This is a genomic window from Roseateles sp. (assembly GCF_039595295.1).
In the GTDB taxonomy this organism is placed as follows: Bacteria; Pseudomonadota; Gammaproteobacteria; order Burkholderiales; family Burkholderiaceae_C; genus Roseateles.
In genome coordinates this window covers 110,021-165,935 of record NZ_JBCNLU010000009.1, presented here as the reverse complement: position 1 = coordinate 165,935, position 55,915 = coordinate 110,021, and the positions used below count along the sequence as shown (strand labels likewise).

The window sequence follows — 55,915 nt, the reverse complement described above, 5'->3', positions numbered from 1 at the left end:
CGCGTGAGATCGACCCCGGCCGCCGCCGCAGCCTCGGACACCTTGCCGGCCGGGCCGATCAACACCGGTTCGATCAGCCCCAGCGCCGCCGCTTCCGTCGCCGCCAGCAGCGACACGTCATTGCAGGGATGGACCACCGCCATGCGCAGCGACGGCAGATGGCGCACGGCCTCGATCAGGCGGTCGTAATGGGGATGGGCACTCGGCGGGTGCCCGCTCGCCGAGTGCGCGCCCAGAGCTTGATCCACCAGCGTCGACGCGTTCAACTCGGAAGCGGACGAGATCCGGGCATCGGAGCCCGAGACGGACGAAGAAGAGATCACTGGCGCTCCCTGAAGCGATGGTTACGCACGAGTTCCGCATGAAGATCCGTTAACCCTGCGTGATCCTCGGACTTTAACGACGGATCACGGACGATGATGCATGCTGCGGTGCAACATGGCAAGCCGCCGCGAGGGCCGACCGGGCCGTCGCCGCGGGCCGTCGACACAGGGAGAAGCGACATGTTCCAGTGGGTGCGACAAGCCGGCGACGGCGGCGAGGTGGGCGGAGTGGGCGGAGTGGGCGGAGTCATCAACGGCGACTTCGCCGCCACGCCTTGGGGCCGATACGCCGCCGACGCCTGGCAGCGCACCGTCCTGACGCTGGACGTGATGCGCGAGCGCGGCAACGTCTTCCTGGACCACCTGCACGCTGGAAAACCGGCGCTGCTCAAGTTCGAGCACGAACTGCTGATGGACGGCCGCGACCTGCCGCAGCCCTGCAACTACTCGCTGCTGCGCATCCTGCCGCCGGATGGCTCGGTGGTCGATCCCGAGCGCCGACCCATCGTCGTCATCGATCCTCGCGCGGGACACGGACCCGGCATCGGCGGCTTCAAGCCGGACTCCGAAATCGGCGTCGCGCTGCGCGCCGGCCATCCGGTCTACTTCATCACCTTCGAGCCTGAACCGGTCGAGGGCCAGACCTTGCTGGACGTGGCGCGCGCGGAGGCCCTGTTCATCGAGGAAGTCGGCCGCCGGCATCCGAAGGCACCCGGCCTGCCGGCGGTGATCGGCAACTGCCAGGCCGGTTGGGCCGTGGCGGCGCTGGCCGCCGTGCGCAGCGACCTGATGGGGCCCATCGTGCTGAACGGGGCGCCGCTGTCCTACTGGGCCGGCTCCGCGCAGCAGAACCCCATGCGCTACGCGGGCGGCGCGCTGGGCGGAGCCTGGCTGTCGGCGCTGTCGGCCGACCTGTGCGGCGACCGCTTCGACGGCGCGCATCTGGTCTCCAATTTCGAAAACCTCAACCTCGCCAACACCTGGTGGGACAAGTACTACAACCTCTACGCCAATGTGGACACGGAGCGCGAACGCTTCCTGGACTTCGAGCGCTGGTGGGGCGGCTACTTCCGCATGACCGGCGAGGAGATCGAATCCATCGTCGAGAACCTCTTCATCGGCAACCGCCTGGCGCGCGGCGAGGTCGAGCTGGAGGGCTACCGGCTGGACCTGCGCAACATCGCCGCGCCGATGGTGATCTTCGCGTCCTGGGGCGACAACATCACCCCGCCGCAGCAGGCGCTGGACTGGATCATCGACGTCTGGGGCAGCGAGAAGGCGCTGATCAAGGCAGGCCGCACCATCGTGTACATGCTGCATCCGCGCATCGGCCACCTAGGCATCTTCGTCGGCGGCGCGATCGCGCGGCGGGAGCATGAACAGATCGTCGACACGCTGCAGCAGATCGCCGCGCTGCCGCCCGGCCTCTACGAAATGAAGATCGACGCGCGCGATCCCGACGCGCCGCTGGCCGCGCTGGAATCGGGCGACTACAGCGTCAGCTTCGAGACGCGCAAGGTCGACGATCTGCGCGCGCTCAACGCCGACGGGCGGCGCGACGAGGCGCTGTTCAGCACAATCGCCCAGGTGTCCGAGTCCAACATCCGCGCCTACCGCCAATGGCTGCAGCCGGCCGTGCGCGCGATCGGCAGCAAGCCGCTGGGCGAGTTGCTGCGCTGGCTGCATCCGCTGCGGCAGCAGCATCTGGCGATCTCCGACCTGCACCCGCTCGCGCCCTGGATCCGACACGCTGCCGAGCAGGCGCGTGAGCACCGTCAGCCCGTGGAGGCCGACAACCCCTGGCTGCGCTGGGAGCAGCTCGGCTCGCGCTGGATCAGCGAGAGCCTGGATCGCATCGGCCAGCAGCGGGACGCCTCGCTGGTGCGCTGGGTGGAGGCGGTCTACGGACCCAACGGCCTGGGCGCGCTGCTGCCGCCGCGCGCCGACGATGTCGCGTCCGGCGCGGCGCATGCGATCGCCGACGAGGCCGAAGGCCGGCGCGTGGCGCTGGCGCAGGTCGACCAGGGCGGTTTCGCCGAGGCGGTCTGCCGCATCCTGCTGACCGGGCTGGCCCATCGCGGCGTGCTACAGCGGCGCGGGCTGATCCTGGGTCAGCTGCTGGCGGACTCGCATCGCCGCATGGCGACCCGCATGGCCGGCGCCGCAGCCGCGGCGGCGCCGTCGGAGGACTGGGCCTCGCTGCTGCACCGGCAGGCGCTGGTCGTGGCCTTCGCGCCGGAGGAGGCCATCGCCGCCCTGCCCCGGCTGCTGCCGGAGGCAGCCGATCGCGAGCAGGCAGTCGCGCTGGCCAGCGCGGTGTTGATGAGCGAGGCCGAGCTCGCCGACCCGAAGTCGCCGGCGGCACGCTACGTGCACCGCGTGCTGGAGGTCGATCCGGCCCGCGTGGCGGCGCTGGCGCAGTCGCTGTCGGCGGCACCGGCGGCGACCGTGTCGATCGCGGCGTCTCCGGCGCCCAAGCCCGCTCGCGTGCCTGGCCCTCGTACGCGCCCCGCGGCCGTGGCCGACGCCACAGCCGCGCCCAGAAGGGCTGCCGCCAAGGTTTCGCCGAGCACCCCTGCCAAGACCGCGGCAAAGACCCCAGCCAAGACGGCGACGACGACGGCACGCCGGGCCGCGCCGCGACCCCGCAAGGTCCCCGCATGAACGCCGCTCACGGCGCCGCCAGCGCGCGCCACGCGCAACCGCAGCTGCTGGCCGGCCGCAAGGTGCTGGTGACCGGCATCGCCAACGACCAGTCCATCGCCTACGGCTGCGCCAAGGCCTTCCACGCGATGGGCGCGGACCTGGCGCTGACCTACCTCAACGACAAGGCGCTGTCGCATGTCGCGCCGCTGGCCGAGGCGCTGGACGCCGAGCTGCTGCTCCCGCTGGACCTGCGCCAGCCCGACGCGCTCGGCGCCGTCTTCGCCGCGCTCTCCGAGCGCTGGGGCGTGCTGGACGCGGCGCTGCATTCCATCGCCTTCGCGCCCAAGGACGACCTGCACGGCCGCTTGGTCGACAGCAGCGCCGCCGGTTTCGCGCAGGCCATGGACATCTCGTGCCACAGCTTCATCCGCATGGCGCGATTGGCCGAGCCGCTGATGCGCGGCGGCGGTACGCTGTTCACGATGAGCTTCCAAGGGTCCACCCGCGTGGTGGACCACTACAACCTGATGGGCCCGGTGAAGGCCGCGCTGGAGGCCTCGGTGCGCTATCTGGCCCATGAGCTGGGCCCGGCGGGCATCCGCGTGCATGCGATTTCTCCAGGGCCGATCGCGACGCGCGCGGCCTCGGGCCTCGCGGAGTTCGACCATCTGCTGGCCGACGCCGCCGCAAGGGCGCCGGCGCATGCGCTGGCCACGATCGACGACGTCGGCTTCGCCACCGCCATGCTGGCCGCGGACCACGCGCGACTGATCACCGGCACCACGCTGTTCGTCGACGGCGGCTATCACATCATGGGGTGAGCCATGGATCCAAGACTGGAAGGCGAGTTCATCGCCGTCGTCAATGCCGGCTCGTCCAGCATCAAGCTGTCGATGTTCTCGCTGCACGAGGACCGCCGCCGCGGTCCGCTGCGTCTGGAGCTGCGCGCCCAGGTCGAGGGCTTGGGCACGCGGCCGCATTTCGAGGCCCGTCATGCGGACGGCTCACCGGCCGGCTCGCGCGACTGGCCGGTCAGCGAAGGGCTCTCGCATGAGGCGGCGCTGGACCATCTGGTCGAGTTCGTGCGCCATGAATTTCCCGGCATCGAGATGCTGGGCATCGGCCACCGCGTGGTGCACGGCGGCACCAGCTTCGACGCGCCGCTCGTCGTGACGCCCGAGGTGCTGCGGCAGCTCGAAACGCTGATCCCGCTCGCCCCGCTGCATCAGCCGCACAACCTGGCCCCGATCCGGCGTGCGTTCTCGGCGCTGCCGGGCTTGCCGCAGGTGGCGTGTTTCGACACGGCTTTCCATCGCGGCCAGTCCGATGTCGCCGACGCCTTCGCCCTGCCCTATGCGATGTTCGAGGCTGGTGTGCGGCGCTACGGATTCCACGGGCTGAGCTACGAGTACATCGCCTCGCGGCTGCCGGCGCTGTCGCCGCGACTGGCCGATGGCCGCGCGGTGGTGCTTCATCTGGGCAACGGAGCGAGCGCCTGCGCGATGCAGCGCGGCCGCAGCGTCGCCAGCAGCATGGGCTTCACCGCGCTGGACGGCCTGCCCATGGGCACGCGCAGCGGCGCCCTCGATCCCGGCGTGCTGATCTATCTGATGGACGAGCACCGCATGGACGCGCGCGAGCTGGAAGCGCTGCTCTACAAGGAATCAGGACTGCTGGGACTGTCCGGCGTGTCCAGCGACATGCGCCAGCTACTGGCCAGTGACGCGCCGCGGGCGCGCTTCGCCATCGATGTCTTCGTCCACCGCGTCGCACGCGAGATCGGCGCGCTGGCGGCCGAGATGGGCGGGCTGGATGGCGTCGTGTTCACCGCCGGCATCGGCGAGCACGCCACCGAGATCCGCCGCCGCGTGATGTCGCGCTGTCTGTGGCTGGGCCTCACCGGCCATGATGGCGCCAACCGCGAGGGCGCGCCGGAGCGCCGCATCAGCGCCGTCGACAGCCGCTGCGAGGCCTGGGTCATTCCCACCGACGAGGAGCTCATGATGGCGCGGCACACCTTCCGGCTGCTCGCGGGCGAGTGATCGCAGCTTTCATGACCGAGCGAGATTCCTTGTTTCCTTGTTCCGTTGATTCCCCGCTGGCGAGATCGCCTTGTTCCCGTCATGCCTTGTTCCCCGGCGGCCGTGATATCGGCATCCACGGCCCGAGGGCCCCGTCACGCCGCCATGCCGTCATTGAAAGGACATCGCCATGAGGACGCCCAAGCAACGCCACAGCGCCGAGGAATGGGAGAAGACCGTCGAGGACGTGGACCTGGAGATCGCGCAGCTGGCGATCATGTGCCGCATCCGTCTGCTGGAACCCGGCGTGATCGAGCGCGTGCTCGACAACGACTTGCGGATCTGCCCGGACGGCCACGAAAGCGGCTTCGAAAAACTGCGGGGCATGCTCTACCTGCACTACGAGGTCCAGACCCGGCTGGCCGAGGAGCTCGGCCCGGCCGACGCGGCCGAGGTGATCCAGCGCGTGCGTCAGCACCTGATGGTGCGCATCGGCACGCAGCTGGGCGTGCCCGCCGAGGGCGATGCGGGCACTGCGCCCGCCGCCTGAGGCCCGCCGCCGCAATAACCCCACCGGCTTGGGCGATCCGGGGCGCGGCGCTACAGTCGGCCGCATTGCCTCGCGGGTCCCGCCATGCGCATCGCCATCCTCTCCTTCGACGGCTTCAACGAGCTGGACAGCTTCGTCCCGCTCGGTCTGCTGAACCGGCTCAAGCCACTGGGCTGGTCGGCCGAGCTCTGCGGCCCCGGCGCCGCGGTGACCTCGATGAACGGGGTCTCGGTGCAGCTGCAGCGCCCCTTGGAATGGGCCAACGAGGCCGACGCGGTCTGGTTCGGCTCCGGCGTCTACACCCGGGCGATCGCGGAGAACTCCGCCCTGCTGGACCGTCTGCAGATCGATCCCACGCGCCAGCTGATCGCGGCGCAATGCTCCGGCGCGCTGATCGCCGCGCGGCTGGGCCTGATCGGCGACGCGCCCGCCTGCACCGACACGACGACGCGACCCTGGCTGGTCGAAGCCGGGGTGCGGGTGCTGGACGAGCCCTTCCATGCGCGCGGCCCGGTGGCCAGCGCGGGCGGCTGTCTGGCCTCGCAATACCTGTCGGCTTGGCTGATGTGGCGCAAGGCCGGCGAGTCCGCCGCGCGCGACGCGCTGAGCTACGCCGCCCCGGTCGGCGAGAAGGCCGAGTACGTCGAGCGCCTGCTCGCCCGGGTGCGGCCCTTCATGGAAGAACGCGGCGGCTAGCCCGCGCGTTCGCCCTTCGCCGATAATCGCGGGTTCGCCGCCGGTGCCCAGCGCCCGCAGCGCGATCCCTTTCAAGATCCCAGCGCGCACGGTCGACTTCGACGCGGCGCGCGCAGCCTCTCTCGCGCCATGTCCACCGACACCGAACAGCCCAGCCGCATCCAGTCCGAAGTGCGCCGCCGCCGCACCTTCGCCATCATTTCCCACCCTGACGCGGGCAAGACCACGCTGACGGAAAAGCTGCTGCTGTTCTCGGGCGCGATCCAGATCGCCGGCTCGGTGAAGGCGCGCAAGGCCTCGCGCCATGCGACCTCCGACTGGATGGAGATCGAAAAGCAGCGCGGCATCTCGGTGGCTTCGTCGGTGATGCAGATGGAGTACCGCGACTGCGTCATCAACCTGCTCGACACCCCGGGTCACCAGGACTTCTCGGAAGACACCTACCGCGTGCTGACCGCCGTGGACGCGGCGCTGATGGTCATTGACGCGGCCAACGGCGTGGAGCCGCAGACCCGCCGCCTGCTGCAGGTCTGCCGCGCGCGCAACACGCCCATCCTGACCTTCGTCAACAAGCTGGACCGCGAAGTCCAGGAGCCGCTGGCGCTGATGGACGAGATCGAGCGCGAGCTGGGCATGACGGTGGTCCCGTTCACCTGGCCGGTGGGCATGGGCAAGCATTTCCACGGCGTGATGGACCTGCGCCAGCAACGCATGCGCGTGTTCTCGCCCGGCGAGGACCGCGCCGCGGGCACCGAGGAAGTGCTGGACGGCCTGGACAACCCGGCCTACATCGAGCGCTTCGGCATGCAGTACGAGAACGCGCAAGGCGAGATCGAGCTGGTCAAAGAGGCCGCGCCGGCTTTCGATCAAGAGGCCTTCCTGACGGGCAAGCAGACGCCGATGTTCTTCGGCTCCGCGGTGAACAATTTCGGCGTGCAGGAAGTGCTGGACGCGCTGGTCGAGCTGGCGCCCGCGCCCGCCGAGCGCGCCGCGATGCAGCGCGTCGTGCAGCCGGAGGAGACGAAGTTCACCGGCGTGGTCTTCAAGATCCAGGCCAACATGGACCCGGCGCACCGCGACCGGATCGCCTTCCTGCGCGTGGCCTCGGGCCACTTCGAGCGCGGCATGCGGCTCAAGGTCGTTCGCTCGGGCAAGGAGCTGCGGCCCAACACCGTGGTGAGCTTCCTGTCGCAGCGCCGCGAGCTGCTGGACGAGGCCTTCGCCGGCGACATCATCGGCATCCCCAACCACGGCGTGCTGCAGCTGGGCGACACCATCACCGAGGGCGAGGCGCTGCAGTACACGGGCTTGCCGTTCTTCGCCCCGGAAATGTTCCGCTCGGTCGAAGTGGCGGACCCGCTCAAGACCAAGCAGCTGCGCGAGGGCCTGCGCCAGCTCGGCGAGGAAGGCGCGATCCAGGTCTTCCGTCCGGAAGCCGGCAGCGTGCTGCTGCTGGGCGCGGTCGGTCAGCTGCAGTTCGAAGTCGTCGCGCATCGGCTGGAGCACGAGTACGGCGTGAAGGCCCGCGTCATGGCCGCGCGCTACAACGTCGCGCGCTGGGTGACCTGCGACGAGGCCGACGGCGGCGAGAAGGAGCTGCGCCGCTTCATCGACCACAACGCGCATCGCGTGGCCTGGGACGCGGTGAACGCGCCGACGGTGCTGCTCGAGTATGCCGGCGAGCTGCGCGCGATGCAGGAGAACTGGCCCAAGATCAAGTTCCACGCGCTGCGCGAGCACGCGGGCCTGGTCTTCCAGAAGCAGATGGACGCCTGATCGCCCGGGTCGCCCCGGTCGTCCTGACCGTCCCGGCATCGCGCCGGGGCGTCCCCTCCGCGGGGTCAGGTCTGGCCGGGCCGCCGCGCGCGTATCCCCCCTCGCCCGCCTGGGCGCTGTGAATTTGTTGGCGCCCCGGGAGCGGCCCCGGGCCGACACCGTTGTCGGCCTGTCATCCCGACTCCCTACACTGCCCCGATGCCCCACCTGATCGAGCCCCCGCCGGAGCGCCGTCTGTGCTGCCTCCTGCTGGCGGCGGGCATGCTCGCGGCCGCGGTGCCGTCGCTGGCGGCACCGCCCGGCCCGCGATCGGTGGTGGACGAGGACGCGCGCGAACTGGTCGCGTACACCGAGAACCTCCCCCCGCTCAACTACGCCGACAAGGGCCAGGCGCAAGGCTTCAGCACCGAGCTGCTCAAGGCCATGGCCGCCGAGGCGGGCCTGCGGCTGCGCATTGAGGTGCTGCCCTGGCAGCGCTCGGTGCAGGAGGCGGCGCGGCGGCCGGACAGCGTGCTGTTCTCGCTGACCCGCACGCCTGAGCGCGAGGCGCAATACCGCTGGGTCGGTCCGATCAGTCCCCGCCGCATCCTGGTCTATCGCCTGAGCCAGCGCACGGACGCGCATCCGGCCAGCCTCAAGCAGCTGAACGGCCTGCGCCTGGGCGTGGCGCGGGATTCGGCTTCGGCCAAGCAGCTGATCGCGGACGGTCTGCGGCCGGAGGTGGAGCTGGAACTCGGCCTGGACGACGCGACCAACCTGCGCAAGCTGCTGGCCGGCCGCATGGACCTGATCGTGCTGCTGGACTGGGCCGCGGCCTGGCACCTGCGCGAGCTCAAGCTGCCCTATGCGACGCTGACGCCGGTGCTGGCCATGGACGTCGACAAGTCCTACTGGTATGGCCTGCCGGCGGATGGCGATCCGGTCATCGCTCGGCGCTTGCAGGACGCGCTGGACCGCATCAAACGCGACGGGCGCTACGACCGCCTGCGGCAGCGCTATTTCAACTGAATCGTGGTGGTCTGGCTAGTTCAATTGGCGCCAGACTTCGAGGCGACGCAACGCGCGATCCAAACTCTGAGCACTATTACGAGCGACGTCGACCCGCCACATCTCATTAGCAAATCGGATGAGATGGTCGTTGTAGAGCACACCTTGCGAAGCCTTCGAATCAGCCGCAGGGCAGAACTCCAAAGCAAATCGTTTTGAACGACTTCTGCGCGCCAGATTGATCAGACAGCGTTTGGGATCGATCTCGGCTTCGATATCCGCAGGGATCTTCGCCAGTGGAACCTGCAGGAACTCCGCTATGCGTTCACGGTCCGCCATCAACCAGGCCTCCACTTCTCGTACCGCGACGCGGAAGATCAGCCTCTCTGGGAGCCGCTCAGGCAACCCCCAATCGCGCATCAGGGCCGTCGCGCAGCGATGAGTGTCGAGGTCGGTCAAGACCAGATGGGGAAAGACGTTGCAAGCGTTGAGGTAGCGGCCCATGCGCGCCTTGATCTGGCCAAAGCCTCCGCCGACGTTGACTCCCACAACAGCGGCGTTGGGCAAGGCATGACGAACGATGCGCCTCAAGACATGCTCGCTGGCCACATCCTCAACAACGAGCATCACTTCCATCTGATCGGTTAGGGCGAGAACTGAGCGAGCTGCTCGATGGATCGAGGCCGGGTCTTTGGCAAAACGACCTCGGCAATGGTGTAGCCAGCGGCCACCAGCGACTCTTCGTCAGGAGTCATCTGGTGCACCAGCGTTCCATTGTCGGTGGGCTCAAGACGGAGTACTTCGCGAGGATCGATGCTGTGATCCTTGAGCAACGCTTCGCTGTGGGTTGAGATGAAGACTTGACGGCGATGCTTTGCACTTCGCTGCATCTTCCAGATCAGGCCATGAATGCGTTCAACGATAGCCTCGTTCAGCGAGAGCTCCGGCTCTTCGAGAAGAAGCAGAGAGTCACCGTCCAAGAGGCTCCACATGATGCCCAGGAGACGAAGCGTACCGTCCGAGAACTGATCTTCGCGTTGCCATCCGGCGTCCGGCCGCCAGTGTTGGTAGAGCGCTTCAAGGTGCGGCTTTCCCTTCTCATCCGCGTTGAAGCGAAGCTCTCGCATATTGGGCACGCACGCCTGAAGCGCGGTCTCGATTTTTCGAAGCCGTGCATCACGCGTGCGCGCCTGGACGTCTGCGACTCGCTCCAGAAAGCCCTGTCCGAAGGGATCGCTCTCCAAGCGATACCCCCCCATGTCCTCCGCATGCTTGAGCAACTGAGGAACAAGGTGGAGATACGTCACCGTTGCCAGGAAGTCAGCGACCTCACGGAACTCACGGTTCGCGCTGATCTGCTCCAGCGCCGTCTGCGTCATACGCTGAAGGTCTTGCCGGTCTTCCTTGGTCGGTCGATCAAGCAGCATCTTCTTGGACCGGAGGTCCTGCACCTGCTCTCGACTGACGAGGGCTCGCTGTTGCCCCTTTCCTTCGCTCCGGAACGCCAACAGATAGCGCCAAACGGAGGGACTGTCCGCCGACTCTGCCACCTCGATCTCGACTTGGATCTCGGGGTCGCGCCGAGCGGCAAGACATCGAATTTTTGGGATGCCTCCGCGATCCTTCACAGCCTTCTGAAAGCCTCCTCCCTCCGGCTTTGCGATGTCTCGCAGAAATCGCAGTACATCGAAGAGGTTTGACTTTCCTGATGCATTGGGGCCAACCACATACACGCGCTCACGCAACGCAACGTCGATTGTTTTGAAGTTGCGCCAGTTCTTTAGGTGCAATCGCGTGATCAGCATTCCGGACTCCTAACACCTCTTGCGAGTTCCAACCGGATCGGAAACTCGGCGCATGCCACGCCGCGCTACGAGGAAGCGCGTACTGTACTTGCCCCTCCAGGCGCGGCCATACTGCTTCTCTTACGGCTTGATGCTGTAGTTCGCCGGCACCCAACGGTAGCCCTTGCCGTCCGCGGCGACATGGCCCAGGCCCGGGAAGGACACGTGGGCGATCGCGACCCAGTAGCCGTTCTTCGCCGCGTCCGCATAGGCCTTCTGGCGCTGCGGCATCGCCTGCTTCGAGTCCGTATCGAAGCTGATCGTCACCGACGGGTCCGGGAACTGCACCGACGCCACGTGCATCAGGTCGCCCCACACCGCCAGCTTCTGGCCCTGGCTCTCCACCATGTACACCGTGTGGCCCGGCGTGTGGCCGTAGGCCGCATGCGTACGGATGCCGGGGATCAGCTCGGTCTCGCCGCTGAAGGGCTTGAGCTTGCCCGCGTCCTGGTAGGGCTTGAGCGCCGTTGCCGCCGCGCCGAAGAAGTCCTTGTGCGCTGGATCCTTGGCCGCGTTGTCCGCGTTCAGCCAGAAGTCCGCGTCATGCTGATCCAGACGCACCACGGCGTTCGGGAACACCGCCTTTCCGTCCTGCACCAGGCCCATCGCGTGGTCCGGATGCAGGTGGGTGATGTAGACCTCGTCCACCTGCTCGGGCTGATAGCCCGCGGCCTTCAGGTTGGCCAGCAGCTTGCCCGTCGTCGGACCGAAGGCGCCGTTGGCGCCTGTGTCGATCAGCACCAGCTTGGTGCCGGTGTTGATCAGGTAGCCGTTGATCGAGGTCTCGACCGGCGGCTTCAGATAGTTCTTCTGGAGCGCCTTCACTACGGTGCCGGGCTTGGCCTTGTCCATCAACTTGTCGACGGGCAGATCGATCGTGCCGTCGCTCAGCGCGGTGATCTCGAAGTCACCCAGCATCAGCCGGTAGTAGCCGGGCGCCTGCGTCTTCACCTGCGGCGCGGCCGCCTGCACGCCCGCGGCGGCCAGCGCGAGCGCCAGTCCCAGCGCGGCGAATCGGGGGGAACGAAGAAGGGATCGTGTCATGCGGAACCTCTCTGGGAGTTGGGTGGTGTCGTCGTCGGGTCGTCGCTGAATCGGTCACGCGGCGCGCTCCGCGCGGGCGGATCGGCAGCGTCTCGTCAGGGCTGGCGCGCAGCATATCGAGGTGACCTCCTCGTGTGCTGCGCACATGGGAGAAGCACCCTTCTCCCACAGGAGATTCCGATCCGAGGGTTAGCCCTTGCGCAATGCTGCGTAAAGGGTTTTACGCTGTCGTGGGCCCCTGCCGGAGCCCTAAATTCCTGGCTCCACTTATCGAGGCTCCGACAACGGCGCCCGCATTGCGCCGATGAGCAACCTCATCCTGGAGACACGCAAACTGACCAAGGAGTTCAAGGGCTTCACCGCCGTGGACTCCGTGGACCTGCAGGTCCAGCGCGGTCACATCCACGCCCTGATCGGCCCCAATGGCGCCGGCAAGACCACCTGCTTCAACCTGCTGACGAAGTTCCTGACCCCCACCCGCGGTCAGATCCTCTTCAACGGCGTCGACATCACCGGCGAGAAGCCCGCCCAGATCGCGCGACGCGGCGTGATCCGCTCGTTCCAGATCTCGGCGGTGTTCCCGCATCTGACGGTGCTGGAGAACGTGCGCATCGGCCTGCAGCGCTTCACCGGCACGAGTTACCACTTCTGGACCGGCCTGTCCGCGCTGCGCAAGCTGGACAACCGCGCGCTGGAGTTGCTGGAGCTGGTCGACCTGCGCGACATGGCCTCGGCCCGCGCGGCGGACCTCCCCTATGGCCGCAAGCGCGCGCTGGAGATCGCCACCACCATGGCCATGGAGCCCGAGCTGATGCTGCTGGACGAGCCCACGCAGGGCATGGGCCATGAGGACGTGGACCGCGTCACCGCGCTGATCAAGCGCGTCGCGCAGGGCCGCACGGTGCTGATGGTCGAGCACAACATGAAGGTCATCAGCAGCATCGCCGACCGCATCACCGTGCTGGCGCGCGGCGCCGTGCTGGCCGAGGGCGACTACGCCGCCGTGTCCAAGCATCCCAAGGTGCTCGAGGCCTACATGGGCTCCGAGGCGGCCGTGCTGCAAGGAGCGCATTGAGATGAGCTATGCGCTGGAGATCAAGGGCCTGCAGGCCTGGTATGGAGAGAGCCACATCCTGCACGGCATCGACCTGGCCGTCCCGCAGGGTCAGGTCTTGACGCTGCTGGGCCGCAATGGCGCCGGCCGCACGACCACGCTGCGCGCCATCATGGGCCTGACCGACCGCCGCAGCGGCTCGATCAAGGTCCACGGCCAGGAGTCGGTCAAGCTGCCCACGCACCGCATCGCGCGGCTCGGGCTGGGCTATTGCCCGGAGGAGCGCGGCATCTTCGCCTCGCTCAGCACCGAGGAGAACCTGCGTCTGCCGCCGCCGCTCAAGGGCGGCCGCGGCAAGGTCATGTCGGAGCAGGAGATCTACGCCATGTTCCCGAACCTGTCCGAGCGCCGGCACAGCCCGGGCACGCGGCTGTCGGGCGGCGAGCAGCAGATGCTGGCGGTGGCCCGCATCCTGCGCACCGGCGCGGACATCCTGTTGCTGGACGAGATCTCCGAAGGCCTGGCGCCGGTCATCGTGCAGGCGCTGGCCCGCATGATCACGGCGCTCAAGGCGCAGGGCTTCACCATCGTGATGGTGGAACAGAACTTCCGCTTCGCCGCGCCGCTGGCGGACCACTTCGTCGTGATGGAACACGGCCAGGTGGTCGAGTCCTTCCCGGCCGCGCAGCTCGAGAGCAAGCGCGCGCTGCTCGACGAGCTGCTCAGCGTATGAATCTTTGATCTTGAGTTTTCGAGTCTGAACCCCGCCAGGCCCGTCGAGGCCGATCAACAAGGAGACAAGCGATGAAGACGACCCTCAAGACCCTCGCCCTGGCCTCGGTGCTGGCCTGCGGCAGCCACGCCGCGCAGGCGCAGATTTCCGGCGACGTGGTGAAGGTGGGGATCATCACCGACATGTCCAGCGTCTACGCGGACATCGACGGTGCCGGCGGCGTGGAGGCCATCCGGATGGCCATCGCCGACCTCAAGGGCCAGGTGGCCGGCAAGAAGATCGAGCTGGTCTTCGCCGACCACCAGAACAAGGCCGACGTGGCCGCCTCCAAGGCGCGCGAGTGGTTCGACACGCAAGGCCTGGACCTGCTGATCGGCGGCACCAACTCCGGCACCAGCCTGGCCATGGCCAAGGTCGCGGCGGAGAAGAAGAAGCCCTTCATCTCGATCGGCGCCGGCACCTCGCGCCTGACCAACGAGGAGTGCTCGCCCTTCACCATCCATTACGCCTACGACACGGTGGCCCTGGCCAACGGCACGGGCGCGGCGGTGACCAAGGCCGGCGGCAAGACCTGGTACTTCCTGACCGCGGACTACGCCTTCGGCACCTCGCTGCAGGCCGACACCTCGGCCGTGGTGACCAAGAGCGGCGGCCAGGTGCTGGGCGCGGTCAAGCATCCGCTGAACGCGAGCGACTTCTCCTCCTTCCTGCTGCAGGCGCAGAGCTCCAAGGCGCAGATCCTGGGCCTGGCCAACGCGGGCGGCGACACCATCAACGCGGTCAAGGCGGCCAACGAGTTCGGCATCACCAAGACCATGAAGCTGGCCGGTCTGCTGATGTTCATCAACGACGTGCACTCGCTGGGCCTGAAGACCACGGAAGGCATGTACCTGACCGACAGCTGGTACTGGAACCAGAGCCCCGAGGCCCGGACGTGGAGCCGGCGCTTCTTCGAGAAGATGAAGCGCATGCCCTCCTCGCTGCAGGCGGCGGACTACTCGGCGGTGACGCATTACCTGAAGGCCGTCGAGGCCATCAAGAGCGACGACGGCGAGAAGGTCATGGCCCAGATGAAGGCCACCCCGGTCAACGACTTCTATACCAAGGCCACGATCCGCAAGGAAGACGGCCGCGCGGTGCACGACATGTTCCTGCTGCAGGTCAAGTCGCAGAAGGAGTCGACCGAGCCCTGGGACTACTTCAAGGTCGTGACCCGCATCCCGGGCGAGGACGCCTTCACCAAGCTGGCCGACTCCAAGTGCCCGCTGGTCAAGAAGTGAAGCACGAGTGATGGCATCGCCCCGTCCGTCGACATCGCGTCGGCGGGGGGCGGGACTGAAACGCAGGAAGAGCGCTCTTTATGTCTGAGGTCTTTGGAGTTCCCTTGCCCGCCTTGCTGGGCCAGCTCTTGCTGGGCCTGGTGAACGGCTCGTTCTACGCGATGCTGTCGCTGGGGCTGGCGGTGATCTTCGGCATGCTGAACATCATCAACTTCGCGCACGGCGCGCTGTACATGATGGGCGCCTTCCTCGCGTGGATGGGGCTGGAGTACCTGGGCGTCAACTACTGGGCGATGCTGCTGATCGCGCCGCTGATCGTGGGCGTCTTCGGGCTGGTCATCGAGCGGCTGCTGCTGCAGTGGCTCTACAAGCTGGACCATCTCTACGGGCTGCTGCTGACCTTCGGCCTGACGCTGGTGGTCGAGGGCGTGTTCCGGTCCTTCTTCGGCGTGGGCGGCCAGCCGTATCAAGTGCCGGAGGCGCTGTCGGGCGCGACCAATCTGGGCTTCATGATCCTGCCCAACTACCGGGCCTGGGTGGTGGTGGCCTCGCTGGTGGTGTGCCTGGCGGTGTGGGTGCTGATCGAGAAGACCTCGCTGGGCGCGACGCTGCGCGCGGGCACAGAGAACCCGAAGCTGGTGCAGGCCTTCGGCGTGAACGTGCCGCGGCTGGTGACGCTGACCTACGCCGGCGGCGTGGCGCTGGCGGGCTTCGCCGGGGTCCTGGCGGCGCCGATTCTTCAAGTCAATTCGCTGATGGGGTCCAACCTGATCATCGTCGTCTTCGCGGTGGTGGTGATCGGGGGCATGGGCTCGATCCTGGGCTCGATCCTGACCGGGCTGGGGCTGGGCGTGATCGAGGGCCTGACCAAGGTCTTCTATCCGGAGGCCTCCAACACCGTCGTGTTCGTCATCATGGCGCTGGTGCTGCTGGTGCGTCCGGCCGGCCTGTTCGGCAAAGAGAAATGAACAAGAAACCGCTGGGCTACGCCGCCCTCTTCATCGCCGTGGCGCTGCTGCCGTGGCTGGGCGTGTATCCGATCTTCGCGATGAAGGTCATGTGCTACGCGCTGTTCGCCTGCGCCTTCAACCTGCTGATCGGTTTCACCGGGCTGCTGAGCTTCGGTCATGCGGCCTTCCTGGGCACCGCGGCCTACGCGGCCGGTCATGCGCTGAAGGTGTGGGGCTTCCCGCCGCTGCTGGGCATCGCCTTCGGCACGGTGATGGCGGCGCTGGCGGGGCTGGTGTTCGGGCTGCTGGCGATCCGGCGCTCGGGCATCTACTTCGCGATGATCACGCTGGCGTTGGCGCAGATGCTGTTCTTCTACTTCCTGCAGGCGCCCTTCACCGGCGGCGAGGACGGCCTGCAGTCGGTGCCGCGCGGCACGCTTTTCGGCATCAACCTGGAGAACGACACCACGCTGTTCTACCTGGTGCTGGCGATCTTCGTGCTGGGCTTCTGGCTGATCTACCGGACGGTGCATTCGCCGTTCGGGCAGGTGCTGACCTCGATCCGCGAGAACGAGGCCCGCGCGACCTCGCTGGGCTATGACGCGGCCCGCTTCAAGCTGCTGGCCTTCGTGCTGTCGGCCGGCTTGGCCGGGATGGCGGGCGCGACCAAGACGCTGGTGCTGGGCTTCGCGACGCTGACGGACGCGGTGTGGACCACGTCCGGGCTGGTGATCCTGATGACGCTGGTGGGCGGCATGGGGACCATGGTCGGACCGATCGTCGGGGCGCTGGTGATCATCGCCCTGGAGAACAAGATCGGCGACCTGGGCCAATGGCTGGCGGGCGTCACCGGGGTGCAGTGGTTCACCGGCCTGGGCGAATCGGTCAGCCTGGTCACCGGGCTGATCTTCATCGTCTGCGTGCTGGCGTTCCGGCGCGGGTTGGTGGGGGAGGCAGGGGCGCTGTGGGAGCGTCTGAGGAAGCCAAACAATGCTCGTCAAATCGAGCATTAAGCTCTTAAGGCTCGATTTCACGAGCATTCCTTTATCGACACCGGGCTAGCCATGAGCTGTCGATGCTCGTAATATCGAGCCTTATCCCCTTAAGGCTCGATTTCACGAGCATGAAAGTCGATCAGTCCTCTGCCCTGCCTGGGCACCTGCACGCCGAGACCGTCCAGATGGGCGAGCTCATCGCACGCCTGCGCGTGGCCCGACAGGTCAAGCAGGCGGAAGCGGCGATTCGCGCCGGTCTCTCGCGCAACACGGCTTACCGGATCGAGCGCGGCGACCCCGGCTTGGCCATCGGCCAAGTTCTACGCTATCTCGACGCCATCGCACCCGGCATGACCTTGGCCGAACTGCTGACCGAGCGCGATCCAGCGCTGTTGCAGCAACAGCGGGAAGAGCAGCGTCAGCGTGTCCGGGGCTTGACCCAGGCCGAGCTCGACGAGCTGAACTTCTGAGGAACGCTCGATGGCCGTGAAGGAAGCCAAGCTCACCGTCTTCGCCCATATTGGCGCGGACTGGTCGCCCTGCTCGCAGCTCGTGCTGGAGGAGCAGGGTCAGGAACTGGTGGCGTCCACGCTCGCCTACGGTCTCAACTATCTGAAGCGGCCTGACGCGATCGAGATCGATCCCGTCAGCCTCAGCCTGGGGGACCGGGAGCGAATCCGCGGACAGCGGCTGCGCCCCATCAACGCGCTTTCTTTCTTCGGTGGCATTCGCGATGCCGCGCCAGATGCGTGGGGCCGCCGCGTCATCGAAGCCAAGCTCCGCGTCCCCGCCAACAGCCTCCCCGAATCCCAGTACCTGCTGCACGCGGGAAGCGAGCGGGTCGGCGCGCTCGACGTACGCGCCTCGCTGAACGCAGAGCCGAGCGCGGGGGTCAGTTCCTGGCACACGCTGGAACACCTGATGGAGGCCGCTGAACGCATTGAAGAAGGCGCCCCGGTGCCTGCGCACCTCGAGGCCATCTTCATGGACGGCACTGCCCTCGGCGGCGCCCGCCCGAAGGCCTCCATCCGCGATGCCGACGGCGTGCTCTGGCTCGCGAAGTTCAGCAGTCGGCAGGATCGCATGGACATTCCCGCGATCGAAAGCGCCGCCCTTCGGCTCGCGGGAGAGGCAGGCCTGACCATCCCGCCGGTACGCACGGCGTTGATCGGCGGTCGCCGCGTCATGTTGATCCGTCGGTTCGATCGCTATTGGTGTGACGGGGCTTCGCTTCCCAGCATCGAGGAGGATCCGACCTTGCTGGCGCACGGCCCCGGTAGCGGCCGACAAGAGCGTCGACTGGCTTTCAACAGCGGCCTGACCTGGTTGGCCTGCGATGAGACGGAGTCGCGCACGAAGTCCTACGGCGATCTCGCCGGCGCCATCCGGCGACACGGCCATCCTTCACAGGTCCGGGCGAACAATCTGGAGCTCTTCAAGCGGATGGTCTTCAACATCCTGGTGAGCAACGACGACGACCACCTCCGCAATCACGGCTTCCTGCTGGATCCCCGGCTGCAAGGCTGGCGCTTGAGCCCGCTCTACGACGTCATGCCGCGCCCGGGCATCGCCATGGAGCGAACGCTGCATCTGGGCGTGGGACCGGAAGGTCGTGCCGCCACGCTCGACAACGCGCTCGGGGCGTGCGCCGAGTTCACGCTGTCGGAACGCGATGCGGCCTCGGCCATCGACGAGGTATGGCGGGTCGTGCGGCAGTGGCGCATGTACTTCGAGACCTTCGGCGTGGAGGCGGGCGAGATCGATCGGATCGCCTCTGCGTTCCGGCACCTCGACGACGTCTCGACTGCGCCGCTTCGCCGCAAGCTCCCCTGAGCGATCCGCGCATCGCGTCCGCGCGTCGCGGCGCGACAATCCCCGGCATGACCCCCGCCGCCCCATCTCCCGCCGCGCCGTCGCGCCTGTCGCTGTACCTGAACCTGATCCGTTGGGACCGGCCGGCCGGGACCTATCTGCTGCTGTGGCCCACGCTGGCCGCGCTGTGGATGGCCGCCGACGGCTGGCCGGGCTGGCATCTGCTGGTGGTCTTCACCCTCGGCACCTTCCTGATGCGCAGCGCCGGCTGCGCCGTGAACGACGTCGCCGATCGCGAGTTCGACAAGCACGTCAAACGCACCGCCCACCGGCCCGTGACCTCCGGCGCCATCACCGTCAAGGACGCGCTCGGACTGGGCGCCGTGCTGACCCTCGTCGCCTTCGGCCTGGTGCTGACGACCAACGCGCCCACCATCCTGCTGTCCTTCGCGGCGCTGGGCGTGACCCTCCTCTACCCCTTCACCAAGCGCTGGATCTCGATGCCGCAGGCCGTGCTGGGCGTGGCCTTCTCCTTCGGCATTCCGATGGCTTTCTCCGCCGCGCTGGGCGGCCGCGAGTGGAGCGTGCAAGCCATCGCCGCCTCGGTGCCGCTGGCCGCCTGGGGCCTGCTGGTGGCCAACCTGTTCTGGGTCCTGGCCTATGACACCGAGTACGCCATGGTCGACCGCGATGACGACATCCGCATCGGCATCAAGACCTCCGCGCTGACCCTGGGCCGCTTCGACGTGATCGGCGTGATGGCCTTCTACGTGGTGTTCCTGGCGATGTGGACCGTGTTGGGCCTGCGCCTGGGCATGGGCCACTGGTTCCTGGCCGGCCTGGCCGTCGCGGCCGCGCAGGTGGTCTGGCACTACACGCTGATCAAAGACCGCAGCCGCGAGGGCTGCTTCAAGGCCTTCCGCGAGAACCACTGGGTCGGCTTCGCGATCTTCGCCGGCACCGTGCTGGATCTGTCGCTGCGCTGAGGCCCGTCTCCGATTTCCTCACGTCTCCCGACGTGAGGCAGCGGGCGCCCAGGGCGCCCTGGGCGCCCGCGCTGCCGTTCACAGCATGCGGTGCTGCTTCAGATAGACGCCGACATCGCGATAGGTCGCGTCCTCGCCGGCGTACTTCACCACGTTGCGCACCGTGCGCAGCCACTCCAGCGTCGACGGCTGCAGCGTCGCCATCGCGGCCTCGAAGTCGGCCATGCGCAAACCGCGCTCCTCACCCGCGAGTCCGTCCAGCAGCGCCGACTCCTTGGCCAGCTCGATCAGCCCGTCGATGTCCGCGCCCGAGCAATGCGGCGAGCGCGCCGCGATGGCCGCCAGATCCAGCGACTCCGCCGGCACCCCGGTGAGCTTGATGCGCAGCATCTCCTCGCGCGCCGGCGTGTCCGGCGGCGGCACGAAGATCTGCCGCGAGAAGCGGCCCGGACGCTTCATCGCGTCGTCCACGTCCCAGGGCATGTTCGTGGCCGCCAGCACCAGCACACCCTGGTTGTTCTTGCCCAGACCGTCGAGCTGCGTCAGGAACTCGTTGACCACGGTCCGGGTGCTCGCGCTCGAGGACTTGGAGCGCGCGTAGGCCAGCGCGTCCAGCTCGTCGAAGAACAGCACGCACGGCGTCTGGCTGCGCGCGCGCTCGAACATCGAGGCCAGATTGCGTTCGCTTTCGCCCTGCCACATGGTCAGCACGTCCGACACACCGACCGAGATGAACTCGGCCTGGCATTCGTTGGCGACGGCGCGGGCCAGCATGGTCTTGCCGCAGCCCGGCGGGCCGTAGAGCAGGATGCCGCCGCCGCTGCCCATGCGGAAGCGCTGGAACAGGCCCGGCTTGAGGAAGGGCTCGATGATCTTGAGCCGGATGGTCTTCTTCAGCGCGTCCATGCCGACGATGCTGGAGAAGCGCACCTTCTCCTCCGCCACCTGCTGGATCGCCGCGACCCGCGCGCTCTGTCCGCCGCCGACCAGTTGCAACCGCGGCGTCTCAGCCGCCGGCAGCTCGCCGCGCGCCGGATGCGCGTGGGCGGCGAGGTCCTCCAGCGCCGGCTCGGGCTGGAAGTTCGCGGCGCTGCGCGCGCGGATGTAGAAATCCAGCGCGGCGGTGGGCTCGTCCTCCACACGGCACAAGGCCTGGAGGACCAGCGTCTGCGCGTCGTCAGGCCGTTGCTGCGCCAGCAGATCGGCCTGGACGAGCGCTTCCTCGGTCCGGCTCGCCTGCAACAGCGCGCGGGCGTAGCGAGCCCGCAGCCCGTGGTCGAAGGGCGCCTTCAGCAGCGCCTGTTCAAGTTCCTGCATCGCGATGAATCCAGAATTCAGAGAGGGGTTTCAGCGCCGCGCCAACCAGCGCACCACCGGCGGCGCGACCCAGCTGTAGATCGCGTAGGTCAGCCAGCAGATCCAGAAGGGCTCGGCCCACTGCGGCGCGGCGCGCTCCAGCCAGCGGCCGAAGGCGACGGCGCCCAGCCAGATCGCGATCGAACCGGTCCAGCCCCAGCGCTGCAAGGGCCACAGCGGCAGCAGCGCCCAGTGCGTGTCGCCGGACAGCGATTGCACCCGCGCCAGCGCATACGGATCGTCGGGCTGCGCCCGCAGCAACTCCTTGGCCAGACGACGCGCCTCGCGCAGCCGGCCGCGCTCGACCAGCGCGCTGATCACCAGGGACAGGGTCTCCCGGCTGCCGGGATCCTCGGCGAGCAATCGGCGCATCGCCTCGGTGTCGCCGCGCCGGCCGTCGACCAGATCGCACAGCGCGGCGGTGCGCAGCGTCCCGTGGTCGTCCGGCGCCAGCCGCAACGCCTCGGCGACCAGACCGCGCGCCTTGTCGATCTGCAGCGCGCGCAGCATCAGCCGCGCATAGGCCGACAGGAAGTCGGGCGAGCCGGGATAGTCCCGGATCAGGCCCAGGATCACCGGCTCGGCCTCGGTCTGCTCGCCCAGGTCGAGCAGCACGTTGAACATCAGATAGCGGGCCTGCAGATGCGTGGGCTCCTTGGCCAGCACATCGCTCAGCAGATGTCGCGCCTCGCCGCTCTCATCCTGCGCGTACAGCGTGCGCGCGAGCTCGGTCAGCAGGTCGGGGTGAGCGGGCTCGATGGCCAGGCCTTGCCGCAACACGGCCTCGGCCTCGCGCCAGCGGCGGCGCTCGATCAGCAGATGGGCGCGCTCGAGCAGCGCATCGATGTCGGGCGGCGCAGCGCCGGCGGGGCGCAGCCCGGTGGCATCGGCGTCGGCGGTGGAGGTCGGGTCGATCGGATCCATCAGAGCATTCCCTTCAGCGCCGTGATGAGGAGATAAGTGACGCCCTGACCCACGGCCACGAAGCCCAGGCCGTGCAGGAAGACGTTCTTGATGCGCAGGCCCATGAGCTCGGCGGCGCGGCGCTCACGCGCATGCCGCTGCATGGCGGCGAGCGCGGCCAGCAGGATGCACAGGGTGCCCCAGGTCCGCGTGCCGCCCAGGAACTCGCGGATCCAGGCCAGCAGCGGCGCGCCCTGCGGCGTGTAGGGCGCCAGGATTGCGACGGTCAGCAGCACCACCAGCAGCGCGAGAAAGGCCGCGTCGAGACGCCAGCGGCGCAGACGATGGATGTTGACGCCGAAGCACAGGATCAGCGACAGCGCGCCGCCGAAGACGGCGCAGAGGAACAGGACGGTCGCGGAGTAGGGAGCGCGGGCCGGCGGCTCGCTGGCGGACAGGCTGGGCTGGAGCAGCCGCTCGATCGGAACGTTGGACATGGGGCTTGGGGTGTTCGGTGAGGCGCCGGCGTCCTTTGAGGACCGCCATCGACGGGCGCGCCGCGATTGTGCCCGCCGCCCGTGACGCCGCCATCAGCGCCGACCCGCGCGCGTGCACCACGCCGGGCGTGGCGCGGGGGCGAGTCGGGCGGTTGGGAGCGTCCTGGCGTTCTCAGGACAGCAGCTGGACGATGGCGTCGGGATGCAGCGACCAGCTGCCCAGGCCGGCCAGGCCCATGAGCACGCCGAAGAAGGTCGGGACCATGGTGACCGCGTAGAGCCACCACATCTGCGTCAGCGCGGTGATGGCCAGCATCGCGATGGCGATGGCGAGCAGCGCATCGGACAGGTCGAACTGGTCGTCGCGGTAGTTGAGCGCGTCGTAGCGTTGCTGGTCGGCCTCGGCCTGCTTGCGCAGCTCGTCCTTCTTGGCGGCCTGCTCGGCGGCGAGCGCCTCGTAATGCGCGATGGCCTGCTGGTAGCCCTCGGCGGCGGAGGCGGGGGCGCCCACGGCCTGGAGCTTGAGCTGCGTCAGCGTGGCCTTGGCGGTTTCCTCGCGGGCGTTGCGCGCCTGGTAGAAGGCCCAGTGGTCGATCTTGTCGGCCTGGGCCTGCTGCATGTTCTGGTTGATGTTGTCGTCCTTGACCTTGCAGATGCCCATGAAGGTCGCCAGCAGCGCGACCGTCACGGCCACCGCCACGTTCAGCCGCGATTGCCGCGGCTGGGACGGCGCATCGGGCAGGTCATGCGCCTGACGGGCGCTCTCGATGAGTTCTTCGGGGTCGATGTCCATCGGCGTAGCAATCTGTGAAGGTCACGACGACCGGCCTCGCGGGCCGGAGCCGGCGCAGTCTAGCGCTCGGACCTGAGCGCGACCTTAGAGCCCGTCCACCTTCGCCAACGCCGCCACCAGGTCCGACTGCGTCAGGATCCCGACCAATCGCGCCTCGTCCCCGACGATGGGGATGTGGTGATGCCCGGTATCCGCGAACATCGGCACCAGGTCCGCCAGCGGACGATCCGCGCTGGCCACGCGCACCTGGCGGCTCATGATCTGGCCCACGACTTCGGGCTTGTCGCTGTGCGTGGTCGGCGTCGGGCGGATCAGCTGGCGCAGCCGGGTCGCCCAGTCCGCGTGATCGTCCAGCGCCGAGCCGCGCATGAAGTCCGCCAGCGTGACGATCCCGATCACCCGCCGCGCCCGGTCCACCACCGGCAAGGCCTTGATGTGATGCTCGCGCAGCAGCGACCACGCCTCCTGCAGCGAGGTGCCCCACTCGACGACCTTCAGATCGCGCGACATCACGTCCTCGCAGCGCAGCGTGTTCAGGCGGCGGCGCGCGGCCAGCAGGCCGGCCTCGTCGACGATCGCGCGCAGGTCGTCCTCGGGCAGGTCGACCACCTGGTTGTAATGCGCGAGCACCGTCTCCAGGTCCGCGCCGCTGAAGGCCGGCGCGCCGGCCTGCTTGGGCGCCACCGGCGCCGCGATCTGCGGATGCGGATAACGGCGACCCGACACGCTGTTGTAGACCATGCCCGCGGCCACCATGGCCAGCGAATTCACCAGCACCGGGTCCAGCGCGAACTGCCAATCCCGCACGCCCGCCAACACCATCAGCAGCGCGGCCGCGCCGCCGGGCGGATGCAGGCAGCGCAGCAGGAACATCAGCCCGATTGCCGAGCCGACCGCGATCGCGGCGGCCAATTCCGGCACGTCGCCGAAGAGGTGCACGCAGGCGATGCCCACCAGCGCCGAGGCGGTGTTGCCCATCACCACCGCCCAGGGCTGCGCCAGCGGACTGGCCGGCACGCCGAAAACCAGCACCGCGCTGGCGCCCAGCGGCGCCACCAGCCACGGCAGGCCCGGCGCATGCGGCGTGTGCCGCGCCACCCATTCGGTGAACAGCGCCGTCAGCAGCAGGCCGACGACGGCACCGGCCACCACCCGCAGCCGCTCGCGCGCATCCACGCGCATCGGCGCCGGGCGCAAGGCCAGCAGCCATCGGCGGAAGCCCTCCTTTCCACGTGCCAGTGCAGAAGGCTTGGCGGCGGCCGCAGCGGCTGCGGCATCGGGGACAGGAGGCTTGGAATCGGACATGAGGAGCTCCGCGCGGCCTGCTTCAGCGCCGCGTCCTGGTCTTGCGCCGCAGCGGCCCGGGATCGCGCAGGGCGACGTCAGGGACGAACAGCTCCATCACCCGCAGCTGCTTGCCGTGCCGCGTGAACACCGAGTTGCGCGACCACTGCATCTGGGCGGGCGGCTCGGTGCCGGTGGCCGCCAGCCATTGCGCCGCCATCTGATGCCAGGTCGCGCCGTGACGCGTCACGCGGCGCGGTCGCAGCTCGCTGCGATGGATACGGGGATCGTCGTAGAGCAGGTGCCCGAGCGGCCGGCTGCCCAGCCCGTTCACCGCCTTCCACGGGCCCTTGAGCGAGTCGCCGTGTACCGCCGAGCGCGCCCACACGAGCGGCTTCCCGTCGACGCGCAACAGCACCTCGCGCACCACCGTCAGCCCGCGCGGCGGCAGGCCCAGCGCGGCGCGCTCCTGCAGGCGCAGCGGCGCGACGGTCTGGCGCAGCACCTGCACCTCATAGCGACGGCCGGTCGCGGCCAGACGCTTGCTCAACGAGCCCGGCGCGCTCAGCCACGCGCGCAGACCCCAGCGATCGGCTATCCCCATCGGTCGAAGTCAATCCGTCAATCTGTCTGAAGGGCACGCATCGGCAGGTCCGACGCTGTCGCGGCGGGAGCGCTCAGGCCTTCCCGAACTCGTCGCCCAGCTCCTGCGCGCGGCGATGCGCGGCGATCACCGCGCGTTCGATCGCGGCGCCGACCTCGTCGGCCTGCAGGCTGGTGATCGCGGCATGCGTGGTGCCGCCCTTGGACGTGACCTTCTCGCGCAACTGCGCGGGCGGCTCGCCCGAGTGCAGCGCCAGCGCGGCGGCGCCGGCGCAGGTGGCCAGCGCGAGTTCGCGCGCCTTGGCCTCGTCCAGGCCCAGCGCCTGCGCGGCGGCGACCATGTGCTCGACCAGGAAGAAGAAGTAGGCCGGCCCCGAGCCCGACAGCGCGGTCACCGTGTCGAGGTCTTCCTCGCTCGGGACCCACAGCGTGCGACCGGTCGGCGCCAGGATCTGCTCGACCCGCGCGCGGTCCCGGGCGGTCGCGGCCTCGCGGGCGAAGAGCCCGGTGATGCCCGCGCCGATCAGCGCCGGCGTGTTGGGCATGCCGCGCACCACGCGGTCCGAGCCGGTGGCGCGCGCGACCGCGTCGCTGCGCAGACCCGCCATCACCGACAGCTGCAGCGCGCCGCTCACATGCGGCGCCACGGGCGCGACGGCCTCCTGGAACAGCTGCGGCTTGACGGCCCAGATCACCGCGCCGGCCCGCGCCAGCGACGCGTCGGCCGCGGCCAGCGGACGGATGCCGTGCTCCGCGGCCAGGCGCTCGCGCTGGGCCTCGAAGGGCTCGACCACCAGCAGGTCCTCGGCCGGATGACCGGCGCGGCGCAGCCCGCCGAGGATGGCGCCGGCCATGTTGCCGCCGCCGATGAATGCGATGCAGGAACTCATAGAGCCGGGAGTTTAGTCGGCGCGCCCGCGGCCCCTCTGCAGCATGGAGTCGCACAGCTCGCCCAGCGTCGCGATGCCGGCGCGCTGCGCGTCGTCCATCGGGATGCCGGCGTTGATGCGCACGAAGCTGTCGAAGCGATTCGAGTTCGAGTACATCAGCCCCGGTCCGAGCCGGATGCCCTTCTCCAGCGCTGCGTCGAACAGCGTCAGCGAGGACAGCCCCTCGGGCAGCTCGACCCACAGGCTGGGCCCGCCGCGGGGCATGCTCAGCCGCGTGCCGCGCGGCAAGTGATCGGCGATGGCGGCGGCCATCTGCTCGCGTTGCTGCGCGAGCTTGGCCCGCAGCGTGCGCAGGTGTCTGTCGATCTGGCCCCCGGCCAGGAACTCGGCGAGCACGGCCTGGCTGAGCATCTCGTTGGGCCGGCTCTGCGCGTACTTGAGGATCTCGACCCGCGACTGCCAGCGCCCCGCCGACATCCAGCCCACCCGCATGCCCGGCGCCACCGTCTTGTGCAGCGAGGAGCAGAAGATCACCCGCCCCGTCGTGTCCCAGGACTTCACCGCGCGCTGCGGCGTGTCGCACAGCAGCGCATAGGTGTCGTCCTCGATGAGCGCCAGATCGCGCGCTTCGCAGCAGGCGAGCAGCGCCTGCTTGGCCGCGTCGGGCATCACCGCGCCCAACGGGTTCTGCAGGTTGGGCACGACGACCACCGCCTTGAGCCGCGGCTCGCGCGCGGCGGCGTCCTCCAGCGCCTCGACCGACAGGCCGGTGTGCGGGCTGGTCGGGATCTCCAGCGCGCGCAGACCGAGGCTCTCCAGGATCTGCAGCAGCCCGTAGTAGGTCGGCGACTCGACGGCCACCGCGTCGCCCGGTTGCGTCACCGCGCGCAGCGCGATGCCCAGCGCCTCGGTGCAGCCGTGGGTGATGAGGATCTGCTCGGGCCGCAGCTGAATACTCGCGCCCAGCGCCTGCCGCGCCAGCGCCGTGCGCAGCGCCAGCAGGCCTTGCGGCTCGGGCTGGGTGCTCAGCACCTCGGGCCGGCGGCGCAGCAGCCGCTGCGCCTGCAGCGCGAGCACCTTGGCCGGGTACATCGAGGGATGCGCGCAGGCGCCGCTCAGGTTGACGCTGACCTTGGCCGAGATGCCGCGCGTGAGGATCTCCGAAATGCGTTCATGCACGCCGACGAAGCGCGCCGGGTCCGCCTGCGTCTGGCGCGGCTCGGCGGCGCGGGCCAGGCGCGCGGCACGCGGCGCGCTGACGAAGTAGCCGGCGCGCTGTCGGGCTTGCAGCAGGCCCTGGCTCTCGAGCAGCCGGCAGGCCTGCAAGGCCGTGCTGAGGCTGACGTGATGCAGCCCCATCAGCGTACGCACCGAGGGCATGCGGCTGCCGGGCGGCAGCGTGCCGCTGTCAATGGCGTGGCGGTAATGCGCGGCGACCTGCGCGTAGAGCGGGTCGGAAGTCGAGGGCTGGGACACGGTCGCGGACGTCGGCATGCGCGGGATTCTGCGCCGTGCGCGCGACACGGACCGCAACAGCGGGCGCTCAGTCGATACGGAACAGCGGGCTTGCCCGCGCTGTTATGGAGAACAAAGAACCGCGCTGTGCCTGTTCGCGCCGGTCGCGCGCCGGAACACTGGCTCCCGACGTTCCACACGAGGCGCCCTGCCCGGGCGATCAGCCATGCTCATCAATGCTGTTCTGCGACTGCTGCCCCTGCCCTTCCCTTGGCGTCACACCGCGCGCGGGTCCGAGCGCGCCGTCGTGCCGAGACCGGCGTCGCGTATCGCTTCGAAGGCGGCGCCGAGCGCGGCGTCGGATGCCGCATCGGATGCGGCGTCGAGTGCGGTGTTCGAGGTGGGCGGGCTGAGGGAGCTCTCGCTCGTGCCCGGCCAATGGGCGCTGCTGAAGCTCGCCCGCGGCACGGTGCTGCACGTCCACGAGGGCGAGGTCTGCGTCGAGGACGCGCCGCGCCTGTGGGCCGATCACTGCTGGTCGGAACCGCGCCGGCTGCGCACCGGCGAGGTCTGCGTGCTGCCGCGCACCGGCTGGTGGCGGATCGACGGACGCGACGCCGGCAGGACCGGCGGCATCCATGGCGGCGCGCCCAGCGGCGGCGCCTCGGGGGCCTGCCGGATCAGTGCACGCCCGCCAGCAGCGCCGCGTTCCCGCCGGCAGCCGCCGTATTGATGGTCAGCGTCTGCTCGGCGACGAAGCGGTAGAGCTGACGCGCATCGGCCAGCTCCACCATCGGCACCACCGGCAGGATAGCGCCGTCACGCGAGGCCAGCGCGCGCTGCGCCGTGCGACGCAGCGCCGCCGGCGCCACGACCCCGGCCAGCAACGGCGCGCGCAGCACCGCATCGAGCTGATCCACCGGCAGCAGCGCGATCGCCGCCGCATCGACGCCGCCGCGCATCAGCGCGTTGCGCAGGTCGCGCGCTGCATCGCCGCCGCCGACTACCGCCACCGCATTGCCCGCCACCAGCGCCGCGCCCAGCGCGCGCGCCAGCTCCTGCTGCGAGGCGCCCTCGGCCAGCACTGCGAACACGCCGCGGCCATGCAGGCGGAGCTCGTTGCTCTCGCCGGTCGGGCCGGGCAGCTCGACATCGTTGAGCCCGCGGCGCGCGCCCGCCGCGAAGTCGCGCCACGCGCCCGCCACCACCGGCGGCTGGCCGGCGGCCGAGCGCTCCAGCGCCGTGGCGCGCTCGTCGACGCCGCGCTCGGCCCAGGCCTTGTGCGCATCGAACAGCGGCGCGAGATCGGCGCCCGCGCCGGTCGTGGTCAGCGAGGCGCTCTCGCCGGCCGCCGTCTCGGTCGATTCAGCACCCGGCTGCGCGACGAAGCGCAGCAGGTAATGCGGACCGCCGGCCTTCGGGCCCGTGCCCGACATGCCTTCGCCGCCGAAGGGCTGCACGCCCACCACCGCGCCGATGATGTTGCGGTTCACGTAGACGTTGCCGATGCGGGCCTCCGAGGCCAGACGCAGCGCGCGGCTGTCGATGCGGGTCTGGATGCCCAGCGTCAGGCCGTAGCCCAGCGCGTTGATCTCGCGGACCACGCCGTCGACGTCGCCGCCCCAGCGCACCACATGCAGCACCGGGCCGAAGATCTCCTTCTTCAGCGAGGCGATGCTGGGCAGCTCCACCGCCACCGGCGGCAGCAGGCGCGGACGCGCGTCGGCGATGGTGGCCTCGGCGATCAGCGTGGCCTCGCGCTTGAGGCGCTGCACGTCGGCGGAGATGGCCTGGAAGGCCTCGTCGTCGATCAGCGGACCGACGTCGGTGGCCAGGTCGGCCGTGTCGCCGACACGCAGCTCCTTGACCGCGCCGCGCAGCATCTCGACGACGCCGTCGGCCACCGCCTCATGCACCGCCAGCAGACGCAGCGCCGAGCAGCGCTGCCCCGCGCTGCGGAAGGCCGATTGCACGACCGCGTCGATGACCTGCTCGGGCAGCGCCGTCGAGTCCACGATCATCGCGTTCAGACCGCCGGTTTCGGCGATCAGCGGCAGCGCCGTGGCGCCCGGCTTGGCCGCCAGCTGGCGGTTGATGATCTGCGCCACCTGCGTCGAGCCGGTGAAGCACACGCCCGCCGTTTGCGGCGCGGCGACCAGGCGCGCGCCCACGGTCTCGCCCTGGCCGTGCAGCAGCTGCAGCGCATCCTCGGGCACGCCCGCGGCATGCAGCAGCGCGACGCAATCGCGCGCGATGGCCGGGGTCTGCTCGGCAGGCTTGGCAGCGACCGCGTTGCCCGCGGCCAGCGCCGCGACGACCTGGCCGGCGAAGATCGCCAGCGGGAAGTTCCACGGCGAGATGCAGACGAAGACGCCGCGCCCGTTCAGGGTGACGCCGTCGGCGGCCAGACGCTCCGCCTCATCGGCGTAATAGCGCATGAAATCGATGGCCTCGCGGACTTCGCTGATCGCGTCGCCCAGGCTCTTGTAAGCCTCCTTGACCAGCAACGCGCAGTACTGCGGCAGCTGCGCCTGCAACGCGTCGGCAGCGCGGCGCAGCACGGCGGCGCGCTGGGCCACCGGCGTCGCGTTCCAGCCGGCGAAGCCGGTTTGCAGGCGCGCCATCGCGGCGTCCACGGCTTCGGGCGTGTCCTCGATCAGCACCGGGACGCTGCATTGCGCCAGCGCGTCGAGCAGCGGCTGGCGCTGCTCCGGCACCGCCAGGTCCAGGCCCGAAGAGTTGTCGCGGCCTTGACCGGCCGCGTCGCGGTACAGATCGACCGGCAGCGGCAGATTGGAGGATTCCTGGATCAGCGTCAGCGGCGACGCCAGCAACTCTTCCGGCGCGACGGTCGGATCGGCCAACTGGTGGACGAAGGACGAGTTGGCGCCGTTCTCCAGCAGGCGGCGGACCAGATAGGCCAGCAGGTCGCGGTGCTCGCCGACCGGCGCGTAGACGCGGCAGGGGATGGAGCCGTCCTTGAGCACTTCGCGGTAGACGCCCTCGCCCATGCCGTGCAGGCGCTGCATCTCGAACTTGGCGCCCAGCGTGCGCGCCATCGCCAGGATCGCGGCGATGGTGCCGGCGTTGTGGCTCGCGAACTGCGGATAGATGACGTCGTGATGCTTCAGCAGCGCCTGCGCGCAGGCCAGGTAGGAGACGTCGGTGTGCGGCTTGTGCGTGTAGACGGGATAGCACGACAGGCCCTGCTCCTGGGCGCGCTTGATCTCGCCGTCCCAATAGGCGCCCTTGACCAGACGCACCATGAAGCGCAGACCGTGCTTGCGGGCGATGGCGGCGACCGCCTCGACCACATCGCGGGCGCGGGTCTGGTAGGCCTGCACGGCCAGGCCGAAGCCGCGCCATTGGGGGAAGTGCTTGGCGATGCGCTCGGCCAGCACGTCCAGCAGGTCCAGCGACATCTCCAGCCGGTCCACTTCCTCGGCGTCAATGGTCAGGTTGATGTTGGCCTGCGCGGCCTTCTCGACCAGCTGCCACACGCGCGGCAGCAGCTCGGCATAGACGCGCTCGCGCTGCAGCACCTCATAACGAGAGAACAGCGCCGACAGCTTGATCGAGATGCCGTCGCTGGCTTCGGGCGACTCGGCCTTGCGGCCGCCGGCGATGGCAGCGATCGCGTTCAGGTACGAGGCCTGATAGCGCTCGGCGTCCTTCTCGGTCCGGGCGCCCTCGCCCAGCATGTCGTAGGAGAAGCGCAACTGCGCCTGCACCTTGCGGGCGGCGTCGGCTTCCTTCATCGCTTCCTGGATGTTGCGGCCCAGCACGAACTGTCGGCCCAGCAGCTGGATCGCGCGCACCGTCGCGGCGACCACGGTCTGCGCGCCCAGGCGCTTCATCAGGCCGGAGTCGGACTCGGCGTCGGGCAGGAACTTCTTGGACAGAGAGATCGCGCTCGCCGCCAGGCCGGCCAGCATCTTGTGCGGGCCGTCGGAGCCGCCGTCGAAATCGGCGCGCCCGAGCTGGTCGGCGGTCAGGGCGATGGCGGTCTCGGCGTCGGGGACGCGCAGCAGCGCCTCGGCCAGACGCATCAGCGCCAGGCCCTCGGCGCTGGTGATGGGGTACTCGCGCAGCAGCGATTCCATGGCCCAGAAGGGCGCGGGGTTCGCGCGCACCTGGCGCACCCAGGGCCGCGCCTGATCGATCACCGCGGCCCAGTTCAGCGTGCTCAGCTCGGCGGCGAGCGCATGCACCAGCGGGAGTTCCTCGCGGTACGGGTCGGGCAGGCGGGAGATTTCCGGGGTCAACGGGAAGGCGGTCATGGGGTCCTCGAATCGGATGTGGGACCGTTCATGGCCGGCCCCATAGTGAACGGCGCGACTCTAGAGAGGTTCGTCCTGGATTAAATTCGGATGATTGCCATATCGACCGGAGGAAATCCGGTCTGGAGCCACCATGAGCGCCGACGACCTGGACAAGATTGACCTGCGCATTCTGCGCGTGCTGCAGCTGGATGGGCGCATCAGCAACCAGAAGCTGGCGGAGGAGGTCCACCTGTCCCCCACTGCCGTGCTGGAACGGGTCAAGCGCTTGACGCGGGACGGCTACATCCTGGGCTACGAGGCGCGACTGAACCCCGCCAAGCTGGGCGCGCAGATGCTGGTGTTCATCGAGATCCTGCTCGATCGCACGGTGCACGACGTCATGGACAACTTCCGGGCGGCGGTGCAGTCGCGGCCGGAGATCCTCGAATGCCACCTGGTGGCGGGCGGCTTCGATTACCTGCTCAAGACGCGGGTGGCGGACATGACGGCGTACCGGGAGTTCATCGGCACGTCCATCTGGACCCTGCCCGGCGTGCGCGAGACCCGGACCTATGCGGTCATGGAGGAGGTCAAGCACACGAGCGCCTTGCCGATCTGAGCCCGATCCCGGCGACAGCCGTCGCGGCGACGCGTCTGGCGCGAGGCGGCCGCTGGCGGCCTGGGACGGCGCCGCGGGACGGGAGCGGCACCAGCGAGGTGCCGGCGCGGTGCTGGCGGCGATGCCCGGTGGTGCGCACGCGTGCATTCCACACACCGCCGCTCGGATCAAGCGGTTTCAAGGGGGGGTTGTCCTCCCCCGCCGGCCCCTCCATCTGCGGGCTCCCGGCGCCGGGGCAAGAAGCTCACCATGGAGTGCCTCCTCCCCAGGTCCCCGGAGTCCAGAGATGAAGTCCAGGTCTCAGCACCCTCCTCCACCGCGCGCCGCGTCCAGGCCGCTGGCAGGCGGCGGCGGCCGCGCCGGCGGTCGTTCAAACGACGGCAGCGACAGCCAACTCGACAGCGGTCTCGACAGCGAATGGCCCAGCGGCTTCGTCGACACCGGCAGCAGCTTCGGCAACCCGGATCCCAGCCGCGAAGTCGGGCTCTGGGGTCGCCCGCGACGCACGGCGGCCGGTCCGGTCGAGAGCTGGCATGACTCGAGTTACGTCCTTCGGCGCGGGCTGGAGGTGCGCGAGCTCAGCGCCCGCGAATGGAATGTCTGCATCAGCGAGCGGGCGGCCGTGCCGACGCCAGGATCGGTGCCTCGCCGGCACGGCGATGCAGAAGGGGACGCGTGAACGGCATCTGACGCCCGGACAGCTTGAGGCTGAGGGCGGTCACCCACTCGTGACTGCGCGTCGGCGGGCTGGCCCAGGGTGCGATCGAAAGGATCGCCGCCATGCCCAGTGCCAGCAGCGCGCTGCGGCGCAGGACGCGGGCCGGGGAGGCGTCGGATGAGGACGCGCCGGCGAGCGCGGCCCGCAGCGGCTGGGCGAGCGCGATGCCGCTGACCGTCGCGCCGAGCAGGAATCCAAGCACCGCTTCCGACGGCGAATGCGCGCCCACGGGAAGACGGGAATAGGCGATGACGGCGGCGAGCGCGAGCGACAGCAGCAGGCCGATGGCGCGGATCGGGGCCGAGGTCGATGCTTGCAGGCCGAGCCAGGCGATCAATGGGAGCACCGAGGCGGCGCTCATCGCGTGGCCGGAGAAGCCGGTGAAGTCCCAGGCGGCGCTGCCGATGCCCCAGCCCATGAAGGCCACCTTGGAGCTCAGGGTGAGCGCGAGCGCTGCGGCGAAGGCGGGCAACCAGCGCTTGGCGACGTCGCGCTGCGCTGGGCAGGCCCAGAGGCCCAGTAGCGCGATGACGGCCAGGGGCGCGAGCACTTGGGCTTCGCCCAGGCGGGTGAAGAGCAGCCAGAAGGGCAGGAAGGGGGTGGGGTCGCTCAGCGCGGGGTGCAGGGCCACGGTCATGCGGACAGCTTAGGACGACTCTGCTGCACCGCAACATGAATGCGGGCTTCGAATCGTCGGGAAGTGCAACGGATGACGCAGTCTTTCAGCGGGCTGTGTGGTGAGGATGAAGTGGCTGTAACGCGTACGGCGCCCCATGTGATGCGCGGTGCCAGTAGCCCCTCGCCCGCGAAGTGGGAGAGGGGTTGGGGTGAGGGCCGTCGAGTGGCCAGAGCGCCCGTCGGAGCAAGGGGGTTGGGCGACGGCCGCTGGGGTCGAGGCTCGCTGCCTGCCACCGCCCTCACCCCAACCCCTCTCCCGCAAGCGGGCGAGGGGCCAGATCGCGCCCTCATGCCAACTGAGCAGCCAGATGCGCCCTCAAGCCAACTGCAACCGCTTCACCGGCGCACGCCGCAGCGGCTCCGGCGGCGGGGTGACGACAAAGTCCTCGGCCAGCATCGGCCGGCCATAGTACCAGCCCTGCGCCCAGTCACAGCCCTCGCGGCGCAGCCACTCGGCCTGCTCCATCGTCTCCACACCCTCAGCCAGCACGTCCAGATTCAGACTCCGCGCCAGCACGATCACCGTGCGCGCGATCGCATTGACGTTGGCGTCGCTGCCCAACTCATGCACGAAGCTGCGGTCGATCTTCAGCGTCCGAACCGGCATCCGCTTCAGATACGCCAGCGACGAATACCCGGTCCCGAAATCGTCGATCGCCACCCGCACGCCGCGCTTGTGCAATCGCGTCATCAGGCTGATGGCCTGCTCCGCATCCTCCAGCAGCAGGCTCTCGGTCACCTCCAGCTCCAGCGCGCTCGCCGGGCAGCCGGTCTCGGCCAGGATGTAGTCCAGGGTCTCGATGAAATCCGGCTGCCGCAACTGCCGCGCCGAGACATTCACCGCCACCTGTTGCGGCTTGCCCTCCTGGCCCTGCCACCGCGCCACCTGCGCGCAGGCCTGCTCCAGCACCCAGCGGCCGATCGGGATGATCAGCCCGGTCTCCTCCGCCAGCGGAATGAAGTCCGCCGGCGAGATCGGCCCCCGGGTCGGATGCCGCCAGCGCAGTAGCGCCTCGGCACCGATCAGCTGGCCGTCGCTCAGCCGCACCTGCGGTTGGTACTCGATGCGGAACTGCGCCGCCTCATTGGCCTGGCGCAGCGCATGCGTCAGCTCGAAGCGGTGCTGCACCGCCTGCGTCAGCTCCGGCCGATAGGCCTGCACCGATCCGCGCGCATGCAGCTTGGCTCGCACCATCGCGACCTCGGCATTGCGCAGCAGCTCGTCCACATGCGTGCCGTCGGCCGGGAACAGCGCCAGCCCGATGCTCGCGCCGACATTGAATCGGTGATGGTCGATGACGATGGGCTCGTCCATCGCCTGGATCAGCCGATCGCCCAGCCGCATCGCGGTCTCTTCGTCGACCAGCCCGGACAGCACGACCACGAACTCGTCCGAGCCCACCCGCGCGACCGAATCGCTCAGCCGCGTCACATTGGCGAAACGTGCGGCCGCAGTCAGCAGGACCTGGTCCCCGGCCGCATGACCGGCGATGTCGTTGACGTCCCGGAAGCCGTCCAGGTCGATGTAGAGCACGGCCACGCAGGTGTGCTCGCGCTGCGCGTTGCCGACCTGGCGCGCGATGCGGTCCCGCAGCAGCGCCGCATTGGGCAGCCCGGTCAGCGCGTCATGCAGCGACTGGTGCAGCAGCTCGGCCTCCGTCTGCTTGATGCGCGAGATGTCGGTCAGGACGCTCAGGTACTGCACCTGCTCCGGATCGCCCGACGGCGACGGCACCTTCACGAAGGTCGCCCACATCGGAATGGAGTCGCCGCTCTTGTGGCGCTCGGTGACCTCGCCGCTCCACTTGCCGGTGGCCTCGACCTGCGCCCACAGCGCGCGCAGCTTCTCGGGGTCCTGCTCGCTGTCGCGCAGCAGCAGCGGGCGCTTGCCCAGCAGTGTCTGGCGGTCGTGACCGATCATCGCCACCATCGCCGGATTGACGTCGCAGATGCGCAGCTGATGGTCGATGACCATGATCCCTTCGCCGCAATGCTCGTACACCGTCGCAGCGCGGCGCGCGGCTTCGGTGGCGCGCTGCAGCTGGGTCACGTCGCGCGCGATGGCGACCTGGCCCAGATATTCGTCATCGTCGTCGCGCACCCGCGCGCTCAGCACATCCAGGCAGCGCGACTGCGCGTCGCTGCCGGAATCGTCGTTCTGCCAGACCAGGCTGCGGCCGTCGGATTGCGTGTCCACCCAGCCCGGCGGATTCGGCAGGTCGGCGTCGCGGCGGCCGATCAGCTCGCTCTCGGTCAGACCGACGGCGCGCTCGAAAGCGGGATTGCAACCCTCATAGGCGCCGCTGGCGTCCTTGAAGTACATCGGGTCGGGGATGGCGTTGAGAAGCGCGCTCAGGCGGGCCCGCTCGCGGCGCACGCGCTTGAGCTCCTCGCGGCGACGCTGCAGCCGACCGCGTTGCTGCACGAACAGGCTGACCATCACGCCCATCGCCAGGCCGCCGATCACGCAGCCGGCGCCCAGCCAGAACACGGTGCTGCCCGAATCGATCCAGTCGGGAAGACGGGCCGCCATGGACGTGACCGCGGCGCCCGTCGAGCCCGGCGTGGCGGACGCCGAAGCGGCGACGGCCGCGCCGGACGCGTGCGCCCCCGCCGGCCAGCTCAAGCAAGCCAGCGACAGCGCGGACACGTTCAGGCGTCCCCAACGACGGTTCAGGCGAAGGCGCATGTGTCACACCTGGATCGGTGCCAGGCATTGTTGGTATGTGGGAGGGGCAACAACTGGCCCCCTCATCGGCCGCCCGCGGATCACAGGCGTTCCCTCTCGCACGACCTTCGGAGTATCGGCGCCCGGCTTGAGGGGCCGATAGGGTTTACAGGGAGGCCGCGACCGTCGTTCCCTGCAGGATTGCACGCTTTGCGTCCAATTCTTTGGCCTCGAGCGAACCGCCGATCAGATGCACCGACCGGCCCGCCGCGCGCAGCGGCGCCTCGAGCTCGCGCAGCGGCTCCTGGCCGGCGCACAGCACGATGGTGTCACAGGAGAGCAACTCGGGGTCGCCGCGCGCCTCTCCGCGGCTGAGCCACAAGCCCTGTTCATCGATGCGCTCGTAGTTCACGCCGCCGACCATCCGTACACCGTGCGTCTTCAGCGCCGCGCGATGGATCCAGCCGGTGGTCTTGCCAAGACCTGACCCCAGCTTGCCGGCCCGGCGCTGCAGCAGCGTGATCTCGCGCTCGGCCTTCTCCGGCTCGGGCCTGACCAGCCCGCCCCGCGCGTCGGCCGGATCGCCCACGCCCCAATGACGCCGCCAGGCCGGCGCGTCCAGCGCCAGCGAGTGGCCCTGCTCCAGCAGGAACTCCGACACGTCGAAGCCGATGCCGCCCGCGCCGATCACCGCGACCCGCCGGCCCACCGGCTTCTCACCGCGCAGCACCTGCAGATAGCTCAAGACCTGACCCCGCGCGATGCCCTCGTCCTGGCCGGCGATGCGCGGATCGCGCGGCGTCACGCCGGTGGCGAGCAGCACCTCGTCGTAATCCATCAGCTCGTCCGCCGCAATGCGCCGGCCCAGGCGCGGCGCCACGCCGAGCAGCTCCAGCCGGCGCTTGAAGTAGCGCAGCGTCTCGTGGAACTCCTCCTTGCCCGGCACGCGCTTGGCCAGGTTGAACTGGCCGCCGATCTCCGACGCCGAGTCGAACAGCGCGACCTCATGGCCGCGCTCGGCCAGCGTGGTCGCGGCGGCCAGGCCAGCCGGTCCCGCGCCCACCACGGCGACGCGCTTGCGTTTGGCGGTGGACTGGACCGGCACGATGCGCAGCAGCGTCTCGTGACCCGCGCGCGGATTCACCAGGCAGGACGCGACCTCCTGCTTGAACACGTGATCCAGGCACGCCTGGTTGCAGGCGATGCAGGTGTTGATTTCGTCGGCGCGGTTCTCGGCGGCCTTGCGGACGAAGGCCGGATCGGCCAGCAGCGGGCGCGCCATCGAGACCATGTCGGCCGAGCCGTCGGCCAGCACGGACTCGGCCACCTCGGGCGTGTTGATGCGGTTGCTGGTCACCAGCGGGATATCCAGGCCCTCGGCGCGCAGCTGGTCGCGCAGCTTCTTCGTGACCCAGGCGAAGCCGGCGCGCGGCACGCTGGTGGCGATGGTCGGGATGCGGGCCTCGTGCCAGCCGATGCCGGTGTTGAGGATGGTGGCGCCCGCACGCGTCGCGGCACGCGCGAGCTGCAGCACCTCGTCCCAATCGCTGCCGCCGGGCACCAGGTCCAGCATCGACAGGCGGTAGATGATGATGAAGTCCGGTCCCACGGCCTCGCGCATGCGGGTCAGGATCTCGACCGGCAGACGCATGCGGTTGGCGTAGTCGCCGCCCCAGCCGTCGGTGCGCTGGTTCGTGGCCGCGGCCAGGAACTGGTTGATGAAGTAGCCCTCCGAGCCCATCACCTCGACGCCGTCGTAGCCGGCCTCGCGCGCCAGCACGGCGCATCGGACGAAGGCCTTGATCTGGCGCTCGATGCCGCGCTCGCTCAGCGCATGCGGCGTGAAGGGCGAGATCGGCGACTTCAGCGCCGAGGCCGACACGTTGAACGGGTGGTAGCCGTAGCGTCCGGTGTGCAGGATCTGCAGCGCGATCTTGCCGCCCTCGGTGTGGACCGCGCGCGTGATCGCCTGATGGCGGCGGGCCGCGCCGCCGGTAGCCAGCGTCCCCGCGAAAGGCTTGGCCCAGCCCGCGATGTTGGGCGCGTAGCCGCCGGTCACGATCAGGCCGACGCCGCCGCGCGCGCGCTCGGCGAAGTACTCGGCCAGGCGCTCGACATGCTTGCGCGAGTCTTCAAGCCCCGTGTGCATGCTGCCCATGAGCACGCGGTTCTTCAGGGTCGTGAAACCCAGGTCCAGGGGCGACAGCAGCTGTGGATAGGCGTTCATCGCGCGGATGCTAGCGCCGCGTTCACGCGCGCGTTTAGAGGGACTCGCCCAAGTGGCGGCCGCATGCGGGAAGACCCTCGGAGGGTTCCTCGCCGACGTCGTGTCGGCCCCGACATGCGATGGGCAACGGGATCCGCGGCATCTCGCTCGCCGGACGGCAATGGACGGGCAACTCTGTGTCGCGCTTGATATGCAACTTCACAAACACGGCATGCCGCCACAAGCCGTAGCAACACGCCCCCCGTTCAATCCCGCCATCCACATTTGGAGTAGGACGATGCGATTCAATCAATGGGCCTGGGGCCTGGGTCTGGCCACCGCGGCCCTGATGTCCGCCTGCGGCGGCGGCGGCAGCGACAGCAAGGCGCAGATGCGTCTGCTGAATGCGAGCATCGGCTATCCGTCGCTGGACATGGCGGTCGACAGCACCACCGTCAACAGCGCGGTGACCTACGCCAACGTCGGCAGCTACGCCGACATCAACACCGGCGCCACCGGCACGGAAGTGCAGAGCAACTCGGTGGGCAGCACGCTGGCGTCGACGACGCCGTCGCTGGCTTCGGGCAGCCACTACACGATGATCGCGTACGGCGCGGCCGGCTCGGTCCGCACCACGCTGCTGCAGGAGGATCAGGAAGTCCCGGCCTCCGGCAAGTCCAAGCTGCTGATCCTGAACCTGGCCCCCGACGCCGGCGCGCTGGACGTCTACGTCACCGGCACCACCGACTCGCTGGACGGCGCGTCGACCTCGGCCTCGGCGATCTCCGCCGGCTCGGGCAGCGGCTACCTGACCTTCAACAGCGGCACGCTGCGCGTGCGCCTGACCGCCAGCGGCAACAAGTCCGACCTGCGCCTGGACATCCCCAGCATCACCCTGCCCTCGGCCGGCGTGTCGACGCTGGTGCTGACGGGCTCCTCCGGCGGCGTGCTGGTCAACGGCATCCAGCTGATCCAGCAAGGCGCCACGACCAACTTCCTGAACAGCACCGCCCGCGCTCGTCTGGTGGCCGCGGTCGGCGGCAATGCGCTGGTGGCCGGCTCGATCGGCTCGACCCAGCTGCTGCCCGCCTCGACCGCGCCGACCATCGGCGACTACCAGACCCTGGCCACCGGATCGACCGCGCCGACGATCTTCGTCAATGGCGTGCAACTGCCGGTGTCGAGCTTCCCGACGCTGACCGCCGGCGGCGACTACACGCTGATGGTCTGGGGTCCGGCCACCTCGCCCCAGCTGACGGTGCTGACCGACGACAACAAGCTGCCCACGACCTCCAGCGCCGCCAAGATCCGCCTGATCAACGGCGTGGCCAACACCACCGCCGGTCTGACGCTGAACGTCGACTACAGCGCGCTGGCCTCGAACGTGCTGGCGGGAACCTCGTCCACGCCGACGACGACCGCCGCGACGACCTCCTCGCTGCTGACGGTGAACTCACCGGCCTCGGCGACGCCGATCTACAGCCTGAGCTCGCTGGCCATCCAGGCCAACGGCGTCTACACGGTCTTCGTCATGGGCGACAACACCTCGATGGTGGGCTCGCTCCGCAAGGAACGGTGATCCCCGACGCGAGCGCCGGACCGCTCTGCCGACACACCCGTCGCGGCGCCTGATCCGGCGACGGGCCGCCCGGGCGGCCTGTCCAACAACGATCCCGGCAGACTCCCTGTTGGCCACGTCCTCTCCCGAGGCGTGGCCTTTTTTTGTTCGAACGAGCGGCACCTTCCGTCACTTCGAGTCAGTGTCCTGCTCACTTCGCTGGAAGGCGCTCACCATTGCACTGGTTCCGGTCAGTGCCAGATCGCGTGGCACTTCCTAGGCTGTCGAGGTTCTCATGACTTCCGGCCCGCGACCCGGCGGCGCCACGACACCGACCATGCGACTGCTTGAACGACTCCCTCTCTCCCGCCTCGTCCTGATGGCGACGGTGGCCACCGCGCTGACCGCCTGCGGCAGCGGCTCTGAAGACGACGCGCGGCTGCGGCTGCTCAACGCCAGCCCCGACCTGGGCACGGTCGACCTGACCTCCGACAAGGACGAACTGTCCAGGAATGTCGCCACGCTATCGCTCGGCGAGTACGGCGGCCGCAAGGCCGGCGTCGCGACGCTGCAGGTACGCGGCGCGAGCGGTGGCGCAACCCTCGCGTCCTTGCCCGTCACGCTGGCGAAGGACACGCGCTACACGCTGATCGCCTACGGCGGATCAGGCAGGGCCCAGACCATGTTGCTGCAGGAGGACCAGACCGAGCCGGCCTCCGGCCAGAGCAAGCTGATGGTGATGAACCTGGCGCCGGACGCCGGCAAGCTGAGGGTGTTCGTGACCGCGCCCGACACGGTGCTGAACGACGCGCAGGCCTTCGGCGGCCGCGAGATCGACGGCGGCCAGAGCACCGGCTACGTGACGCAGACGGCCGGTCGCTACCGCATCCGCGTCACGGATGCGGACCGTCGCGAGGATCTGCGTCTGGACCTGCCGGCGGTGGAGCTGGCCTCCGGCAAGGTCGCGACACTGATCCTGCGCGGCAGCGGCTCGGGCATGCTGGTCCACGGCCTGATGCTCGAGCAGCGCGGCGCGCTGACCCGTCTGGACAACACCATGGCGCGCGTGCGACTGGTGACGGCGTTTGCATCGGGCGGCGTCCATGCCACGCTGGACGGCCAGTCGCTGATGAGTTTCGGCACCGTCTCGCCCACCATCGGCGAGTACCGCCTGGTTCGCTCGGGCGCTCAGGATCTGAACGGCTTTGCCGGCGGGTTTCCCTTCTCGCACAGCTTCTCGTCCTTCGCCCCGGGCGGCGACTACACGGTGCTGATGCGCGGCGAGATCAGCGCTCCCACGATCAGCCTGATGAGCGACGACAACCGCTTGCCCGCCACCGCGGGCCAGGCGCGGCTTCGACTGCTCAACGGCCTGAGCCAAGCCCTGACGCTGAACCTGAACTACAGCCAAGTGGCCTCTTCAGTGGCGCCGGGCAGCTACGGCTCGGGGACGTTCACGCCAAGCGCCTCGTCGCTGCTGACGGTCAGCGGCCCGGGCTCGCCGACGCCGCTGTACAAGAACGACAGCTTCGCTTCCCAGGCGAACGGGCTGTACACCGTGCTGATGCTCGGCAGCGACGCACAGCCCCAGGGCATCCTGCGCAAGGATCGCTGAACGCCCGTCCCTGCTGACGCGCGGCGTCCGGACACTGCGGCAAGATCGCCGCATGTCCGAGTCCGCCGCGCGTCCCACCGTTCTGCAGATCCGCCGATTGCGTCAGCTGTGGCGCTCGGCGGGCTGGCCCTGCCAGGACATGCTGGAGATCGAGCTGCTGGCGCTGGGCTGGCTGGAACGGCGGTTGGATCCGCAAGGTCGGGAGACCTTGCATTTGACCGCGCCGGGGGTCGAGGTCCTGCACCTGGGGCTCCGCAAGAACCGCGCGGCGCGGGATCGGCATGAGGATTTGGTCGCCCGCATGGCGACGGAGCTACAACGCGCGGGTCGCGTCGTCTGGCGCGGGCTGTCGCTGCGTGCGGGCCTGCCGCGCGAGGACGACCCGGAGCGGCTGCAATGGGTGAATGCGATGCCGGACGTCTATTCGGTCCGCAACACCACGGTCGAGGACTACCTCGAACCGGCCGTCCACGAGATCAAGGTCAGCCGCGCCGACCTGCTGTCGGAACTGCGCCGGCCGGCCAAGGCGCAAGCGTATCTCGCGCTCAGCGGGCAGTGCTGGTACGTGCTGCGGGCCGGCATCGCGACAGTGGAGGAGATCCCGCCTGCCTTCGGCGTGCTGTTCGCACATGAACTCGCCGGGGGCGAGGGCCTGCGTTTCGAGCTGGGCCGGCCCGCGCCTCGCCGCGCGATGCGGCCGGACTTCGGGACCTGGATGGCGCTGGCCAAGGCGACACCGGAGCCTCCGCCCGTGGACGAGGGTCAGGACTTGCTGGGCGAGGCCTGAAGCCCCTCAAGGTGCGGCCCTGCTGCTGCGCCCTCAGACCAGGACGGCGTTGCCCTGGATGAGGCCGTACCAATGCCGATGAGGCTCGTGCTCCGGTCGCGACGGCGCTCCGCCGAGGAGTGCGTTGCCGATATGCCAGCCGGCGTCCCAGCTCTCCCGGAGGATGGGATCGCTCCCGTAGATCCCGGGCTTGGCTCGCTCCGGATAACGTTCCTGGTCCCAATAGCTGGGGTTGAGCGCGGCATGCACGGCCTGACCCACGGCGATGTATAGCGGCGGCACCCACTTCCCCAGTTCCTGCGTGTGACGCTCCTGGAGAACTTTAGACAGCAGGAGGTTCCAGTCATCCGGATTCGCATCGATCTCGATGCGTCGGCCTGCACCGTGAAAGCGGGCCCGTGGACCGCTCCACCCGCCGCCTGCGAAGGAACTGGAAAAGGGATGGGCGTTCGCATCCACGCCCACGAACTGTATGCGCGCGTTTCGGATCGCTTGAATCACATGGGCGGGCAAGGTGGCGCTCCAGTGATCAATCTTTTGCTGGAACTCCGCCAGTTCCGCGGACCCAGCGCTCACTTCTTCCGCTGCGGCCACCTCCTTGAAGAATACGTGCGCGTTGATCGCCCCAAGTCCAGCGCTGTCCATCGGAAACCTCGTCAAGTAGAGGAAGAGCGCCGTAGTGGCGCTTCCTCATGGACGGATCCACCTGTTCGCCAACGCGCACAGCCCGCAGCTGCTTAGAACCCACCCGCATATCGCCGGCTTGTTTTGGGCGCCACAATCTCCGTTCGCCGCAGCGACCGCGCTGCCGGCCCCGGGCCTGTGCGCCAGTCGCGCGGGTCCGTTTCCCTTCACCCGCCATGACCGGCTCACGAGGCCGGCGACGACCATGACCACCACCGCCTCGATGCACCGCCGCCTGCGCTTGTCCGTCCTTGCCGCCGCCCTGTCCTTCGCCGGTCTGGCACCCGCGCTGATGCCCTCGGCCATGGCCGCCGCCTCGGCGTCCAGCGCCACGGCTTCGGTGGCGTGGCAGGAAGCCTCCGGCGACGCCGACATCGAACGCGCCTTCACCCAGGCCCGCGGCGAAAAGAAGCCCGTGCTGCTGTACTGGGGCGCCAAGTGGTGCCCGCCGTGCAACCAGCTCAAGGCCACGCTGTTCAACCGCGCCGACTTCATCGAGCAGTCGCGCGCCGTGGTCGCGGTCCACATCGACGGCGACAACCCCGGCGCGCAGCGCCTGGGCGCGCGCTTCAAGGTGCGCGGCTATCCGACCATGATCCTGTTCAACAACGACGGCCAGGAGCTGACCCGTCTGCCGGGCGAGGTCGACGCGCCGCAGGTGCTGCGCGTGCTGCAGCTGGGCCTGGCCGGCGGTCGTCCGGTCAAGACGGTGCTGGCCGACGCGCAAGCCGGCAAAAAGCTCAGCGCCAATGAATGGAAGCTGCTGGGCTTCTATTCCTGGGAGACCGACGAGCAGCAACTGGTGCCCGCCGCGCAGCGTCCGGCGCTGCTGGCCAAGCTGGCCGCAGCGAGCCAGGGCATCGACGACGAGACCACCACCCGGTTGTGGCTGAAGGCGCTGGCCTCGACCGAAGGCGGCGGCGCGCTGAAGGCGGATGCCGCGCTGCGCGGACGTGTCGAGAAGGTGCTGGCCGATCCGGCGAGCGCGCGCGCGCAGACCGACGTGCTGACCAACAACGCCGACGACATCGTGCGCGCGCTGACGCCGGCCGCCGGCGCGGATCGTCAGGCGCTGATCGGCAAGTTCGACGGGGTGCTCAAGCGCTTCCAGGGCGATGGGTCGCTGTCGCGCGCGGACCGCCTGCAGTCGCTGGTGGCGCGGGTCGAGCTGGCCCGTCTGGACCAGGATCGCAATGCGCTCAACCCCAAGCTGCCCGCCGCCCTGCAGGCCGAGGTCAAGGCGCACGCCGCGCAGGCCGACAAGGAGATCACCGACGGCTACGAGCGTCAGGCGGTGATCACCTCCGCCGCTTATCTGCTGGGGCGCGCCGGGTTGTGGAGCGACAGCGATGCGCTGCTGAAGTCGTCCATCGCGAAGAGCCACAGCCCGTATTACCTGATGAGCCAGCTCGGCGGCAACGCGCGCAAGCAGGGCCGCAAGGAAGAGGCGCTGCGCTGGTATGAAGAGGCCTTCAACAAGAGCGAGGGTCCCGCGACCCGGCTGCAGTGGGGCTCGAACTATCTGAGCGCGCTGGTGGAGCTGGCGCCACAGGATTCGGCGCGGATCGAGAAGGCGGCGGCGCAGCTGCTGACCGAGGCGGAGAAGGACAAGGGCGCCTTCTATGAGCGCAGCGCGCGCTCGCTGCAGAAGGTGGGGAGCCAGCTGGTGACGTGGAATGCCAGCGGCCAGCATGATGCGGCGCTGACGCGGCTGCGGACGCAGCTGGATGGGGTGTGCGCCAAGCAGGAGGCTTCCGACAAGGGGGCTTGCGAGGCGCTGCTGAAGAAGAAGGGCTGAGGCCAAAACCAATGAACAAGGGGGCCGATGGCCCCCTTGTTCATTCATGGCGTGATGCTGATTACTTCAGCAGCCCTTCCGCCTTCATCGCCTCCTTGACCGCCGGACGCGCCGCGACGCGCGCGCGATACGCGACCAGATTCGGATAGCCCGAGACGTCCACGCCGACGTGCTGGCCCCAGTTGGACACGGTGAACAGATACGCGTCCGCGACGCTGAAGCCCTCGCCCATCAGGTACTGCTTGCCCTCGAGCTGGCTGTCGATCCACTTGAAGCGGTCATGCAGCTTGCTGCGGAACACGCCCTTGGCGTCCTCCGAGATCGCCGGGTTGAACAGCGGGCTGAAGGTCTTGTGCAGCTCGGTCGTGATGAAGTTGAGCCACTCCTGCAGCCGATAGCGCGCCATCGTGCCGTTGGCCGGCGCGAGCTGCTTGTCCGGCGCCTGGTCGGCGATGTACTGGACGATGGCCGGGCCTTCGCTCAGGCGCTGGCCGTCGTCGAGCTCCAGCAGCGGCACGTAGCCCTTGGGATTGATCCCGTAGTAGTCCGTGCCGTCCTGCAGCTTGTGGGTCTTGGTGCTGGCGAGCACCGGCTCGAAGGCCAGGCCGGCCTCGCGCAGGACGATGTGCGGCGAGAGCGAGCAGGCGCCGGGGCTGTAATAGAGCTTCATGGGGTCTCCTTCAAAGAGGTCATTGAACCATTCGGGGGAAGGTCGCCGGGCACCATACGCGCCCGCGAATCGCCGCGCAATGCCGGGGCCATCCCAGGGGCTGTCGCCGGCGCGCCAGCCGCCCCCGCGGCCGCCCCCTACAGTCGGGCGTTTCAGCATCACGGCGCCCTCATGCGCCCCGCCCCCGATGAGCACCCCCAAGACCTACGCTTTCGAGGACTTCGCCGTCGGCCAGGTGCGCGAGTTCGGCTCGCGCCTCGTCGACCGCGAGGAGGGCCTGGCCTTCGCCGCCGCCTACGACCCGCAGCCGCTGCACCTGGACGAGGCCGCCGCCAACGCATCGGTCCTCGGCGGCCTGTCCATCAGCGGCTGGCAGACCTGCGCGCTGGTGATGCGCATGATGTGTGACGCCTACCTGCTGGATTCGACGAGCCAAGGCTCACCTGGCATCGACAACCTGCGCTGGCTCAAGCCGGTGCGGCCCGGCGACACGCTGCACGTGCGCATGACCGTGCTGGAGACCAAGGCCAGCCGCAGCCGCCCCAATCTCGGCCTGGTGCGCTCGGGCTGGGAGGTCTTCAACCAGAACGGCGAGCAGGTCATGAGCATGGAAGGCTGGGGCATGTTCGGCCGCCGGGACAGCTGACCAGCCGGAAGACACGCTGGTAGATCCCAAACGGCAGGGCTCCTCCCGCTCGCCATAATCGGCGGCACTTTGTGGAGGAGAGAAGATGAAGCAGCTTCCCGGGGCAAGACCTGGCCCCCGAGCCCGGCCCCCGCTGTCCCTGCCCGCCCTGAGCATCGCGCTCGCCGTGCTGGCGGCCGACGCCCTGGCCGCCCCGCCCGCCCCCGCGTCTTCCGAAGCGGCCGCCTCCAAGGGCGCGGCCCTGCTCAAGCCCTGCCGCGTCGAGGGCGTCCCCACCGAGGTCCAGTGCGGCAGCATCCGCCGCCCGCTGGATCCCGCTCAGCCTGACGGCAAGCAGATCGACGTCCGCTTCGTCGTCGTGCGCGCGATGGCGCGCAACAAGCTGCCCGACCCGGTGCTGCTGCTGGCCGGCGGCCCCGGCCAGAGCGCCGTCGCGCTGACCGGCACCGTGCTGCCGCGGCTCTCGCGCCTGAACTACCGCCGCGATCTGGTCTTCGTCGACCAGCGCGGCACCGGCGGCTCCGCGCCGCTGCAATGCCCGGACAACAACGAGCGCTCCTTGGAGGAGATCACCAGGCCCGGCGCCAAGCTGCGCCTGCTCGAGGCCTGCCGCGTCGCGCTGGAGAAGCTGCCCTACGGCGACCTGCGCCAGTTCACCACCCCCATCGCCATGCAGGACATGGACGCGGTGCGCGCCGCGCTGGGCGTGGAGCGCTGGAATCTGGTCGGCGCGTCCTACGGGACCCGCGCGGCCTTGGAGTACCAGCGCCAGTTCCCGCAGCGCGTGCGCCGCGCCGTGATCGACGGCGTCGCGCCGCCGGACATGGTGCTGCCGGCCTCGTTCTCGCGCGACGGCCAGGCGGCCCTGGACGCCGTCTTCGACGCCTGCGCCGCCGACGCCGCCTGCCAGGCCCGCTATCCCGCGCTGCGCAGCGAATGGCAGGGCCTGCTCAAGAGCCTGCCGCGCAAGGTCAGCGTGATGCATCCGCTGACCGGCAAGACGGAGGAATTCACCCTCACCCGCGAGTCGCTGCTGGGCATGATCCGCGCGCCGCTGTACGTGCCCGCGAGCGCGGCCGCCCTGCCCGCCGCGCTGCACGAGGCCGCGCAAGGCCGCTTCGAGCCGGTCGCGGGCCTGGCCGGTCAGCTGGGCGGAGGATCGCGCGCGATGCGGCTGGCCGAGGGCATGCACTTCTCGGTGATCTGCGCCGAGGACGCCCCGCGCCTGGCCCAGTCGACCGACGCGCCCTCCACGGACTTCGGCACGCAAGACCGTGATCTCTACGCCAACGTCTGCCGCGCGTGGCCGCGCGGCGAGCTGCCGTCGGCCTTCTACGCGATCCCTCCCGCGAAGACGCCGGTGCTGGTGCTCAGCGGCGGCGCCGATCCGGCCACGCCGCCGCGCCATGGCGCCCGCGTCGCGCAGACGCTGGGCGCCAACGCGGTGCATGTGGTCGTGCCCCAGGCCGGCCACGGCGTGGCGATGACCCTGGGCTGCATGCGCGACGTGGTCTACCGCTTCATCGACGCGGCCCAGGACGCCGACGCGCTGCGCGTGGACGCCTCCTGCGCCCAGCGCATTCCGCGCCCCACCCCCTATCTGCCGCCGACCGCCGCGACCGTCGCGGCCGCGGCCTCCGCCGCCGCCCGGGAGACCGACCGATGATCCGCCTGCAAGCGCTCCGCAAGACCTTCCAGACGCGCGGCGCCGGCCCGGGCAAGGGTCTCAACCTGAGCTCGCTGCTGGGCAAGCGCGGTGCGCCGGCCAAGACCGTGGTCGCCGTGGAACACCTGGACCTCGACGCGCCCGATGGCCGCATCACCGGGCTGCTGGGCCCGAACGGCGCGGGCAAGACCACCTCGCTGCGCATGCTGGCCGGGCTGTTCCCGCCGGACGGCGGCCGCGTCGAGGTCGACGGCATCGACGTGCTCAAGAACCCGCGCGCGGCGCTGGGCCGCATGGGCATCCTGGGCGACGCCCACGGCCTGTACCCGCGCCTGACCGCGCGCGAGAACATCGTCTACTTCGCGCGGCTGCAGGACATGCCGATGGAGCAGGCCCAGGCCCGCGCCGAGTCGCTGGCCGATCTGCTGGACATGCGCCGCATCCTGGACCGCCGCGCCGAGGGCTTCAGCCAGGGGGAGCGCATGAAGACCGCACTGGCCCGGGCGCTGGTGCACGACCCGGCCAACATCGTGCTGGACGAGCCGACCAACGGGCTGGACGTGGTGGCCACGCGCGCGCTGCGCGAGGTGCTGCGCCACCTGCGCTCGCCCGAGGGCGGCGGCAAGTGCATCGTTTTTTCGAGCCACATCATGCAAGAGGTGGAACAGCTCTGCGATCAGGTGGTGGTGATGTCGCACGGGCGCTCGGTCGCGACCGGCACGGTGGCGGGGCTGCTCGCGCAGACCGGCCGTGAGCGCTTCGAGGATGCCTTCGTCGATCTCGCCTTCCCCGAGGAGGCCGCGCAGGAACGTGCGCCGGCATCCGCGTCGTCCACGTCCACGGGCCGTCGTCAGGAGTCTGCCGCATGAGCATCGAGTTCTTCAAAGCCTTCCGCACCGTCTTCGCCAAGGAGATCGTCGACGCGCTGCGGGACCGCCGCACGCTGCTGCGCCTGCTGATTCCGTCGGTGCTGATGGGGCCGCTGATGCTGGTGCTGATGTCCAGCCTGGCGGCCTCGCTGCAGGACCGCGCGGAACAGCGCGAGGTGCTGGTCGCGGGCATCGGGCACGCGCCCACGCTGCGCAACTACATCGAGCGCCAGACCTACACGCTCAAGGAGGCGCCGGCCGATTACGAGGCGCTGCTGCGCAGCGGCAAGCTGACCGATCCGGTGCTGGTCGTGCCCGCCGACTTCGAGACCCTGCTGGCCGGCGGCATGCCGGCGCCGCTGGAGATCGTCAGCGACAGCGCCAACCAGCGCGCCGAGGCCGGCATGGGCGCGCTGAACCGGCTGGTGCAGGGCTTCGGCAATGAGCGCGCGACAATGCTGCTCGCGATGCGCGGCTTGAACCCGCAGCAGCTGCGGCCGCTGGACGTGCAGGAACGCGATCTGGCCAGCGTACAGGCACGCGCCACGCGGCTGACGCAGATGCTGCCGATGTTCATCATGATGGCGGTGCTCTACGGGGCGCTGACCGCGGCGCTGGACTCCACCGCCGGCGAGCGCGAGCGCGGCTCGCTCGAGCCGCTGCTGGTGAACCCGGCGCCGCACGCCGCCATCGTGGTCGGCAAATGGGCCGCGGTGCTGATGGCGGGCCTGCTGGTGGCGGTGCTGTCCAACCTGAGCTTCCTGCCCGGCCAGCTGCTGATGCGCAGCGACGCGCTGGCGGCGATGTTCCAGTTCGGCTGGGGCGAGGCGCTGCGCTTCCTGCTGCTGCAGATCCCGCTGGGCATGGGCTTGTCGGCGGTGCTGATGGCGCTGGCGATCCGGACCAAGACCTTCAAGGAGGCGCAGGCCAGCACCACGCTGGTCATCACCGCGGTCGCGCTCACGCCGATGGTGGCCATCGTCAATCCGGGCGGCGAGGCCTCCTGGCACCTGTGGGTGCCGGGATTGGGCCAGAACCTGCTGATGATGCAGGTGCTCAAGGGCGAGGCGCTGACCTGGGTCAAGGTCCTGCCGACGGTGATCTCGGGCGTCGCGCTGACCGTCGCGGGCCTGGCCTTCGTGTCGCGCTCGATGCGGGCCGCCGTAGCCCGCTGAGGCCGCCCTGAACGACGACGCCGCGGCAAGCCGCGGCGTCTCGCTATTCAGCGCTTCAAGGCCTCAATGCCTCAGCTCCAGGGCCAGCTGCACCTGTTCCTGCCAGGGCAGCATATGCACGATACCGTTGAGCTGGATGGCCGATTCCATGGGGGCGAGCACCTCGCCCGCGCGGTTCAGGAACTGCATGTTGGTGACCAGTCCGAGCGGGTCGACCATGGACACCATGCCGTAGGGCATGCGCACCCAGTCCCAGGCCACGCCCGCCGAGCCCCATTCGGATTCCCCGGTCCACAGGGTTTGCCCCATGGCCGGGTGATCCTCATCTCCCACGACCAGAACACGCGTGCTCAAATGCGCGAACTGCAGGCGAGGCAGGCGCTGTACATCACACAAGATTCGCGGCCATGCGTACACAATCCAGGCTGGTGTCATTGTCAGAGTTGTTTGATTTGGCTATTACGCGGCAGGTGCATCATCTGCATGTGCTGCTCCCCATGTCAGGCAGTTTGGACAGGACAGGGGCGGCTCGCCAGCTGTAAACCCTAGCAGGGGCCCCGTCGCGGTGTGGCACCCATCACGGACATCACGGAGTCAGAGGCCGGTCCCGAGCCGGAGCGATCGATGCTGCAAGGCGGTTACCAGTCAGTGTTGGAGGCTCGCTCCACGGACGAGTTCCGTAGCGAGATCACGCGCTTCGCGCACGGACTGGAGTTCGAGCGCTTTTCCGCCATCCTCGTCGTCGACCGCGCGATCGGGAACTCCGACTTCATCGCCGTGGAAAACGCGCCCGACGGCTTCTCCGACATCTTCAACGACCCCCGCCTGGGCAAGCGCGATCCGGTGATGCAGCACTGCAAGAAGCAGAGCGTGCCCATCGTCTGGAATCAGCAGACCTACGTGAAGAGCGACGCGCCCGAGCTCTGGGAAGCGCAGGCGCCGTTCGGCTACAAGGTGGGGATCTCGCTGGCGCTGCATCTGCCTGAGGGGCGCCATTTCGTGCTGGGCGTGAATCGCGATCAGACGCTGCCATCGAATCCCATCACGCTGACCCGCATGGTCGCTGACCTGCAGCTCTTCGCGGTGCACGCGGTGGACTCGGCGATGCGGCTGCTGCTTCCGTCGACGCCGGTCGAGGTCGAGGCGCCTCGCCTGACGCCGCGCGAGCTCGAGTGCCTGCACTGGACCATGGAAGGCAAGACCGCCTGGGAAGTCGGCGCCATCCTCAGCATCACCGAGCGCACCGCGGTGCTGCACATCAACAATGCGATGCACAAGCTCGGCTGCACGAACAAGCATCAGGCCGTGCTCAAGGCGCTTCGGCTGGGCTTGATTCGCTGATGCTGCCCGCTCGCGGCGGGTGGAAACACTGTAAGAGCTGACAGTTACAAGCTCCCCCATGGGGCTGCTTCAATTCGCTCCGTGCCCAGCGCTTCCGCTGGCCGTCATCCGAATCTGGAGCCCTCTCATGAACGCCCAACCGAACACCGTCGCCGCCAACATCGCTGAACAAGGTCTGGTCGAACTGTCCTTCGAGGACCTGGAATTCGTCGGCGGCGGCACCCCCAAGGGCACTTGGCTGACCGGCGGCGATGCCACGACGCTGGCCGTGACCTCGCTGTCCTCGGACATGGAACCCACCCCGAAGGGCACCTGGTAAGCCCTGGCAGATTCCTGCGGACCCGTCGTGTCCGCGGTCGACCGGGACCAGCAGGAGGAGTTGCCTGGCTTGCAGGCCCAACGGTAGGTGGTCGTGTGGCAAGCGCGATCGTCTGCAGCGGGAGGCGTTAGGCTTGCAAGCCGGGCTTCATCTGGAAGCCCTCTCGCCCCGACGACCAATTCCGACGACATCCAACGCAACGGCCGCCTCAGCGGCCGTTCGTCATTGGGGCTTCGTCAGGGCGCTCATCGGGCGCCTCGCCGGGCCCATCAATCCGGCTTGATCTTCGCGCGCGCCACCACCGTCTTCCAGCGCTGCTGCTCCTGCGCGATGAAGGCGGCGAACTGCGCCGGCGTGTTGCCCACCGCCTCCGCCGCATCGTGGCTGAGCCGCTCCCGCGCCGACACCGAGTGGATCGCCTTGACCGACTCCACCGCCAGCTTGTCCACCGCCGGCTGCGCCAGATTCGATGGCGCGCACAGGCCGTACCACTGCGTCATCTCGAAGCCAGGGAAGCCCTGCTCCGCGACGGTGGGCACATCCGGCAGCTGCGGCAGGCGCTCCTTGGAGCCGGTGGCGATGCAGCGCAGTTTGCCCGCCTTGATGAACTGGATGATGGCCGGCGCGCCCACCGAGGCCGCCTCCAGGCGCCCCGCCAGCAGATCCGTCAGCTGCGGACCGGTGCCCCGATAGGGCACGTGCAGGATGAACAGGTCGGCGACCATCTTGAGGTATTCCATCGCCAGATGACCGGCGCTGCCGTTGCCCGCGGAGCCGTAGCTGAACTTGCCCGGGTTCTTGCGCACCAGCGCGACCCACTCCTTCAGGTTGCGCGCCGGCACGTCGGGATGGACGACGTAGAGCGAAGGCACCTTGGCCAGCAGCGTGATGGGCTTGAAATCTCGGTTGGGGTCGTAGGGCAGCTTGTCGTAGATGTACGGGTTCACTGCCAGCGTGCCGATGTGCCCGAGGATGAGCGTGTGCTGGTCCTCCGCGCGCGCCACCTCGCCCATGGCGATGTTGCCGCCGCCGCCCGGTTTGTTGTCCACGTAGACCGCCTGCCCCAAGGTCTTGGAGAGCTCCGAGGCGGTGGCGCGGGCGACGATCTCGCTGCTGCCGCCCGGGGCGAAGGGCACGACCAAACGCACGTTGCGGGTCGGCCAGGCAGTCTGCGCGAAGGCGGGTAGCGCGGTGACCAGCGATGTGCCCGCGGCGCCCAGCGCGGCGGTCTGGAGGAGGAAGCGGCGACGGTCCTCGTCGGTGGGGGTCATACGGTGTCTCCGGTCTTGTTCTGGAGCCGCCGACTCTACGCGAGCGCCCTTTCAAAGCGCTGTCGATGGCGCCGTCTGTTCTTCCATCCAGCCCAGCCAGCGCATGGCCTGCTCGCGGCTGTCGCCGCACATGTCCTCGTGCGGGGGCAAAGAGCCGCAAACCGCCGGCCGATCCGGGTGGCCGAAGATCTTGCAGCGCAGCTCGTCGTCGAGCTGGATGCAACGCACGCCGGCCGGCTTGCCGTCGGGCATGCCGGGAATGGGGCTGGAGATCGACGGGGCGATGCAGCAGGCCGCGCAGTGGGGACGACAGTTCATGGCCGCCGGATTGTCGCCGCGCGTCGGCGCGCACCGCCAACGAGTTCCGTTCGCCATGCCCCTGAGGCGGTGACTTATCCACAGGCCCGCGTAAAATCGCGCCCTTCCGTCCCGACTTCCCATGCTTTATCCGAAAGAGTTCGACGTGATCGTGGTCGGTGGCGGCCATGCCGGCACCGAAGCCGCGTTGGCAGCCGCCCGCATGGGCGTCAGCACGCTGCTGCTGACCCACAACATCGAGACGCTGGGGCAGATGAGCTGCAACCCCTCGATCGGCGGCATCGGCAAGGGCCACCTGGTCAAGGAGGTCGACGCCCTGGGCGGCGCGATGGCCGCGGCCACCGACGAGGCCGGCATCCAGTTCCGCATCCTCAACGGGTCCAAAGGACCGGCCGTGCGCGCCACCCGCGCCCAGGCCGATCGCGTGCTCTATAAGGCGGCCATCCGGTATCGCCTGGAGAACCAGCCCAACCTGATGCTCTTCCAGCAGGCCGTCGACGACCTGATGGTGGAAGGCGACCGCGTGGTCGGCGCGGTGACGCAATCCGGTCTGCGCTTCCGCGCGCGCGCCGTGGTGCTGACCGCCGGCACCTTCCTCGACGGCCGCATCCACATCGGCCTGCAGAACTACGCCGCCGGCCGTGCCGGCGATCCGCCGGCGGTGTCGCTGTCGGGCCGGCTCAAGGAGCTGCAGCTGCCGCAGGGTCGTCTCAAGACCGGCACCCCGCCGCGCCTGGACGGCCGCACCATCGATTTCTCCAAGTGCCTGGAGCAGCCCGGCGACCTGGACCCGGTGCCCGTGTTCAGCTTCATGGGCAACGTGGCGCAGCATCCCCAGCAGCTGCCCTGCTGGATCACCCATACCAACGAGCGCACGCACGAGATCATCCGCTCCGGCTTCGACCGCAGCCCGATGTTCACCGGCGTGATCGAGGGCGTGGGCCCGCGCTACTGCCCGTCCATCGAGGACAAGATCAATCGCTTCGCCGACAAGGACTCGCACCAGATCTTCCTGGAGCCCGAGGGCCTGACCACGCACGAGTTCTATCCGAACGGCATCTCGACCTCCCTGCCCTTCGACATCCAGCTCGCCGCGGTCCAGTCCATCCCCGGCCTGGAGCAGGCGCACATCCTGCGTCCCGGCTACGCGATCGAGTACGACTACTTCGACCCGCGCGAGCTCAAGTCCAGCTTCGAGACCCGCGCCATCGGCGGCCTGTTCTTCGCCGGCCAGATCAATGGCACGACCGGCTATGAGGAGGCGGCGGCCCAAGGCCTGTTCGCCGGCCTGAATGCCGCGCTGCACGTCCAAGGCAAGGACGCTTGGCTGCCCAGCCGCGACCAGGCCTACCTGGGCGTGCTGGTCGACGACCTGATCACCAAGGGCGTGACCGAGCCCTACCGGATGTTCACGAGCCGCGCCGAGTTCCGCCTCCAGCTGCGCGAGGACAACGCCGACATGCGCCTGACCGAAGCCGGTCGCCAGCTGGGCTTGGTGGACGACGCCCGGTGGGACGCCTTCAACCGCAAGCGCGATGCTGTTTCACGTGAAACAGAGAAGCTGAAGTCGACCTGGGTGCACCCCAACAAGCTGCCGGCTGCCGATGCGGAACGTCTGGTGGGCAAGGCCTTGGAGCGTGAATACAACCTGGTCGATTTGCTGCGCCGCCCCGGCGTCAGCTTCGACACGATCACCGAGGTCGCGGGAATCGCTCGCCCGGAAGCTCAGGTGTCGCGAGCGACGCTGGCGGAATCGCTGGGCACCGACTTGGCGAATGCCGTCGTCGAGCAGATCGAAATCAGCGTCAAGTACGCCGGATACATCAGCAAGCAGCAGGAGGACGTTGCCCGCGCCTCCAACTACGAGCACCTGCGACTGCCCGAGGACCTGGACTATCACCTGGTCACCGCCCTCTCCTTCGAAGCCCGCCAGAAGCTGAGCAAGCACCGACCGGAGACGCTGGGCCAGGCCTCGCGGATTTCGGGCATCACGCCCGCTACCATGTCGCTGCTGCTGATCCATCTGCGCAAGGGCCGCTTCAAAGGCTTCACCGACCAGGATGCGGCGGCGGAACCTTCCGCCGCATGACGCGAGCGCGGGCGCTGACCCGGCCCGCCCTTTCGCTTCCGTCGTACCTTCCCCTCCACCAGCGCCGGCCGAGTTCATCTCGCGCCGGCGTTTTGAATCCCGCCGACAGGCTCACACCGACAGGCTGAATTGATGACCGACATCGACCTGCGCTCCCGCCTCGCCGCCGCCGCCCAGACCTTGGACCTCGGTCTGACCGACGCGCAACTCGACCAGCTGATCGCCTATCTCGGCCTGCTGCAGAAGTGGAACAAGGTCTACAACCTGACCGCCGTCCGCGATCCCGAGGCAATGCTGACCCAGCATCTGGTCGACAGCCTCAGCCTCATCCCGCCCCTGCGCCGCCATGCCGCAGGTCAGCCGCTGCGGCTGATGGACGTCGGTAGCGGCGGCGGCCTGCCCGGCGTGGTCATCGCGATCTGCAATCCGAGCATCGACGTCACCTGCGTCGACACGGTCGGCAAGAAGGCCTTCTTCATC

49 protein-coding genes and 1 pseudogene (2 of these 50 cut by a window edge) are annotated in these 55,915 nt (G+C 69.1%); 29 read left to right on the top strand and 21 right to left on the bottom strand.

Annotated elements, in window-relative coordinates; translation table 11 throughout:
• Positions 1–236, bottom strand: partial view of a phosphate acetyltransferase gene (locus ABDW59_RS09680; RefSeq protein ID WP_343629519.1) — the 5' end (the start) only. Its footprint begins 733 nt before the window's first position; the window shows 236 of its 969 coding nt (coding positions 1–236); it begins with the start codon at positions 234–236; its stop codon lies beyond the left edge, outside the window.
• Positions 237–503: 267 nt separating this feature from the next.
• On the opposite strand from ABDW59_RS09680, the gene ABDW59_RS09675 reads away from it, so the two are divergent.
• The 7 genes from ABDW59_RS09675 to ABDW59_RS09645 all read left to right on the top strand — a co-directional run bounded on the left by ABDW59_RS09675 (position 504) and on the right by ABDW59_RS09645 (position 9,020).
• Positions 504–2,987: a DUF3141 domain-containing protein gene (locus ABDW59_RS09675; protein ID WP_343629496.1), complete on the top strand. Its 2,484-nt coding sequence runs from the start codon at positions 504–506 to the stop codon at positions 2,985–2,987.
• Entirely contained in the window at positions 2,984–3,790 is an 807-nt protein-coding gene (fabI, locus tag ABDW59_RS09670; protein ID WP_343629495.1) for an enoyl-ACP reductase FabI, read from the top strand. The genes ABDW59_RS09675 and fabI overlap by 4 nt, the downstream gene beginning before the upstream one ends.
• A gap of 3 nt (positions 3,791–3,793) precedes the next feature.
• Positions 3,794–5,011, top strand: a complete 1,218-nt coding sequence (locus ABDW59_RS09665; RefSeq protein ID WP_343629493.1) for an acetate/propionate family kinase — start codon at positions 3,794–3,796, stop codon at positions 5,009–5,011.
• 169 nt (positions 5,012–5,180) lie between these two features.
• Positions 5,181–5,540: a hypothetical protein gene (locus ABDW59_RS09660; protein ID WP_343629492.1), complete on the top strand. Its 360-nt coding sequence runs from the start codon at positions 5,181–5,183 to the stop codon at positions 5,538–5,540.
• 84 nt (positions 5,541–5,624) lie between these two features.
• Positions 5,625–6,236 carry an AraC family transcriptional regulator gene (locus ABDW59_RS09655; protein WP_343629490.1) on the top strand — a complete coding sequence of 204 codons (612 nt, stop codon included), beginning with the start codon at positions 5,625–5,627 and terminating at the stop codon, positions 6,234–6,236.
• Positions 6,237–6,365: 129 nt separating this feature from the next.
• Positions 6,366–8,012, top strand: coding sequence for a peptide chain release factor 3 (locus ABDW59_RS09650; protein WP_343629489.1), 1,647 nt, complete (start codon positions 6,366–6,368; stop codon positions 8,010–8,012).
• Positions 8,013–8,210: 198 nt separating this feature from the next.
• A complete protein-coding gene (locus ABDW59_RS09645) occupies positions 8,211–9,020 on the top strand; it encodes a transporter substrate-binding domain-containing protein (RefSeq protein ID WP_343629487.1) in 810 nt (269 codons plus the stop codon).
• 15 nt (positions 9,021–9,035) lie between these two features.
• Here the strand turns inward: ABDW59_RS09645 and ABDW59_RS09640 are convergent, their stop codons facing one another.
• The 3 genes from ABDW59_RS09640 to ABDW59_RS09630 all read right to left on the bottom strand — a co-directional run bounded on the left by ABDW59_RS09640 (position 9,036) and on the right by ABDW59_RS09630 (position 11,887).
• Positions 9,036–9,635 carry a hypothetical protein gene (locus ABDW59_RS09640; RefSeq protein WP_343629486.1) on the bottom strand — a complete coding sequence of 200 codons (600 nt, stop codon included), beginning with the start codon at positions 9,633–9,635 and terminating at the stop codon, positions 9,036–9,038.
• Positions 9,636–9,643: 8 nt separating this feature from the next.
• Complete coding sequence (locus ABDW59_RS09635; RefSeq protein WP_343629485.1) at positions 9,644–10,804, bottom strand: AAA family ATPase; 1,161 nt, start codon at positions 10,802–10,804, stop codon at positions 9,644–9,646.
• Positions 10,805–10,924: 120 nt separating this feature from the next.
• Entirely contained in the window at positions 10,925–11,887 is a 963-nt protein-coding gene (locus tag ABDW59_RS09630) for an MBL fold metallo-hydrolase (protein WP_343629484.1), read from the bottom strand.
• Between the two features lie 304 nt (positions 11,888–12,191).
• On the opposite strand from ABDW59_RS09630, the gene ABDW59_RS09625 reads away from it, so the two are divergent.
• The 8 genes from ABDW59_RS09625 (at position 12,192) to ubiA (ending at position 19,697) form a co-directional block, all read left to right on the top strand.
• Positions 12,192–12,962 carry an ABC transporter ATP-binding protein gene (locus ABDW59_RS09625; protein WP_343629483.1) on the top strand — a complete coding sequence of 257 codons (771 nt, stop codon included), beginning with the start codon at positions 12,192–12,194 and terminating at the stop codon, positions 12,960–12,962.
• Position 12,963: 1 nt separating this feature from the next.
• A complete protein-coding gene (locus ABDW59_RS09620) occupies positions 12,964–13,674 on the top strand; it encodes an ABC transporter ATP-binding protein (RefSeq protein WP_343629482.1) in 711 nt (236 codons plus the stop codon).
• Between the two features lie 71 nt (positions 13,675–13,745).
• On the top strand, positions 13,746–14,954 hold the full coding sequence (locus ABDW59_RS09615) for an ABC transporter substrate-binding protein (protein ID WP_343629481.1): 1,209 nt from the start codon (positions 13,746–13,748) through the stop codon (positions 14,952–14,954).
• Positions 14,955–15,034: 80 nt separating this feature from the next.
• Positions 15,035–15,922, top strand: a complete 888-nt coding sequence (locus ABDW59_RS09610) for a branched-chain amino acid ABC transporter permease (RefSeq protein ID WP_343629479.1) — start codon at positions 15,035–15,037, stop codon at positions 15,920–15,922.
• Positions 15,919–16,917 (top strand): branched-chain amino acid ABC transporter permease, encoded by a 999-nt coding sequence (locus tag ABDW59_RS09605; RefSeq protein ID WP_343629477.1) that lies wholly within the window; start codon positions 15,919–15,921, stop codon positions 16,915–16,917. Before ABDW59_RS09610 ends, ABDW59_RS09605 begins: the two co-directional genes overlap by 4 nt.
• Before the next feature lie 110 nt (positions 16,918–17,027).
• On the top strand, positions 17,028–17,369 hold the full coding sequence (locus tag ABDW59_RS09600) for a helix-turn-helix transcriptional regulator (RefSeq protein ID WP_343629476.1): 342 nt from the start codon (positions 17,028–17,030) through the stop codon (positions 17,367–17,369).
• A gap of 10 nt (positions 17,370–17,379) precedes the next feature.
• Entirely contained in the window at positions 17,380–18,732 is a 1,353-nt protein-coding gene (locus tag ABDW59_RS09595; RefSeq protein ID WP_343629474.1) for a HipA domain-containing protein, read from the top strand.
• A gap of 47 nt (positions 18,733–18,779) precedes the next feature.
• Entirely contained in the window at positions 18,780–19,697 is a 918-nt protein-coding gene (ubiA, locus tag ABDW59_RS09590) for a 4-hydroxybenzoate octaprenyltransferase (protein WP_343629473.1), read from the top strand.
• A 78-nt stretch (positions 19,698–19,775) separates the two neighbouring features.
• On the opposite strand, the gene ABDW59_RS09585 is transcribed toward ubiA, so the two are convergent.
• From ABDW59_RS09585 to ABDW59_RS09550, 8 genes are all read right to left on the bottom strand, one after another.
• Positions 19,776–21,014, bottom strand: coding sequence for an AAA family ATPase (locus ABDW59_RS09585; protein WP_343629472.1), 1,239 nt, complete (start codon positions 21,012–21,014; stop codon positions 19,776–19,778).
• Between the two features lie 30 nt (positions 21,015–21,044).
• Positions 21,045–21,977 carry a tetratricopeptide repeat protein gene (locus tag ABDW59_RS09580; RefSeq protein ID WP_343629471.1) on the bottom strand — a complete coding sequence of 311 codons (933 nt, stop codon included), beginning with the start codon at positions 21,975–21,977 and terminating at the stop codon, positions 21,045–21,047.
• On the bottom strand, positions 21,977–22,453 hold the full coding sequence (locus tag ABDW59_RS09575; protein WP_343629470.1) for a hypothetical protein: 477 nt from the start codon (positions 22,451–22,453) through the stop codon (positions 21,977–21,979). The genes ABDW59_RS09580 and ABDW59_RS09575 overlap by 1 nt, the downstream gene beginning before the upstream one ends.
• A 172-nt stretch (positions 22,454–22,625) precedes the next feature.
• On the bottom strand, positions 22,626–23,246 hold the full coding sequence (locus ABDW59_RS09570) for a DUF4337 domain-containing protein (RefSeq protein WP_343629468.1): 621 nt from the start codon (positions 23,244–23,246) through the stop codon (positions 22,626–22,628).
• 84 nt (positions 23,247–23,330) lie between these two features.
• Positions 23,331–24,428, bottom strand: a complete 1,098-nt coding sequence (locus tag ABDW59_RS09565) for an HPP family protein (protein ID WP_343629518.1) — start codon at positions 24,426–24,428, stop codon at positions 23,331–23,333.
• A gap of 145 nt (positions 24,429–24,573) precedes the next feature.
• Positions 24,574–25,134: a chorismate lyase gene (locus tag ABDW59_RS09560; protein WP_343629467.1), complete on the bottom strand. Its 561-nt coding sequence runs from the start codon at positions 25,132–25,134 to the stop codon at positions 24,574–24,576.
• 73 nt (positions 25,135–25,207) lie between these two features.
• Positions 25,208–26,023 carry a pyrroline-5-carboxylate reductase gene (gene proC / locus ABDW59_RS09555; RefSeq protein ID WP_343629466.1) on the bottom strand — a complete coding sequence of 272 codons (816 nt, stop codon included), beginning with the start codon at positions 26,021–26,023 and terminating at the stop codon, positions 25,208–25,210.
• 12 nt (positions 26,024–26,035) lie between these two features.
• Positions 26,036–27,517, bottom strand: coding sequence for a PLP-dependent aminotransferase family protein (locus ABDW59_RS09550; protein WP_343629465.1), 1,482 nt, complete (start codon positions 27,515–27,517; stop codon positions 26,036–26,038).
• A gap of 187 nt (positions 27,518–27,704) precedes the next feature.
• On the opposite strand from ABDW59_RS09550, the gene ABDW59_RS09545 reads away from it, so the two are divergent.
• Positions 27,705–28,211 carry a hypothetical protein gene (locus ABDW59_RS09545; RefSeq protein ID WP_343629464.1) on the top strand — a complete coding sequence of 169 codons (507 nt, stop codon included), beginning with the start codon at positions 27,705–27,707 and terminating at the stop codon, positions 28,209–28,211.
• A 643-nt stretch (positions 28,212–28,854) separates the two neighbouring features.
• Here the strand turns inward: ABDW59_RS09545 and putA are convergent.
• Positions 28,855–31,758, bottom strand: a pseudogene (gene putA, locus ABDW59_RS09540) (bifunctional proline dehydrogenase/L-glutamate gamma-semialdehyde dehydrogenase PutA); the annotation flags it as partial.
• Positions 31,759–31,891: 133 nt separating this feature from the next.
• Here putA and ABDW59_RS09535 point away from each other — a divergent pair.
• The gene (locus ABDW59_RS09535; RefSeq protein ID WP_343629463.1) at positions 31,892–32,359 is read left to right on the top strand and encodes an Lrp/AsnC ligand binding domain-containing protein; all 468 of its coding nucleotides are present in this window, start codon (positions 31,892–31,894) and stop codon (positions 32,357–32,359) included.
• Positions 32,360–32,964: 605 nt separating this feature from the next.
• Here the strand turns inward: ABDW59_RS09535 and ABDW59_RS09530 are convergent.
• The 3 genes from ABDW59_RS09530 to ABDW59_RS09520 all read right to left on the bottom strand — a co-directional run bounded on the left by ABDW59_RS09530 (position 32,965) and on the right by ABDW59_RS09520 (position 38,650).
• Positions 32,965–33,714 (bottom strand): phosphatase PAP2 family protein, encoded by a 750-nt coding sequence (locus tag ABDW59_RS09530; RefSeq protein WP_343629462.1) that lies wholly within the window; start codon positions 33,712–33,714, stop codon positions 32,965–32,967.
• A gap of 357 nt (positions 33,715–34,071) precedes the next feature.
• Positions 34,072–36,444, bottom strand: coding sequence for an EAL domain-containing protein (locus ABDW59_RS09525; protein WP_343629461.1), 2,373 nt, complete (start codon positions 36,442–36,444; stop codon positions 34,072–34,074).
• Positions 36,445–36,589: 145 nt separating this feature from the next.
• Positions 36,590–38,650 carry an NADPH-dependent 2,4-dienoyl-CoA reductase gene (locus tag ABDW59_RS09520; protein ID WP_343629460.1) on the bottom strand — a complete coding sequence of 687 codons (2,061 nt, stop codon included), beginning with the start codon at positions 38,648–38,650 and terminating at the stop codon, positions 36,590–36,592.
• Positions 38,651–38,927: 277 nt separating this feature from the next.
• On the opposite strand from ABDW59_RS09520, the gene ABDW59_RS09515 reads away from it, so the two are divergent.
• The 3 genes from ABDW59_RS09515 (at position 38,928) to ABDW59_RS09505 (ending at position 42,589) form a co-directional block, all read left to right on the top strand.
• Positions 38,928–40,208: a DUF4397 domain-containing protein gene (locus tag ABDW59_RS09515; RefSeq protein ID WP_343629459.1), complete on the top strand. Its 1,281-nt coding sequence runs from the start codon at positions 38,928–38,930 to the stop codon at positions 40,206–40,208.
• 316 nt (positions 40,209–40,524) lie between these two features.
• Positions 40,525–41,802, top strand: coding sequence for a DUF4397 domain-containing protein (locus ABDW59_RS09510; RefSeq protein ID WP_343629458.1), 1,278 nt, complete (start codon positions 40,525–40,527; stop codon positions 41,800–41,802).
• A 52-nt stretch (positions 41,803–41,854) separates the two neighbouring features.
• Complete coding sequence (locus ABDW59_RS09505; RefSeq protein ID WP_343629456.1) at positions 41,855–42,589, top strand: hypothetical protein; 735 nt, start codon at positions 41,855–41,857, stop codon at positions 42,587–42,589.
• Between the two features lie 33 nt (positions 42,590–42,622).
• Here the strand turns inward: ABDW59_RS09505 and ABDW59_RS09500 are convergent, their stop codons facing one another.
• Entirely contained in the window at positions 42,623–43,234 is a 612-nt protein-coding gene (locus ABDW59_RS09500; protein ID WP_343629455.1) for a hypothetical protein, read from the bottom strand.
• Positions 43,235–43,478: 244 nt separating this feature from the next.
• Here ABDW59_RS09500 and ABDW59_RS09495 point away from each other — a divergent pair, with 244 nt between their 5' ends.
• Entirely contained in the window at positions 43,479–45,071 is a 1,593-nt protein-coding gene (locus ABDW59_RS09495; protein ID WP_343629454.1) for a thioredoxin fold domain-containing protein, read from the top strand.
• Positions 45,072–45,132: 61 nt separating this feature from the next.
• On the opposite strand, the gene gstA is transcribed toward ABDW59_RS09495, so the two are convergent.
• Positions 45,133–45,741 (bottom strand): glutathione transferase GstA, encoded by a 609-nt coding sequence (gene gstA, locus ABDW59_RS09490; RefSeq protein ID WP_343629453.1) that lies wholly within the window; start codon positions 45,739–45,741, stop codon positions 45,133–45,135.
• Positions 45,742–45,928: 187 nt separating this feature from the next.
• Here gstA and ABDW59_RS09485 point away from each other — a divergent pair, with 187 nt between their 5' ends.
• From ABDW59_RS09485 to ABDW59_RS09470, 4 genes are all read left to right on the top strand, one after another.
• On the top strand, positions 45,929–46,387 hold the full coding sequence (locus tag ABDW59_RS09485) for a MaoC family dehydratase (protein ID WP_343629452.1): 459 nt from the start codon (positions 45,929–45,931) through the stop codon (positions 46,385–46,387).
• Between the two features lie 85 nt (positions 46,388–46,472).
• Entirely contained in the window at positions 46,473–48,053 is a 1,581-nt protein-coding gene (locus ABDW59_RS09480; RefSeq protein ID WP_343629451.1) for an alpha/beta hydrolase, read from the top strand.
• Positions 48,050–48,922, top strand: coding sequence for an ATP-binding cassette domain-containing protein (locus tag ABDW59_RS09475; RefSeq protein ID WP_343629450.1), 873 nt, complete (start codon positions 48,050–48,052; stop codon positions 48,920–48,922). The genes ABDW59_RS09480 and ABDW59_RS09475 overlap by 4 nt, the downstream gene beginning before the upstream one ends.
• Entirely contained in the window at positions 48,919–50,097 is a 1,179-nt protein-coding gene (locus ABDW59_RS09470; RefSeq protein WP_343629449.1) for an ABC transporter permease subunit, read from the top strand. Before ABDW59_RS09475 ends, ABDW59_RS09470 begins: the two co-directional genes overlap by 4 nt.
• A gap of 63 nt (positions 50,098–50,160) precedes the next feature.
• Here ABDW59_RS09470 and ABDW59_RS09465 read toward each other — a convergent pair whose 3' ends face one another.
• Positions 50,161–50,406: a hypothetical protein gene (locus tag ABDW59_RS09465; RefSeq protein ID WP_343629448.1), complete on the bottom strand. Its 246-nt coding sequence runs from the start codon at positions 50,404–50,406 to the stop codon at positions 50,161–50,163.
• A gap of 315 nt (positions 50,407–50,721) precedes the next feature.
• On the opposite strand from ABDW59_RS09465, the gene ABDW59_RS09460 reads away from it, so the two are divergent.
• Positions 50,722–51,438, top strand: a complete 717-nt coding sequence (locus ABDW59_RS09460) for an autoinducer binding domain-containing protein (RefSeq protein ID WP_343629447.1) — start codon at positions 50,722–50,724, stop codon at positions 51,436–51,438.
• A gap of 127 nt (positions 51,439–51,565) precedes the next feature.
• Positions 51,566–51,757 carry a hypothetical protein gene (locus ABDW59_RS09455; protein WP_343629446.1) on the top strand — a complete coding sequence of 64 codons (192 nt, stop codon included), beginning with the start codon at positions 51,566–51,568 and terminating at the stop codon, positions 51,755–51,757.
• 269 nt (positions 51,758–52,026) lie between these two features.
• Here ABDW59_RS09455 and ABDW59_RS09450 read toward each other — a convergent pair whose 3' ends face one another.
• Entirely contained in the window at positions 52,027–53,028 is a 1,002-nt protein-coding gene (locus ABDW59_RS09450) for a tripartite tricarboxylate transporter substrate binding protein (protein ID WP_343629445.1), read from the bottom strand.
• Positions 53,029–53,079: 51 nt separating this feature from the next.
• Positions 53,080–53,346, bottom strand: a complete 267-nt coding sequence (locus ABDW59_RS09445) for a YkgJ family cysteine cluster protein (RefSeq protein WP_343629444.1) — start codon at positions 53,344–53,346, stop codon at positions 53,080–53,082.
• Positions 53,347–53,467: 121 nt separating this feature from the next.
• On the opposite strand from ABDW59_RS09445, the gene mnmG reads away from it, so the two are divergent.
• Together mnmG and rsmG are read left to right on the top strand one after the other, a co-directional pair.
• Positions 53,468–55,435, top strand: coding sequence for a tRNA uridine-5-carboxymethylaminomethyl(34) synthesis enzyme MnmG (gene mnmG, locus ABDW59_RS09440; protein ID WP_343629443.1), 1,968 nt, complete (start codon positions 53,468–53,470; stop codon positions 55,433–55,435).
• Between the two features lie 132 nt (positions 55,436–55,567).
• Positions 55,568–55,915, top strand: partial view of a 16S rRNA (guanine(527)-N(7))-methyltransferase RsmG gene (rsmG, locus tag ABDW59_RS09435; RefSeq protein ID WP_343629442.1) — the 5' portion only. Its footprint extends 321 nt past the window's final position; only the first 348 of its 669 coding nucleotides appear in the window; its start codon is at positions 55,568–55,570; the stop codon falls past the right edge of the window.

What these genes read in the sequence shown, in the direction of transcription:
- ABDW59_RS09510 (WP_343629458.1), top strand. Translation starts at nt 40,525, where the DNA reads ATGCGACTGCTTGAACGACTCCCTCTCTCCCGCCTCGTCCTGATGGCG.
- ABDW59_RS09480 (WP_343629451.1), top strand. Translation starts at nt 46,473, where the DNA reads ATGAAGCAGCTTCCCGGGGCAAGACCTGGCCCCCGAGCCCGGCCCCCG.
- ABDW59_RS09675 (WP_343629496.1), top strand. Translation starts at nt 504, where the DNA reads ATGTTCCAGTGGGTGCGACAAGCCGGCGACGGCGGCGAGGTGGGCGGA.
- ABDW59_RS09550 (WP_343629465.1), bottom strand. Translation starts at nt 27,517, where the DNA reads ATGCCGACGTCCGCGACCGTGTCCCAGCCCTCGACTTCCGACCCGCTC.
- ABDW59_RS09605 (WP_343629477.1), top strand. Translation starts at nt 15,919, where the DNA reads ATGAACAAGAAACCGCTGGGCTACGCCGCCCTCTTCATCGCCGTGGCG.
- ABDW59_RS09525 (WP_343629461.1), bottom strand. Translation starts at nt 36,444, where the DNA reads ATGCGCCTTCGCCTGAACCGTCGTTGGGGACGCCTGAACGTGTCCGCG.
- ABDW59_RS09575 (WP_343629470.1), bottom strand. Translation starts at nt 22,453, where the DNA reads ATGTCCAACGTTCCGATCGAGCGGCTGCTCCAGCCCAGCCTGTCCGCC.
- ABDW59_RS09645 (WP_343629487.1), top strand. Translation starts at nt 8,211, where the DNA reads ATGCCCCACCTGATCGAGCCCCCGCCGGAGCGCCGTCTGTGCTGCCTC.
- ABDW59_RS09450 (WP_343629445.1), bottom strand. Translation starts at nt 53,028, where the DNA reads ATGACCCCCACCGACGAGGACCGTCGCCGCTTCCTCCTCCAGACCGCC.
- ABDW59_RS09545 (WP_343629464.1), top strand. Translation starts at nt 27,705, where the DNA reads ATGCTCATCAATGCTGTTCTGCGACTGCTGCCCCTGCCCTTCCCTTGG.
- ABDW59_RS09625 (WP_343629483.1), top strand. Translation starts at nt 12,192, where the DNA reads ATGAGCAACCTCATCCTGGAGACACGCAAACTGACCAAGGAGTTCAAG.
- ABDW59_RS09595 (WP_343629474.1), top strand. Translation starts at nt 17,380, where the DNA reads ATGGCCGTGAAGGAAGCCAAGCTCACCGTCTTCGCCCATATTGGCGCG.
- proC (WP_343629466.1), bottom strand. Translation starts at nt 26,023, where the DNA reads ATGAGTTCCTGCATCGCATTCATCGGCGGCGGCAACATGGCCGGCGCC.
- ubiA (WP_343629473.1), top strand. Translation starts at nt 18,780, where the DNA reads ATGACCCCCGCCGCCCCATCTCCCGCCGCGCCGTCGCGCCTGTCGCTG.
- ABDW59_RS09630 (WP_343629484.1), bottom strand. Translation starts at nt 11,887, where the DNA reads ATGACACGATCCCTTCTTCGTTCCCCCCGATTCGCCGCGCTGGGACTG.
- ABDW59_RS09535 (WP_343629463.1), top strand. Translation starts at nt 31,892, where the DNA reads ATGAGCGCCGACGACCTGGACAAGATTGACCTGCGCATTCTGCGCGTG.
- ABDW59_RS09610 (WP_343629479.1), top strand. Translation starts at nt 15,035, where the DNA reads ATGTCTGAGGTCTTTGGAGTTCCCTTGCCCGCCTTGCTGGGCCAGCTC.
- ABDW59_RS09465 (WP_343629448.1), bottom strand. Translation starts at nt 50,406, where the DNA reads ATGGGGCAAACCCTGTGGACCGGGGAATCCGAATGGGGCTCGGCGGGC.
- fabI (WP_343629495.1), top strand. Translation starts at nt 2,984, where the DNA reads ATGAACGCCGCTCACGGCGCCGCCAGCGCGCGCCACGCGCAACCGCAG.
- ABDW59_RS09470 (WP_343629449.1), top strand. Translation starts at nt 48,919, where the DNA reads ATGAGCATCGAGTTCTTCAAAGCCTTCCGCACCGTCTTCGCCAAGGAG.
- ABDW59_RS09580 (WP_343629471.1), bottom strand. Translation starts at nt 21,977, where the DNA reads ATGGATCCGATCGACCCGACCTCCACCGCCGACGCCGATGCCACCGGG.
- ABDW59_RS09495 (WP_343629454.1), top strand. Translation starts at nt 43,479, where the DNA reads ATGACCACCACCGCCTCGATGCACCGCCGCCTGCGCTTGTCCGTCCTT.
- ABDW59_RS09455 (WP_343629446.1), top strand. Translation starts at nt 51,566, where the DNA reads ATGAACGCCCAACCGAACACCGTCGCCGCCAACATCGCTGAACAAGGT.
- ABDW59_RS09530 (WP_343629462.1), bottom strand. Translation starts at nt 33,714, where the DNA reads ATGACCGTGGCCCTGCACCCCGCGCTGAGCGACCCCACCCCCTTCCTG.
- ABDW59_RS09640 (WP_343629486.1), bottom strand. Translation starts at nt 9,635, where the DNA reads ATGGAAGTGATGCTCGTTGTTGAGGATGTGGCCAGCGAGCATGTCTTG.
- ABDW59_RS09445 (WP_343629444.1), bottom strand. Translation starts at nt 53,346, where the DNA reads ATGAACTGTCGTCCCCACTGCGCGGCCTGCTGCATCGCCCCGTCGATC.
- ABDW59_RS09570 (WP_343629468.1), bottom strand. Translation starts at nt 23,246, where the DNA reads ATGGACATCGACCCCGAAGAACTCATCGAGAGCGCCCGTCAGGCGCAT.
- ABDW59_RS09620 (WP_343629482.1), top strand. Translation starts at nt 12,964, where the DNA reads ATGAGCTATGCGCTGGAGATCAAGGGCCTGCAGGCCTGGTATGGAGAG.
- ABDW59_RS09615 (WP_343629481.1), top strand. Translation starts at nt 13,746, where the DNA reads ATGAAGACGACCCTCAAGACCCTCGCCCTGGCCTCGGTGCTGGCCTGC.
- mnmG (WP_343629443.1), top strand. Translation starts at nt 53,468, where the DNA reads ATGCTTTATCCGAAAGAGTTCGACGTGATCGTGGTCGGTGGCGGCCAT.
- ABDW59_RS09650 (WP_343629489.1), top strand. Translation starts at nt 6,366, where the DNA reads ATGTCCACCGACACCGAACAGCCCAGCCGCATCCAGTCCGAAGTGCGC.
- ABDW59_RS09520 (WP_343629460.1), bottom strand. Translation starts at nt 38,650, where the DNA reads ATGAACGCCTATCCACAGCTGCTGTCGCCCCTGGACCTGGGTTTCACG.
- ABDW59_RS09585 (WP_343629472.1), bottom strand. Translation starts at nt 21,014, where the DNA reads ATGCAGGAACTTGAACAGGCGCTGCTGAAGGCGCCCTTCGACCACGGG.
- ABDW59_RS09665 (WP_343629493.1), top strand. Translation starts at nt 3,794, where the DNA reads ATGGATCCAAGACTGGAAGGCGAGTTCATCGCCGTCGTCAATGCCGGC.
- ABDW59_RS09505 (WP_343629456.1), top strand. Translation starts at nt 41,855, where the DNA reads ATGTCCGAGTCCGCCGCGCGTCCCACCGTTCTGCAGATCCGCCGATTG.
- ABDW59_RS09500 (WP_343629455.1), bottom strand. Translation starts at nt 43,234, where the DNA reads ATGGACAGCGCTGGACTTGGGGCGATCAACGCGCACGTATTCTTCAAG.
- ABDW59_RS09460 (WP_343629447.1), top strand. Translation starts at nt 50,722, where the DNA reads ATGCTGCAAGGCGGTTACCAGTCAGTGTTGGAGGCTCGCTCCACGGAC.
- gstA (WP_343629453.1), bottom strand. Translation starts at nt 45,741, where the DNA reads ATGAAGCTCTATTACAGCCCCGGCGCCTGCTCGCTCTCGCCGCACATC.
- ABDW59_RS09565 (WP_343629518.1), bottom strand. Translation starts at nt 24,428, where the DNA reads ATGCGCGTGGATGCGCGCGAGCGGCTGCGGGTGGTGGCCGGTGCCGTC.
- ABDW59_RS09655 (WP_343629490.1), top strand. Translation starts at nt 5,625, where the DNA reads ATGCGCATCGCCATCCTCTCCTTCGACGGCTTCAACGAGCTGGACAGC.
- ABDW59_RS09560 (WP_343629467.1), bottom strand. Translation starts at nt 25,134, where the DNA reads ATGGGGATAGCCGATCGCTGGGGTCTGCGCGCGTGGCTGAGCGCGCCG.
- ABDW59_RS09515 (WP_343629459.1), top strand. Translation starts at nt 38,928, where the DNA reads ATGCGATTCAATCAATGGGCCTGGGGCCTGGGTCTGGCCACCGCGGCC.
- ABDW59_RS09600 (WP_343629476.1), top strand. Translation starts at nt 17,028, where the DNA reads ATGAAAGTCGATCAGTCCTCTGCCCTGCCTGGGCACCTGCACGCCGAG.
- ABDW59_RS09635 (WP_343629485.1), bottom strand. Translation starts at nt 10,804, where the DNA reads ATGCTGATCACGCGATTGCACCTAAAGAACTGGCGCAACTTCAAAACA.
- ABDW59_RS09475 (WP_343629450.1), top strand. Translation starts at nt 48,050, where the DNA reads ATGATCCGCCTGCAAGCGCTCCGCAAGACCTTCCAGACGCGCGGCGCC.
- ABDW59_RS09485 (WP_343629452.1), top strand. Translation starts at nt 45,929, where the DNA reads ATGAGCACCCCCAAGACCTACGCTTTCGAGGACTTCGCCGTCGGCCAG.
- ABDW59_RS09660 (WP_343629492.1), top strand. Translation starts at nt 5,181, where the DNA reads ATGAGGACGCCCAAGCAACGCCACAGCGCCGAGGAATGGGAGAAGACC.